We start from the raw sequence: 57,671 nt of genomic DNA, 5'->3' as shown, positions 1-57,671 counted from the left end.
AAGTGCTTTTGACCAATTGCCATCAAATCCCATTAATGGTTCAAATACATAGTCAGATAGTGGTGCAGCAATTATAGATGCTAAAGGTATTGCAGCGCTTGAAATTGCACCAGTTAGAGCAAAAACTCTTCCCTGTAAGTTTTCAGCAACTCTTGTTTGGAAGAGAATTTGAATCATGCCATTAATAAAAGGGGTATTAAAGAAAAATAGTATGGTGCCAATATACATTTGCAGTAACGAGGGACGTGAACCACCAATGGCTATAGCCATTCCACTCAACGACATAGCTATTAGAATCGTGGTAATTAGGTTTTGCCATTGGTATTTCCAAATACTCATCAATAGGGATCCTAAAATCATACTAATACCGCTAAGAAACACAATTTTTCCTAGTTCAGATGGGGTAGTTAGACTCAGGGCCAAAGGATAGAATAGTACAGTCACGAAGCCAATTGAAAATTGATAAACTATCAAAATAATCACAAGACTTGTTAGTCCAGGACATTTGATCAAATAAGTCCAACCATCCGTAACGTCTCGCCATAAAACATGCCATAAAAAGGATATACTTGGTTGGTAATTGTTTTCCTCAGTCTGATGAATTTTCTCACCAAACTTGACTGATATCAGAGTGGTTAGGGCAATTAATAATCCTAGAAAATCAATTGTTAAAATCCCTTGTAGATGGATTACATCCAAAATTGCACCTGCAATTAAAGGTCCGACAATCTGCTGAATCCCCATAGATAGTTGTACCATCCCGCTGGCTCTTGATAGTTCTTCTGCGGGAACCAAAGAGGTAATGGCGGCTTTATACGCAGGGTTACTGAATGTGCCAATTATGGAGGCAAAAATGTTGATTAGATAAATTTGCCAGATTTCTATCTGACCAATAGTCGCAATGACCAGCAAACTTAGAGTTAGGAATCCCGTGAGAATGTGAGCAATAATCATTGTCATGCGTCTATCCCATTGATCCACGAGAGTTCCTGCTATAGGGGAAATAATAATTGGTGGTATGGTGCAAGTTAGCATAAGTAAAGCGAACTGTGTAGCTGAACCCGTTTGCCTAAATACAGATATATTGAGAGCAAAACTGGTCATAGAGATACCAATCAGGTAAAATAGTTGTCCCAGCCAAATTATTCTGAAAATAAACATGTTGAAATAAACGCAGTGAATTTTGCTCGAATAGTGTTATGATGGTTGTCTATTATCGGGTATGAGGATATTTTTGCCCTTTCACCGTTTTAGGGGATGGTGAGGTACACCTCTTTTGTAATTTACCAGTGGGAGAACTGCTATACAAGTTTTATGAGTGTAAACCACTAAACTAGTATAACTCAATAACTCAAAAATAACCCATTCAAATGAGTAAATTTAAACCACAAGCAGTGTCACAGTTTTGGGCGATCGCCAAACTTTATTGGTTAGAAGGTGAAAAACGACCTGCAATCGTTCTACTTCTGCTAATGGGTATTTTGCTATTAGGTAACACCCAAGTTAAGGTCTTTTTAAATGGTATTCAAGGAGACTTAATTTCTGCCTTGTCATCTCGCGACAGTAACAGATTCTGGCAAAGTATAGGAGTTGCTTTTTTAGGCATTATTCTGTTTGGATGTTTAAACTCTGCCTATGGTTATCTGCGAGAGATGATAAATATATATTGGCGCAGATGGTTAACAGCTCATTTTCTTGGTGAATATTTTCGGGATCGTGCTTTTTATGAGTTGAACAATTTTGATAAAGAGATTGATAACCCAGATCAACGCATTTCTGAAGACATTACCAACTTTTGTCAACAATCGGTTCAATTTTTAGTCAACTGTCTGGAGTCAATTTTTGTAGTAGTTGCTTTTAGTTTTATTCTGTGGTCAATTTCGCCAAATCTAGTTTTAGTCTTAATTATTTATTCCCTACTAGCCTATACAATTACTATAGCTTTTTATGGCAAGAAATTAACTAGGCTAAACATTGAGCAGCTAAGAAAAGAGGCAGATTTTCGTTTCAGTTTAATTCGCATCCGAGAAAATTCTGAATCCATAGCCTTTTACAATGGAATTTTGCCAGAATCAAGGAAAGTTAAAGAGATATTTAACCTGGCATTTAAAAATTTTCAGAAACTAATTCTTTGGTCAGAAATATACCTAAATATTTTTAAATATCAATTTGGTTATCTTCCCTGGATTATTCCGGCATTAATTTTGGGTCAACAAGTGCTATCAGGTGATATTGAAGTGGGGAAGGTTACAGAAGCTGGAGGTGCCTTTGGCCAGGTAGCATTCTCAGTCAATTTGATTATGTATCAATTTGAGAAATTTACAAAATTTGCCGCAGCAATTAATCGCTTGTATGTCTTTCATGAATATTTCCAACGTCCAAAAAAACCAAATGCTGACAGAGATAAAATTGGCATCACTAAAGATAATTATTTAGGTTTTAGAAATCTAACTTTATACACTCCTAACTACGAAAAAATCCTGTTTGAAAATTTTTCCTTGGAACTTCAACCCAATCAAAGCCTTTTGATTATGGGGGATAGTGGTTGTGGAAAAAGTTCTTTGTTGCGAGCATTAGCGGGATTATGGAAATCAGGAAGCGGCGAAATTGTCCGTCCTGAACTATCAGAAATTTTATTTTTGCCTCAGCGTCCTTACATGATTTTAGGCACTCTCAGAGAACAGCTAATTTATCCATATAACCACACTGATATTAGTGATGAAGAACTTTATCAAGTAGTTGAAAAAGTTGGTTTATCCTACCTGATAGAAAGATTTGGAGGTTTAAATAGAGAGCAAGATTGGAGTGAAATTCTTTCCCTGGGGGAACAGCAAAGATTAGCCTTTGGCAGACTTTTAGTTGCCAAACCCAAATATGTTATTTTAGACGAAGCTACCAGTGCTTTAGATTTAAAAAATGAAGAAAAGTTGTACAATTTTTTGATAAGTATGAATACAACCTTTGTTAGTGTTGGACATCGACCCACCCTAAAAAAATTCCATCAAGTAGTTATTAACATGTCAGGAGATTCCCCATGAGTCGTGTAATGTTCTTCAATGTTTCAGCACCGGGCCATATCATCCCAACTTTTGGACTGGTTAAAGAATTAATTAACAGAGGCGAAGAGGTAATTTACTATGAAGTACCTAGCTTTGAAGGAGAAATATTATCCTTTGGTGCCAAGTTTCGCCCTTATCCAACCCTAAATCCTGAAACAGCGCCACCTGCAGAAAATGAAATGTCTTTAGTTCCCTCGTTAATCTGGTGTGCCCATCAGATGCTCCCAGAATTAATAGAGTCTGTGAGTAAAGAGAAACCAGATTATATTATTCATGATTCCCTATGTCTTTGGGGGAGATTATTGGGGCAAATTCTCAATATTCCCGCCATAAATTCTATCTCTACAGCTGCTTTTACCCCCCAAACATTTTATGAATGTCCGTGGTTGAGAAAAAAACTGCCCTTTTTTTTAAAACAAGCTGCAGAGGGTATGAAATATTATCGAAAATACCAAAAAGAATTGCGGTTAACCTATGGACTGCCACCAATTAAGTTTGTAGATACATTTACCAATATTGAACCGTTAAACTTATGTTACTTGCCAGTAGAACTGCAACCCTATCACTATAAGTTTAATCAGTTTAGTCAGCAATTTCATTTCGTTGGACCTTGTAACCTTATAAGGGGTATCGAATTTGATTTTCCTTTGGAAAAACTACAAAAGGACAAGGTAATTCTTATTTCTTTTGGCACTGCTCACGATCCAGGAGTGAGATTCTATCAGAACTGTATTCAGGCATTTGGTAATATTGATGCTCAAGTAGTAATGATATTAAGTCCTACCATAGATGTAAGTGTTTTGGGGGATATTCCCGAAAACTTTATCATCAGACCCAATGGCACGGTTCCTCAATTAAAAATTTTAGAACGTGCCAGTTTGTTTATTATGCACGGAGCAGCTGGTGGCACAAGAGAAGCTATTTCCTATTCAGTACCGATGATTGCAGTACCACAAACCTATGAGCAGGAAATTATTTCTCGTCGTATTGAGGAGCAGGGTGCAGGAATTATGATGTTTTTAAAAGACAGTACGGTAGAAAATCTACGACAAACTGCACAGCAACTTTTAACTAATAATTCTTTTAGAGTTAATCTTCGTCGATTGGGCGATGCCTGTCATGCTGCTGGTGGAGTTAAAAGGGCAGTGGATGAAATTTGGCATTACATGACAAGCAAGCTATAACCCCCAATTAAAAATTGTCTGCTATTGTCTGCTCATGATTGATTTCTAGTTCCAGCGGCTAACATTTTTGGTAAAAATCTCTTTCAAAATATCAGTTATTGTGTAACTTAGCTCCCAACGAGGATAATGATTTTTAAATTTTTGAACATCACTAATCCACCAAATGTGGTCGCCTATGCGGTTCACTTCTATGTATTGCCAGTTCAGCTTTTTGTCAGTAATTGCTTGGCAGTGCTGAACCGCTTCCAACATTGAGCAATTACTAAAACGACTTCCACCTATGTTGTATACTTCACCAACTCGCGGGTTTTGGTAAAAATGGTAAAAAGCATTTACTAAATCGTAGCTGTGGATATTATCACGAACCTGCTTGCCTTTGTAGCCAAGTATCTGATAAGGTTCGCCGGTCATTGTACATTTCATCAGGTAAGATAAAAAGCCGTGTAGTTGAGTACCAGAGTGGCTTGGTCCTGTCAAACATCCCCCTCGAAATGCAACGGTCTTCATGTTGAAATAGCGTCCATATTCCTGCACTAGTACGTCCGCCGCTAACTTTGAAGCTCCAAACAAAGAGTGCATAGAATGATCTATACTCATGTTTTCATCAATTCCTTGGTAGTACGGATGGGTTTGGTTAATTTCCCAGCGCAGTTCTTCTTCTAGTAACGGTAAGCGATTCGGAGTATCTCCATAGACTTTGTTGGTCGAGCAAAAGATAAAGACCGCATCCGGAGAGTATTGCCGCGTGTTTTCTAATAAAACTAAAGTGCCATTGGCATTGACGGAAAAGTCGGTATAGGGATCTTTAGCCGCCCAATCGTGGGATGGTTGAGCCGCAGTGTGAATGATCAAACCAATATCTGTACCATAGGTTTTAAAGATGTTGGATATGCTTTCGGAAGCCCGAATATCAACGTTATGGTGAATGTATTGATCACCATATTCCTCTAAAAGGCGATCACGATTCCATTCGTTTGAAGCACCTTCTCCAAAGAAAAAAGAGCGCATATTGTTATCAATGCCAACCACGCTAAATCCACGCTTGCAGAAAAATCGAACTGATTCAGAACCAATTAATCCAGCTGAACCTGTTACTAAAACGATCGTCATGATTATTATCCCTTATTTTCCAACAACTCTATGGTTTTTCTTTTCTATATCTAGACCAATTTTCTCTGATTATAATAAGATGTTGTCAAATCTCACTTTTATTTTTTACAAATAGGTTTTAATGTATGCCCAAATTCACTATTATCACTGCTTGTTACAACGCTGAAAAATTTATTAGTAAAGCTATAGAGACTATTCGTGCTCAAACATTTACCGATTGGGAGTATATTGTTATTGATGATGGTAGTACTGATAATTCTGCTGAAATTATTTCCTCTTACAAAAAACTAGAACCACGGTTAAAGTTAATTAAACAGTCTAATAGTGGTATGTGCATAGCACGAAATAATGGTTTTAAAGCTAGTTATCAAGAATCACAGTATTTACTATTTTTTGATGCAGATGACTGTCTAGAACCGCAAATGTTGGAGGTAATGATTAACTACCTGAACGCACATCCTGATATTGGTGCAGCTTACTGTGACTTTTATAATATTGATGCAGATGATAAACCAATTAATACTGTTTATACTCCCAGATTAATTCCTTCTATGTTTGGTGTCAAAACTTTACCCTACAATACACCTGAAACACCTTTAGTAGCTATTGCTGGTGGTTTAGGAGGAGGACTTGATGGACGTACAGTTTTCCGTCGTAGTATTTATGAACAAACATCTGGATGGGATGAAAAATTAGGCAGAAATGGTGGACATATACTTGATATATTAGCGCAAGTTGCTTTAATTAGCCAGGTTCATTTTGTCCCGGAAAAACTGCATAAATATCGCTTGCATAGTGGCGGTCAATTACATGTCAATGTCAATTTTAAAGGCCAATCTGAAAAAATTATCAACAAATGGAAAAATTATAAACAATTAAATGCTAAACAGCAGAAACAAGTTAGTCAGGCTATATATTTTCACGAAAAAAGATTAACCCCTTTAGTAGAAATGCTCTCTGCTAGTCAGTTAATCAAAGATGGTAAAATCATATCAGCTTTGAGATTATATTTCCAAGCTGCCAAAAATTATGTGCCTTCTTTGTTTTTTCATCAATGATGTCTAATCCTAATGAATGGGGTGAAAAAATGTTAGATAAGTTCCACTATCTTCAAGCTTGTATGTGTCAACAAATCAGTTATGTTCATTGGATGGAAGATATTATGAGATGTTGACATTTTCACCTTTGATAGGAGTACTATATCTAACTATGTAAAGTTTTGTAACGACATTCAACATTTCTGATATTATCCCTGTGCAGTAGCAACTACAACCATATCAATCAAATGCAATTTCTTTAATGTTTCATTTTGATTTACCTGTTTCTCAAGTTCCAATATTTCCTCCACACTCTCAATTGGTTTAATTGGTCTGTATAGTCGAGCTTGAATTTGCGGATATTCAATATACGTACCAACTTCCATAGTTTTATGTGTATAAAACTCGGAGTGGTAGGCTTCCCATTTATTCACAGCAAATAGAGGTGTTGTAGGTAGTTCATAATCTGCTGGTTTGGACTTAAATTCCTCTGGAAATGTGTGCTGTAATTCGGGATTAAAAGGGTTACTTAGGATAGTTTGTAACAGTTCAAAAGGCATGTATCTAATTCCTAGTCCCGCAGCTGGACCATTTTCACAAATTTGGGCAAATTCCGAGCGTTCAATCACGTAATGGGGACTAAACTCTTTAGTGGCACCCACGTGATAGAGAACAGGAGATTTACAAGCAAATATCACTAAAGAACCGTTGGGTTTCAAAAAATTATAAAAAGCAGCAATACTTTCCTGGATAACACTCAAAGAAATATGTTCAAAAATGTGGGAACAAACAATCATGTCAAAAGGCCCATACTGAGCAATGTCTGGACTTTGCATGACATCATTTACAAGATAGACTTTCTCACTTTTGAGAGGTGATGTATGGGCTGATTTAAGCAAATTATTGTATTCCTCAGTGAGCCAAAAACTGTCATCTTTTAATTTTTCTAATAGTTCGTGGTGATTATTCAGTAGACATTGAGCAACTATGGAGGCGTGCAGAAATCTACGCTGGTCAGGTTCGACTAAAACAATCTTTTTAGCACTCCAAAAACGTGGTAGTAATCTCCCTAAACCACATCCAGCATCCAGAATAACCGCATCAGGAGTAATCAAGTCCTGAACGTTATTACCCCAAACTTCCTGATCTCTAGCTTTCCAAGCTTGATGAGCAATATCTGTGACCCACTGGTATGGATCCACACTTTCATAGACTGTGGAAGTAATTTGCTCCATAATCTCCATAATAATGTACCTAAATGAAACTCCAAGAAAACTTTGCCTAGTATACCACATGAAACCTAAGTCGCACTAAATGTATCAGGTATTCTATATACTGTCGCCAAGTCACTTTGCTTGCTCCTTCTTGACGTTCCTGAAACACATAGCCAACCTCAATAATATGGTTAATCTCACCTCGCCCCAGGACTTCAATTAAAATCTTATAGCCCAAAGGACTCATTAATTTCTGTGCGATCGCCTTTCGACGCACTAAGAAATAACCACTCATCGGATCGGAAACCCGACTGACGATATCAGGCAAAATCAGCAGTCCTAAAAATTGCGCTCCCCGTGACAAAAACCGCCTATGCCATTGCCAATCACTGGTTCCACCTCCAGTTATATTACGACTGGCCACGGCAATATCTGCTTCTTGATCCATCGCTTTCAATAACTTGAGTAATACTTCTGGTGGATGCTGTAAATCACCATCAATTACTCCTAGTATTTCCCCTTGAGCTATCTGCCAACCTCTAATTACTGCTGTAGATAGGCCTCGTTCTCCCTGACGACGTATCACCCGCAGACGGGGGTAATCTTTGGTTAGTTCCTGAGCAATTTCCCAGGTGCGATCATAGCTATCATCATCCACCACAATCAATTCGTAATTATCTACTAAGGCCTCATTGAGCAAATCACTCAAGAGATGGACCACTGCCAAAATGTTTTTGCTTTCGTTATAGGTCGGGATAACCAATGACAAATAAACTGGCTTAACTGATGATGAAACTTCCGACAATGCGGTAATTTCTAGGCTTCCAGAAGGGGCTAATACTAGGTCCTTACTGCTATTATTGGTCATGATTCTTTTTTCTCCATCACCTGCCAATTAAACCTCATGTTCATACCAAAATTCCAGGAAATCACACAAATGATGGCTATCAATTTGGCTAGATAAGCATTTATAGCAAACTTATAAACCAAAAAGTTCACAATTAAACTATTGAGAATTAAACCCAACAAACAAATTAGGTTAAACTTAAAAAACCTTTGTAATCTGTGACTGTTGTCTAAAACTAAATTTTCTTTCTGAACTACGTCACCAAATGTCCAAATATCATTCCAGAAGAAATTATTAATGATTGCTAATTCGGTTGATAGCATCGAACTAGGAGTTAGGTTTAAACCTAATAGGCTATGTAGAAAATAAAAACCTCCTAGATCCACTATTACACCGCTAAAACCCACCAACGCAAAACGAATTAACCGACTAATAAATATTCCGTACCGACTTAAGCTAATTTTATTTATCATACTGTTGATTTACTAACTTTTATTTAATATTGCTCTAAACCTTCTTCTCAAATCTCCATAAACCTCCTACAGTTACTGAGTGATTAGTGGTAATTTTTTGTATTGTTTTCATACAATAGTTTTGATTATCCTTTAGTTTACGAAATAAATGACTATTGTTATCTACAAAAAAAATCTGATTATAATTCTCCGGAATTACTAAAGGTTCAACATCTTTATTCGTTAGCAGAGAAATTCCTGGGGAATAATGAGTCAAAGCTAATATTCCTCCCAAATGTACAGCAGCATTATTTATTACCAATAAAGGTGAGTCTGCTTCGTTAATAGCCTGAATTGTTTCCATGATAAATGTGCTACCTGATTGCGTCCACGAATTTTGGGACTGAAAGAATTTGACATCAGAAACTAGTCCGGAAAAAATAAGTAATACCATCATTAATTGGGCTATTTTTCTCCGCCAAGTCTTTTCTTGTAAAATTGGAAAGGCAAAACTTAAAATATATGCTATGGCAATTTCTAAACAGATATACAAGGGCAATTCATATCGTACTTGTATGGAACGAGATCCACCCAAAATTATATCATATAAGATCAATAATATACTAGGAAATCCCCCTAGACAAAAAAGAAAAAGATAAGTTTCATTTTTAATATCCTTACAAAAACAAAATATGAGATAGCTTATTAAAAATAAGCCGAAGATCAGGGAAATAAGAGTATAGTACAAAGCCCCTTCATCAGAAAAATAACTAAAGAATCCTAATGGTTTAGCCAAACCAAGATCAAAAAATGTCCTAGTAACTCGAACAAGAAAAACGGCAATTAACTCTAAGGGAATATCCGTATATCTGACACCGTAGCCAGAAGTTAATGATACTCCTGTATCAAGATGATTTATGAATACAATTAGCCAAGGTAAAAATATCAACAAAGCTATGATTGTATAAATTATATAGTTAATCAAGGTTTTGGTAAGACGAAACTGTTGTTGAATAATCACATAAATTCCGTGAGATATGATCATCAAACCTGTTAATAAGTGGGTATATAGTCCCAGAATCAAGGTTAGGCTATACAAAACCCAGCTGAGTGTATTTTCTTTTCTGATGGATCTCAATAAAGCAGTACTGGATATGAGAATTTCTACCATCCATAAAGCATATTGGCGAGCCTCTTGAGCAAAATATAGCTGTAAGGGAGAAACGGCAATTAATGCCATTGCTATCCATGCTACAATTCCAGACTCAAACAACTCTAAACATATCCAAAATACACCCGGAAATATTAACAAACTAATAATTGCCGATAAACTCCTTATTCCTGTGGGGGAATCACCAAATATCTGGGCCCATAGTCTGACCATAATGTAGTACAATGGGGGATGTTGGGGGTCTGAGGTGATTAAATAATTAACTGTATCACTTACATGCTTTTCTGGACTTATGTGTTGATACTTTTGAAAGTTATTGATAGGAATTATGCCTTCATGTTCAGAAAGTTCCTTTTGTAACTCAACTAATGTGTGTCCAGAAATTGCTACAGATGTCCAGTTTTCGTCACAGCAGTAAATTTTTTTGTCTAAACTTACCCAGCGACAGAAAATACTTATTCCTATTAGAACTACTACTGCGATTTTTAACCAAGTTGGCGTTTTTGTTTTTAATTCTAAATTTGGCATTTGTCCTAATTTCCTAACGACTTTCAACCGTTTGTTTGTGGTTCTCCCGAAAATTTTGGTTCATACATTAAATTTTGCCTTTAAATAAAGATCGAAAAAACCAGTATGGTTCTAACATCAACCCGAATAAAAACCTGGCTATCTGGTGTTTTTTGGGCAACCAAGAAGTGGTCATGTGATGTATAGTATAAGTCTCTGGGTTAACCCGACTCTTGAAGATTTTACCATTAAGTTCCATGGGTGCACCTGGCTCAAAAATATATCCTGGACAGACTAGAACATTAGAATTTTGATCAAATTTACCCCCAACCACGCAGTCGTTAAGCATAATTGGTCCAGTACTATGTCCAACATAAAGTGGCATTATTTTATGGTCTGAGTTATGTTGACGGTTTTTTAATTCCTCAAACACTTTCAACCACAGAGGATGCTTGGGAATACTACCCATAATTGCATTACTAAAACCTACCAACTTGGATAGAATAAGCTCGAAATCTGCCAATAAATTATCCAGTGGTTTTATACTTTCTACATCCATATCTAAGTAAAACCCACCATAGTGATAGAGTATGAAATAACGTATGGCATCACGACGCTGAATATCATGAGGATAAGCATCAAATACTGGTAGGAACCAGGGATAATTATCTGTCATAAATCCTCTAGCCTTTTGTTCATCCCAAAATTGGTATTGCCAATGAGGATGATTTTGTAAAACTGTTTGTTGATAACGTCGATATTTTTCCGGTACTGCTGCTGCTCCTAGAAAAAAAATTTGATGGATAATCTGGGGAATTTTACTCATATCATTCTAAATAATTTAGTTTTTTTGTTTAATAGATTTTTTAGTCATATTTAAGCAGATTTTTACTCAATGCCAATGACCTAATTAGTTAAGGAGTGTTTACTAATGTAGCCATGATTTCCGTGACCAAATTTTCCACTTCAGGTTCTTTTAACATAGTTTGATGTTCACCCATAACGCGACAAACTTGGACTTTTTGAGTGGTTAACTTTTGCCATCCAACAGTGGGGTCATTGGGAAATTTAGCTGCTAGGGAGGGAGTTATAAATAGTGTAATATTAGACCTATTTACAGGTGGTTGATAGACTACACTAGCGCGTAAATTAGCCTTATAAACCTTAATGAGACGAGCAATTAAACTATTTCCTGAGTTGGGTGGAATCAGATTATGTTGTTCTAATGTTTGTGCAACATAGTCTAACTGGGAATCTTGATCCAAACTAGAAATTGTCTGATAGTTAATAGTCACATTTTTATTAAAAAATAATGCTATTTGCTCCACCATAAAACAAATAATTCCCGTATTATCCTCCAAAGAAGCTATAGTTTCATCCGTTGGCATAGGTGGATGGGTATCTATAATCAATACGCGCTCAATTTTTTCTCCCATAGCTTCCAATTGACTAGCCATGGCAAAGGCAATTAATCCCCCTAAAGAATGTCCACCTAACAAGTAAGGTCCATGGGGCTGTATTTCTTTGATGGTATGAATGTAGGTATTTGCCATTTCTTCAATGCTTTCTAAGGGTGATTGTTTACCATCTAAGCCAGGTGACTGAATAGCGTAGATGGGAAGTTTTTTACCCATACCTACAGCCAATTTTTCAGCTAGAACCGAATAGGACAAACCATAACCTCCTGCTTGGTGGACTAAAAATAAAGGTAGCAAATCACCTTGAGTTTGCAGAGGAATTAGAATATCTGAATGATTGCTTGCTTTTTGGTGATCTTGGTCTAACAACAGGGCAATTTTCTCTATAGTCCCCTCTCGGAATAGAGAAACCACGGGTAAATTACATTTTAACTTTTGCTCAATAGCAGCTATCAATCTGATGGCTAAAAGAGAATGACCACCTAAATCAAAAAAGTTTTCAGTTACACTTATTGGACTGACTTGGAGAATTTCCTCCCATATTTCTACTAGTTTATATTCTAAAAGTGTGCGAGGGGAAACATGTTGATGAGCATCAAAATTCCTGTTTATATTCAACCCAGCTAATAGCTTCCTATCAATTTTCCCATTTGGTGTCATGGGTAGATGGTCTAAAGCTATAAAACTGTTGGGTATCATATAATCAGGTAACTTTTCTTTCAGGAAATCACGTAAGATACCCGGAGAGGTCAATTGTTTTTCTGTGCTTACAAAATAAGCAATTAAACTGTTAGTAGAAGACGAGTCTCCTGAACTAACCACAACTGCATTCAGTACATTGGGATGTTGAGCCAATACAGCTTCAATTTCTCCCAATTCAATGCGGAAACCGCGTATTTTAACTTGGTGGTCAATACGTCCTATAAATTCAATGTTTCCATCGGGAAGGTAACGAACTAAGTCTCCCGTTTTATAAAGACGTGAATCTGGATTATCACTAAAGGGATGAGCAATAAACTTATCTTTAGTTAATTGCGGAAGTTGGCAATAACCACGTGCTAGTCCCATACCGCCAATGTATAGTTCACCTGGAATACCTATGGGAACTGGTTGTAAGTGGGCATCAAGAACATAAGTTTGCGTATTGGCGATGGGGCGACCAATGGGAAGCATATTTTGTTTAATATGGTGATTGTTTTTGTTGATGAAAGTCCAGAAAGTGGCATCAATACAAGTTTCGGTAGGTCCATAGAGGTTGTGAAAGTTGACGTTTAGTTTACTTAATAACTTTTCTACCATAGCTACTGATAAAGCTTCGCCCCCACAGAAGATATGTTTTAGAGATTTACAATTTTCTATCTCCCCATATTCTAGGAAAATTTGTAGTAAGGAAGGAACCAGTTGTACAACTGTTACCTGTTGTTCACAAATCAAGTTCAATAAGTAAGAAACATCCTTATGTCCATCTTTTTCAGCAATTATTAACTGTCCCCCCGTTAGCAGGGGTGCGTAAAATTCCCACACGGAAGCATCGAAACAAAAAGGAGTTTTTTGCAATATTTTTTCCCCTTCCCCAAAACTAAAAGTTTTTTCCATCCACAACATGTGATTACAAATAGCGCGATGGCTTATCATTACCCCTTTGGGTTGGCCAGTCGAGCCAGATGTGTAGATAAGATATGCAAGATTTTCTACTACTAAATTACTAGAGGGATTATGTGTATCCTCTTGAGCAATAACTGGCCATTCCCTATCTAGGCAAAGGATTTGCTTCAGAGGTAAAATATCTAAACTTGTGTACAGGGTTTCTTGTGTTAATAATATGGAAATTCCAGCGTCTTTTAACATAAAGTTAAGGCGTTCCCGGGGATAGTTGGAATCCATGGGAACATAAGCACCACCAGCTTTTAAAATTCCCAGTAAACCAATTACCATTTCTAATGAACGCTCTATACAAATTCCTACCAATACATCTGGTCGGACACCACGGGATTGTAAATAATGGGCTAATTGATTAGCTCTTTGATTTAATTGAAAATAGGTAAGACTTTGATTTTTAAAAACTACAGCTACATTATTAGGTGTTTTCTCTACTTGTAATTCAAACAATTGATGCAGGCACTTATTTTGTTGATACAAAGGGTACTCAAATTGCGTTTGATTCCATTGAAAGAGTAGTTGATTTTTCTCGTGGCTAGTAAGTACAGGTAAATGAGTAATTGGTTTTTGTGGTTCAGCAATAATACCCTTTAATAGAGTTTCAAAATGACCGATCATTCTATTAATTGTTTCTAGTGCAAATAAATCTGTCCTATATTCCCATGTGCCATCAATTCCCTGTTCAGTTTCCGTCATTAACAAGGTTAAATCAAACTTCGCTAATCTTTGCTCCAATCTCCAAGGAGATAGTTGTAAGTTAGGTAGTTCCAACTTACTCATAGGTGCATTTTGCCAGACGAACATTACCTGAAATAAGGGATGCTGACTGAGATTTCTTTGTGGGTTTATTTCCTCTACTATCTTTTCAAAGGGTACATCTTGATGAGCATAAGCTTGTAGAGTTTCTTCCTTAGTTATAGAAAGTAAGTTGATAAAATTAGGATTACCGCTCAAGTTATTTCTGATGACTAACGTATTGACAAAAAAGCCGATTAGGTCTTCGGTTTGCTTACGATTACGGTTAGCAATTGGCGTACCAATTAATAAGTCTTCTTGTCCTGAATAGCGCATAAGCAAAATGCTAAATACTGCCAACAAACCCATGAATAAGGTGGTACCTTGAGATTCGCATAGTTTTTTAAATTCTTGAGTGGTTTGTGGATTAATTGCAAAGTTTACAGCACTACCTTGATAACTCGGAATTGGGGAACGAGGGTAATCTGTAGGTAGTTCTAAAATTTGATTTGCACCTGTTAGTTTTTGTTTCCAGTAAGCTAATTGTATAGGTAGTTGTGTTTTCTGAAAAACTTCCCGCTGCCAATTGGCAAAATCTCCATATTGTATGGATAGAGGGGGTATAGATGGGATATTTCTTTGACAGATGGCTGTATAAAATAAGGATAATTCTTTAACCATAACTCCCAAAGACCAACCATCAGCGATAATATGGTGTATGACCAACAGCAAAACACTAACATCGGCTGATAATTGATAGAGATGGATACGTAGCAATGGCAGCTGGTTGAGATTAAATGGAGTAATAACCACTTCTTGTATTGACTTTCTCAATGTTTCTTGTTGGGTCTGAAAGTCTAAACAACTGAGATTCGTTATGGTTAATTTCAATTCCGACCAGTCATGAACTATTTGAATTGGGGATCCTTGTACATTATCAAAGGTTGTGCGTAGCACTTCATGACGTTGAATAATATTTTGCCAGCTTTCTTGTAGTGCATCTACATTTAAATCTCCTTCTAAGCGAAAAGCTACTGATATATTATAAGCAGCATTTTCTTTTTCTAATAGATCCAAAAACCAGAGTCGAGATTGGGAGAAAGAAAGGGGTAAATTTTCTCGGTTAGAAACAGGAATAATATCTTCTGGGCTTGTTTTAGTAGTATTTACATCAATTAAACAGTCAATTTCATCTCCTAACCGAGCAATGGTTGAATATTCAAAAATTGACCGTAAAGGTAAGGCTACATTAAATTCCTCCCTAATACGAGACACCAATTTAGTTGCTAAAAGTGAATGTCCTCCCAAATGGAAGAAATCCTCCGTAACGCCAATTTTATCAATTCCTAAAACATCCATCCATAGTTGAGATAGTTTCTGTTCCGTAGGAGTTTTAGGTAACACCAGGGATTGTTGATTAATTGTTAAATCCCGATCTGGTATGGTTAGGGCACGTCTGTCCAGCTTACCACTGGGGGTAAGAGGGAAATTTTCTAAAATCATAAAGGCCGAGGGACACATATATTCTGGTAATTTCTCCTCTAACCTTTGCTTCAATTGAGAAATTAGGAATTTGGTAAATCTACTTTGGAGGGGATCAATCCAATATGGGTGATCATCTCGATCCAATGAATCACTTAAATCATTGATAATTGGCATTGATGGTACCATGAATTTTTTGTGGCTCACAGGATAAAAACATACATCAAAACAATCTACCTTTCCCGGTGAATAACTAATACTTACTTCCGAACCAATTTCTTGAGCAATAGCATAAAAATCTGCTGGATTGAACCCTTTTGGCTCATGAATGTTGTTGAGCGCAGTTCTTAATTCACCAATGGTTTTTTGTTCATTTTCGTGGCTGTTTTTTAACATCCATTGGTAAATGGCAGCATCTTTACTTAGCCGACCATTAGGTACACTATGCCAACCGATAGATCTCATTTCAATAACTTGCTGTTTTAAATCGGTCAATTGTAAATTGTCAGTCTCCCAATCTCGCCAGATAATTTCTGGTGGTTGTTCTGTTGATATACCTAACTTATGTAAGATCACATCATAACGGTATTTAGTCAGCTCATTTTCATTATTTTCCGACTTAATTTGAATTTCTACAGCTGTTAAGTCAGGAAATGATTTTCTTAAATCAGTGAAGAAATGCGGAGCAATAATTAATTCGTTCTCTTTTTTTGCAATGCGTCTAACCTGAGTTTTAAATGTTTCACAATCAGTGTTGTCATTAGCCTGAAAATAAGCAACGCTAGCGTAGAAATAATTTGACAGTGACAAATTTCGATTATCACCAATAAATAAACTTCCTCCGGTTTTTAATAATTGCCAAACACTTTTAATGACCTGTTGCAAATACTCAATTGATGGAAAATATTGCGCAACAGAGTTAATAACAACAGTGTCAAAATAACCAGTGGGAATTTCTGAAAAATCAATTGCTTCCCTAGTTAGTAGGTTGACGTTTTTTAGAGAGCGGTTTTTAACAATAGTATCCAGGCGATTAATTGCAGCTTGGGAAAAATCCGTTCCCCAGTAAGATTCTACTTGGGGAGCAATATTTAATAAAATCATACCCGTACCGCAACCAATTTCCAAAACTTTCCTAGGCTTGAGGGATTGTATTCTCAGTAGAGTATTGTTGAGCCATTGGCGCATTTCAACCCCAGGAATGGGCTGATTATTATAGCTGCTATTCCAACCAATAATATTAAAGTCTTCTTCAGTTTCCCCTGAGGTTATATTATAGGTATCATTAAAGGTATATTGCCATTCCTGAGTTTGTTCTTGTGTTAAGGTTTCAGTATTAGCAATTTGATTTATAGGAATTATGTAAGCATCCAACCTCACATCTTCTTTGCTTTCCTCTCTGGCAATTACCAGGGCATCTCTTACTTCTGGGTGACTTTTAATAACTGCTTCAATTTCACCTAATTCTATGCGAAACCCACGAATCTTAACCTGATGATCATTGCGTCCTATATATTCAATGTTTCCATTATCCAGAAAACGGGCTAAATCACCGGTTTTATAGAGACGTACCGATGTGAGATCATTGGTGGCAAATGGGTTGGGAATCATCCGTTCTGCTGTTAGTTGAGGACGGTGAAAATAACCACGAGTAACACCTGCACCACCCACATACATTTCTCCTACAACACCTATGGGAACAGGTTGCAGATGACGATCTAAAATATATAAAGAAAGGTCAGGAATTTGTTTACCAATTAAACTGCCTGATCCTTTTTTGACATCCTTAAAAGTAAGGGGAAGGTAGGTTACATGAACTGTAGTCTCCGTAATTCCGTACATATTTACAAGTAGTGGAAACTGATCATCGTGCCTTTCAAACCAGGGTTCTAAACTAGCTAAATCCAATGCTTCACCACCAAAAATCACATACCGTAATTCTAATTCTCCCTCTCGACAGAGTGTGGATTCTGCCTGGATTAGTTGCTGAAAAGCTGAGGGGGTTTGATTTAAAACCGTAACTTTTTCTTCGCACAATAAGTTATAGAATTCCTCCGGTGATCGACTGATTAGATAGGGGACGATCACTAAAACACCACCATAGAATAATGCCCCCCAAATTTCCCAAACTGAGAAATCAAAAGCACAGGAGTGAAAGAGTGTCCAAACATCCTTGGCGTTAAATTTAAACCACTTCTCAGTCGATAACATTAACCGCACCACATGACGATGGGTAACCACAACTCCTTTGGGTTTTCCCGTGGAACCAGAGGTATAAATAATGTAAGCAGCGTTATCGGGAAGAATTAATACTTCCGGTTCTGTTGTTACCTCTTGAGTGAATTCAGACTTGTATTTATCAATAAATATAGTAAGTATGTTATTATTGGTAAAATCAAATGGTATTTGAGCTTCAAATTCGCTGTGGGTTAGCAGAACTCTAATTTGACTATCTTCCAACATATAGGTTATACGATCCCTTGGATAGTTGGGGTCAAAGGGAACGTAAACACCTCCAGCTTTCAAAATTGCGATAATCCCTATGACCAAATCCAATGACCGAGATAACCATAGTCCCACTCTTGCTTCCGGTTTTACTCCAACACGCATTAAATAGTGTGCTAATTGGTTGGCACGATAATTTACTTCTGAATATGTCAGTCTTTCTTGCCCAAATATTAGTGCGGTTTGCTGAGGACGCAATTTGGCCTGCTCAGTAAATATATCATGCAAACAGAAATGCACGGGAAAAGTTTGTGCAGGTTGAGACGGTGCCAAAACAGCTATTTCTTCTGAGAGCAAAAAAGGTAAGCGACTAACTGGTATCTCGGGTTGAGCAAGTACGCTCTCTAACAGTTGACAAAAATGACGGGCAAGCCTTTCTACAGTTTCTCTTTTCAACAAATCAATGTTGTACGATACAGCTCCATTTAAAGTGTCTTCCGTTTCGGTAATGAACAGTTCTAAGTCAAAACGTGCTGCTTCCTGAGTTGCTAATATGCAAACTTCCAAATCACCAGTACCAAACTGCGGTTTAGGTGCGTTCAATAGGGTAAAAGCAATCTGAAATAAAGGATTTCTACTGGTGTCCCTTGGTAAATTCAATTTTTCGACTAAAGTTTCAAAGGGAATTTCTTTATGCTCAAAAGCAGATAAAATTGTTTTCTTTACGGTTTTTAATAAGGAATTAAAGTTAGGTTCATCGGCTAAGTTAGTACGAATTACTAACATATTGACGAAAAAACCAATTAGGTTTTCTGAGTCCGATGGACGGTTAGCAATCGAAGTCCCTACGGCTATATCTTCCTGTCCAGTGTAACGGGAAAGTAAAGTTTGGAATACAGCCATCAGAAACATAAATAAGGTTGCACCCTCTTTTACGATAAAGTTGCGGATCCTATTGGTTGTTTCTTTTGATATCTCAAATTTAATTAAGCCTCCGCGAAATGTTTGTAATCGCGGTCTGGGAAAATCCAAGGGGAACTGTAAAGTTGGCAATTGGGCTAGTTGTTTTTCCCAATAGGTCAGGCTTTTTTCTAAAATATTAGAATTCTGGAAATTTCCTTTTTGCCACAGGGCATAATCTGTATATTGGAATTTTAATTCTGGTAATGCCATTGGAGTTTTGGAAATTTCTGCCTGATAAAGCATAGCAATTTCTTCCAGAATTATGCCAACGGACCAAGCATCAGCAATAATATGATGTAGGTTAATACTAAGAATATGTTGTTTTGACTCAATTTTAAACAGTTGAGCACGGATCAGCGGACCTGTTTGCAGGTTGAACTGATGATCACTTTCATGACGAGCAATTTCAGCTATTATTTCTGGTATTTTATCCTCACTCCTATCATTGCTCCAATCTTCCAGTCTTAATTCAGTTGCACTATTAGCATGGATTTTCTGCCAAGGCTCTCCATCAACATCCATAAATGTAGTTCGCAGGCTTTCATGACGTTGTTGTAACTGCTTGAATGCAACCCGTAAAGCTGTTATATTTAGTGTTCCTTTCAGATCAAAAATAGAACAAATGTTATAAGCTGAGGATGTAGGTTCTAATTCATAGAGAAACCATAGTCGTCTTTGTTGAAAAGAAGTGGGCGCTTCCGTGGATCCTACACGGGGAACTACTTCCTTGATTTCTAGTTCAATTCCTTCTTCTTCCAATAGCAATCCCAATAGATCTATATCATCCGCTTGTGAAAAGTTTGTCATATTAACTCTGTCTATATTTGCCTGTTGGCTGTCAATAAAATGAATCCCACAAAACAGTCTCACATAATGCCAATTGTGTCAATAGTTTTCCAAAAATTCACCTGAAAAACTTAAAAAAAGAATGATAAGTTTTTATTATAGTTTGCAACATAAACTTTGTATTATCTTATCGCTGTTAGATCTTGTTTTAGTTGAAGATACTATTAATGGCGGGTTTATCGCTGATCTAACCCTATGCAATCAAGCTGTTAACTCTAAAAAATTTAATTTTTCTTTATTACAGGAACTAAATTTGTGAACCAGATATTACCATTATCAATAAATCAAAAAGAAATCTATGTTGATCAAATCATGTCCCCGGCTAGTTGCCATATGCATATAGGCGCAACTGTGACTGTTCGTGGGATTTTTGATCGGCAAATTCTTAATTACGCGATGAGCAAAACAATTGATTGCCATCCAGGACTAAAAACAAGAATTTATGAACTTGATGGCGAACCTTTTCAAACTATCGCAATTCATACAAGTAATCATATTCCCTTTATTGACTTTTCTGGTCATGACAACAGTGATGAACAGGCTGAAAATTACATAAACCAGGAATTCATCAAACCCCTTACTTTTGGTGAAAATGCTCCCTTAGCTGACTTTCAGTTGATTAAGGTTTGTGATGATAAGCATATAGTTTACGCTAAGTATCATCATGTTATTACGGACGGTTGGGGAGCAGCAATATTCTTTCGGGAAGTTATTAAAACTTATAATCAAATCCTCCAAGAGGGTAGGGAAGATCAAGAAACAAGAGACTGGGTAATCACAGAATATATAGAGGAGGAAACAAAGTATTTAGCATCGGATATTTTTATGCGGGATCGGCATTATTGGCAACAACGGCTCAATAATCTATCCCCGATGATTTTTCACCCTATCAAACAACCACAAGAACTTGATGGAAAAAGGCATTCTATTTACATTCCTCGTCACCAGTATGATCAAGTTGATGAGCTTTGTAAAAATGTTAAATCAAATGTGTTTCATTTTATTTTAAGCTTAATTGCTATTTACGTAAGTAAACATTATCTAAAAAATGATGTAGTTGTAGGTTTATCTTTATTGAATCGCAGTAAAAATATTTTTAAAGATGCCATTGGAATGTTTGTGAGTACCATTCCCTTTAGACTGGAAGTCGAGCAAGAAAACACAATTCATCAATTATTAGACAAGATTCGTTACTCATTGCGTCAGGACTATCGCCATCAAAAGTTTCCTGTAGCGGAAATGAAACAGCTTTCTGGGTTAAAAGCTACCAGCAAGCAGCATTTATTTGAGGTTTTTCTTTCTTACGAAAGGCACGACTATGCTGACAATTTTCTTGGTACAAAAACTACATGTGTTCCTCTTTATAGTCAGCAACAAAAAGTCCCCTTAATTATTTACGTGCGAGAATATGAAAAAACTGACGATGTAAAAATAGACTTTGACTATAACCTTTCTTATTTAGATGGGGAAGCAGTTGGGGAGATAGTAAGAAGTTTTGAAACTTTGTTTACCCAAGCTGCTACTAATTTGGAAATCTCGATTGGCGATCTTGCCATTTGTGATTCAGAAACTATAAACATAAGCCAACCGGACTCTCCATCAACAAAATTCTTTGCCGATGATACAGAAACACTGGTTTCTGCTTTTGAAAAGGTCGTTTCTCAATACCCACAAAATCTAGCAGTTCAATTTGATGGAGAACTTTATAAAAAGTTTCTTAGCTACACAGAATTAAATGATCAAGCCAATCGATTGGCCAATTACTTAATTAGTCAGGGGGTAAAACCAGGATCACGGGTGGGGATTTGTTTGGAGCGTTCTGAACAGATAATAGTTGCAATTTTGGCTATCATAAAAACTGGATCAGCTTATGTTCCCATTGATCCCCATGCTCCCAGTGTACGTCGCCAATTCATTGTGCAAGATAGTGGCATGACAACACTAATTACAGAAACATCCCTAATAGCAGAATTAGTCACTGAAAATATCAGTACCCTTACCATCGAATCAATCAATTTAGCACTTGCTAAACAGGCAAATACATTACCAAGAATTAGTATTAAGCCAGATTTTCCCGCTTATATTATTTACACTAGTGGGTCTACGGGAACTCCCAAGGGTTGTGTTGTTACTCACAAAAATGCTATTCGTCTAATGCGTGCTACAGAACCTTGGTTTGGATTTAATGAAAAAGATATTTGGACTCTATTTCATTCCTTTGCTTTTGATTTTTCCGTATGGGAATTATGGGGTGCCTTACTATACGGTGGCAAGGTAATTGTCGTACCTTTCTGGTTAAGCAGAAATCCTGAAAAATTCCGAGAATTTCTCAGCACCGAAAAGGTAACAGTGCTCAATCAGACACCTTCAGCTTTTTACCAGTTGATTCACGCAGATCAAAGTAGCGTACAGGATATATATCTACGCTATATAATGTTTGGTGGCGAAGCTTTAAATATACAAAGCCTACAACCCTGGTTGGAAAGGTATGGGGATAAAAAACCCTACTTGATCAACATGTATGGTATTACAGAAACTACCGTTCATGTTACCTATCGTCCTATTACCCGTCAGGATTTAAAAGTTAGGGGAAGTTTTATAGGTAAGGAAATCGCCGATCTTCATATATATCTCTTGGATGAGAAATTATCACCTGTAGCTGATGGAATTCCCGGAGAAATTTATGTAGGCGGTGCGGGAGTAACTAATGGTTATTTGAATCGTCCTGCTTTAACAGCAGAAAGGTTTTTGCCCAATCCCTTTGGGAGTGGAAGAATGTACCGTAGCGGTGATTTGGCCAAGAGATTACCTAATGGGGATTTAGAGTATTTGGGCAGAATAGACCAACAAGTCAAAATTCGCGGATTCCGCATTGAGTTAGGAGAAATTCAAGCAGCTTTAATATCTCATTATCAAGTACGGGAAGCAGTAGTTATTACGGATGAATGGGAGGAAGAAAAGCGTTTAGTTGCTTATTATGTCCCAGATGAGTCTTCACCGACTGCTCATGAATTGCGTCAATACCTGAAAAATAAGTTGCCAGATTATATGATTCCCGCAGCTTATGTTAAGCTAGAGGTTCTTCCCTTGAATGTCAATGGCAAGGTTGATATTAAGGCCTTACCCATGCCAGATTGGAATTTGTTAAGGGTAGAGGAAGACTACATCGCTCCTCGCAATCTGGATGAAGAAATATTGTGTACAATAGTGGCAGAAATTCTTGGCTTGCAAAAGGTTGGCATTGATGATAATTTCTTTGAGATAGGTGGGGATTCTATTTTGGCTTTACAAGTGGTTGCTAGGGCCAAAAATGCGGGTTTTTTAATCTCTGCTGGAGAACTATATGAGTTAGCAACGGTTCGTTATTTGGCTACCAAGAAAGCTATAATTACATCTGGGGATGGGGTTAAGAAACTTCCTAACATAGGTTCTGCTCTGGTCTCTGATGCTGATAAACTGCTTTTACCACAAGATGTGGGAGATGCTTATCCCCTCTCTAGTTTACAGAGTGGAATGCTATATCATAGTGAATTAGATCCTGATTCGGCAATTTTTCATCAGATTTTCACTTTTGATCTGCAAATAGGTTATTCAGAATTGGCTTGGAAGCAAGCAATTGCCGATATTTGTTCAGCTAATCCGGTGTTAAGGACTTCCTTCCACTGGACAGGATATAGTCAACCACTGCAAATGGTGCATGAACAGGTGGAATTACCTTTAAGTGTTGTTGATTTGCGGGGTTGTGATAATGCTAATGAACAAATTAGGGAATGGATTGAGTTAGAAAAGAATCACAATTTTGATATTACTCAAGCACCCCTTTTCCGCTTGCAAATTCACAGAGTTTCTGATCTGAAACTGAGTTTTAGTTTTAGTTTTCATCATGTTATCCTGGATGGTTGGAGTGTGGCAACTTTATTAACACAATTATTAAGGCGTTATGTGGAATATTTGGCCACAGAAAATTTGCCACCACTACCAGTAACCCAAATTAGTTACAAGGATTTTATTGCCCAGGAACAAAACGTAATTACTAATCATACAGTACGTGAATTCTGGTTACAACATCTCAGGAATTTACAAGTCACTTTCCTGCCACGCTTAAGTACAAATACGGCAAAAACTACAGCAGCAAGTCATCAAAAACGTCAGCTCAAACGTATGTCTGTTCTTGTTGATACAAAATTAGCAGAAAAGCTGCGTCAAATTACTAAAAATCTCGGTGTTCCTTTAAAGACATCTTTGCTAGCCTTGCATCTGCGGGTTCTTTCCTTTATCACTGGACAAAAGCAGGTAGTTACAGGTAATGTCATTAATGCTAGACCGGAAACTAGTGGTAGCGAAAACTTACTTGGCTTGTTTGTTAATACTATACCTTTCCGCTTAGAATTACCGCAAGGTAACTGGTTAGACTTGGTGCGAGCAGTTTTCCGCTTGGAAACGGAAATTCTTCCCCATCGTACATTCCCACTCGCTGAAATTCAACGGGTTCTGGATCAGCGCCCTCTGTTTGACGTGGGGTTTAACTATGTTCATTTCCATGTTTATGAAGGACTGCTCAATTTGCCACAAATTCAGGTTGAAAATGTGGATATTTTTGAGGAAACAGATTTCCCCTTCTTAACGGAATTTTGTTTAGTACCTGGAAGTGCAGCGCTACAGCTGAATTTGATCTACGACACCCAACAATTTGCAGACACACAAGTTGACCAGTATGCCAACTATTACCAAGCTGCTATGTTTGATATGGTTACCAATCCCCAAACACCATATCACAGGCGATCGCTCATTTCTAGCCAAGAGCGCCAACACCTGATTCAAAGTGCTAATCAAAATCTGAAAGACTTTGTATCCTCCCAAACTCTGGTTTCTGCTTTTAACCAAACTGTTGCCAAACATGCTAATAAAACAGCCCTAGTCTATCAACAAACCAGTCTCAGTTTTGGAGAATTGGAAATCCAAGCCAATCGTCTGGCCCATTATCTACAAGCTAAGGGGATAGGACCGGAAACACTGGTAGGCCTATGTTTAGAGCGTTCTGAACAATTAATTATTAGCATATTGGGCATTTTGAAAGCTGGTGGTGCTTATGTCCCTATTGATCCGGCTTATCCTAGCGATCGCCTGGAATTTCTCTTCCGAGATAGTGGAATTATGCTTTTAATTACTCAAAGATCAGTGATTTCCCAACTACCAGAATGTGGAGCTGAAATGATTATTCTGGAGGATATTGCTGAAGAAATAGAGCAGGAGAATTCCCAAGCTCCAGAAGTTAACATACTGCCGCAAAATGCAGCCTATGTAATTTATACTAGCGGTTCCACAGGTCAACCCAAGGGTTGTATAGTCACCCATGCTAACGTAATACGTTTGTTTAACAGCACTGAAACCTGGTTTAACTTTGATAGTGAAGATATCTGGACCTTGTTTCATTCCTATGCTTTCGATTTCTCCGTGTGGGAAATGTGGGGTGGTTTATTATATGGTGGTCAAGTTGTAGTTGTTCCCCATTGGACAGTGCGCTCACCCAAGGAGTTTTTGCAAATGCTGGCAACACACAGAGTTACAGTATTGAATCAAACACCTTCAGCATTCAAACAACTTATTTCCGTTGTCCGCCAAAAGCCAGAAAAATTATCCTTACGCTATGTGATTTTTGGTGGTGAAGCCCTGGAATTAGCCGACCTACAACCCTGGATTGACTTATATGGTCATACCCAACCAGAGTTGATTAACATGTATGGTATTACAGAAACCACCGTACACGTCACCTATAGACCAATTACCCAGAAAGACATTATCAATAATCTTAACCATCGTCCCAGTGTCATTGGTCAGTCAATTCCCGATTTAGAGCTTTATATCTTGGATGAGAATTTAGATCCCACACCCACAGGAGTTACAGGAGAAATTTATATTGGCGGTGCAGGGGTGACGAGGGGATACCTTCAACAACCAGGACTCACCGCACAAAGATTTATTCCCCATGCTCATAGACCCGGTAGTCGGTTATATCGTAGTGGAGACCTAGCTAGATATTTACCCGATGGAGAAATTCAATATCTCGGACGTGCTGACCAACAAATTAAAATACGTGGATTCCGGATTGAACTGGAAGAGATTCAATTAGTAATCACTAGCCATCCTGATGTCAAACAAGCACTAGTAGTATGCCAGAAGTCTCCCACCGGTGAGAATCGCATAGTTGCTTACGTGATATTTAGTGGTGTGGCACAACCCCAAAATGACCTAGGAAAGTTTTTAAAAACTAAACTGCCTGATTATATGGTTCCATCAGTTTTTGTGCCAATAGAGACCATACCTTTAACTATCAATGGCAAAGTTGATTATGCTGCACTGCCAGTACATAATTGGAACTCAATCAAAAAGGATTACATTGCTCCCAGGAATGACCGCGAGGCAACTATTTGCTCCTTGATGGCATCACTGTTAAAATTAGAACGAGTGGGGGTGGATGATGATTTCTTTGAGATTGGTGGAGACTCTCTGTTAGTCACCCAGTTAGCTATTAGTTTGCGTCAAACATATGACACAGAATTTCCCTTACCGGAGCTATTTACTCATCGCACCCCGGGAGAAATTGCACTTTTAGTAGGAGATGAATCACCTGCACTACCAGAAATAGAAATCCCCAAAGCGTCGCGCACACGCCGTTCCGTCACCTTAACTGATGATGGCATCCTGTCTAAATATTAATTACCTTTACTGGGGCGACCACCTACCCAAAACTAAAAGTTTTGGGTAGAATTGGGCAGATATTTACTGAAATGAAACTAAGTATTAACTTTCTCCATTGCCTGTCTTAGACTTAAAGGACGCATGTCAGTCCAAACCTCCTCAATATAGGCTAAACATTCTGCTTTATTTCCCTCTTTACCTGCTGCACGCCAACCTAATGGTACTTCTTTCCATTTAGGCCAAATGGAATATTGTTCCTCATGGTTGACTACTACCAAATAAATTGTACTATCGCTTTGCTCGTTGTTATACATTTTACCGTCTTCTAGTATCTATTAACCACTCACATTTTACAGAATTTTTCCTGTCTTAATTTTTTGGCTAAAATCTGGCTCCTCCATCCACATCTATAACACTGGCAGTAAAATAGTCACACTCAATAATAAAACGCACTGCTTGCCAGATTTCATAAGGTTCAGCAATACGTTTCAAGGGTATGCTTCCGGTCATATCAGCTAAAGCTGTGGGTGATACTCGGCTCAAAATAGGAGTATTTGTTAGTCCAGGAGCTACACCTGCTACTCGAAAACCGAAGGGAGCTAATTCTAAAGCCCAGGTGCGTGTATCTGCATCCAGCCCTGCTTTTGATGCGCTATAATTGGATTGTCCAGGGTTTCCTGATCTAGTTACAGAAGAAATATTGACGATCAGTGCTGGAGAAACATTTTGCTCGATAGCTACAGCAGCAAACTCCCGGGCCATGAAAAAAGCACCCGTCAAATTTACATCAATCACTCGCTTCCATTGTGCTGTTGGTAATTTTCTGAGCCAGCCATCCTCATCTTGTGTAACTAATAGACCATCTCTAAGAATGCCTGCATTATTGATAAGGGTATTAGGATGGCCGATTTTTTCACAAGCAGCAAAGATAAATTCTTTAACATTTGATTCATTTGCTACATCCAATTGTAAGACATAGATCTTACCAGGTAATTCTTTGGCCTCTAACTCCAGGCTTTTTAGCCCTTCCATATCTACATCTCCACCAACCACTGTAGCACCTGCACTGGCTAGTTCTAGAGCAATGCAGCGTCCGATCCCACTAGCAGCACCAGTTACTAAGCTCTTAGTATCTTCCAATTTCATTCCCAGATTCCTTAGGGTCTTTGTTTTAAAATTACCTCAAAAATTATAGTTGACTTTTTAAGACACAATGTGGTACTTTTACTTCTAGCAAGAGATAAAACCGTAACCTAGTTCATATGTTTTTCAATCCTGCAATTTTCCCATTTACTTCTGCTTTGGAGGCAAGTTGGCCTGATATCCGTAAAGAACTGGAGCAATTACAGCCAGCAGACTTCATAGATTGGCCCGAGAGGAATATCTACAACCATGGTTGGGGGGTACTAGGACTATACGCTTTTGGACAAAGGTTAGAAGAGAACTGCAGGCTTTGTCCAAAAACGGCTGGAGTTGTGGAAAATATACCTGGCATGATAACAGCTGGATTCTCTTCTTTAGCTCCAGGGACTTATATAGGTCCCCATTTTGGCGTGAGCAAAGCAGTTCTTCGCTGTCATCTGGGTGTGGTTGTACCTGATAACAATTGTGCTATCAGAGTGGATAAGGAAACTAAAAATTGGCAGGAGGGGAAATGCTTAGTTTTTGACGATACTTACGAACATGAAGCCTGGAATAGATCTAATAAAACGCGGATTGTGTTATTGGTAGACTTTATGAGAAGCAACCCCACTTCCGAAGAACTAGTGACAGGCGATCAGAATGTTGACCATGACTATTGGATAAATATCCTTAGACAAAAGGATGTAAATTTAAAGTAAGTAAGTCGGCGGGGAAATTTATAACTACGTAGCGAAAGGTTAAAAAAGGCAAGAGTTGTTAAATTTAATAGGTTTTGTACTATTATTCCAAGGGTTTTGGGCTACACCATTAAACTATTCCTTTAGATTAATTGTCAAAAAACCACAACATTCTCCCCGATTTCTACACCAAATCTCCCCTAAATCTTCACCAGTTCTTCGATATTATCTTAAGGGAAGCGACTACTCCTTTCTAATTGTAACGAATACTAATCACTTAAACCATGGAAGTTTACGTATTGCCCCTGTCTGTAAGTCAAAAACAATTTTGGTACCGGGAAATAATGTTTACGGGCAATACGGCCTATCATATTCCCATAGGGTTAAATTTATTGGGTGACCTAGACTTTACTCTTCTAGAGAAATGTTTTCGCTACATTATCAATCGTCACGAAATTCTCAGAACCACTTTTGCGCTAGAAAATGGTGAACCTGTACAGTTGGTTCGTAGTGAACAACAGTTTCATTTACAACATAGGAACCTAGAATTGCCCCCGGAAAAATGGTCTGATTATGACCGATTACTAACCATTAAAAAAATCTTAGAGGACGAATCTCGTCAGTTGTTTGATCTAATTAAAGGTCCATTGTTGAGAGCAACGCTCTATAAAATATCAAATAAAGAACATATCCTTTTAGTCAATCTTCACCACATCATTAGTGATGGTTGGTCTTTGGGTATATTCATTCAGGAATTAACTCAGTTGTATGTTTCCAGGGCAGAAATTTCATTACCCGAACTACCAATTCAATATGGAGATTACGCCGAGTGGCAAGAGACCTATTTACAAACACAAAGAATTCAAGATCAATTAGCATATTGGCAAAAGAAATTAGCCTTACCATTACCGATTCTAGATTTACCGTCAGATAAAAATCGTCCCGCCTTACAGACCTTTAGTGGTGCAGTATTGCGTAAAACCCTACCCAGGGATTTAATAGATTCCTTAGAAGCTGTGGCCGCAAAAGAGGGGGTTACATTCTTTATGGTCACATTGGCGGTGTATCAAATTCTCTTGTTTCGTTACTCTGGACAAACGGATATTATCATTGGTACTCCTTGTGCTAATCGCAACAGGGGTGAATTGAAAAATTTGATTGGTTGTTTTATCAACACCCTACCCATAGTTTGCAGTTTAACGGGTCAACTTTCTTTTAAACAGGTGTTGCAACAAGTGGCCTCAACCTGTGTGGAGGCTTTTGCTAATCAAGAAGTTCCATTGGAAATAATAATTGATAAACTGAATATCACAAGGGATCCTGCCCACTCCCAGGTTTTTCAGAGTCTTTTCGCTCTACAGAATGCACCGATTGAAGAAATTAAGTTACCTGGGTTGACGGTTCAACCTGTATATTTAGATAACGGGGGAGCCAAATTTGATCTTAGTTTAATGCTAGAACCCACATTTGAAAAAGGATGGATAGCCGCATTAGAGTATAATACAGATTTATTTACAGCCCATACAGCCGAGGATATATTAAGACATTATGAGCAACTTTTAAGTGCAGTTATTGGGAACCTCGACACTAAAATTGATACTTTACCTTGGCTAAATACAGAAGAAAGAAGAGAACTGTTGTCTTTTGGATCTAGTGCCAGTGATCAAGAAGTTGAAGCGACAAATTTAGTTGATGTTTTTAGTCATATAGTAAACACTTATGGGGAAAAAGTTGCTCTAATTGAATCAGAAAGGACATTAACTTATCAGAAATTAAATCAGATATCAAACCAGTTGGCAAGTCACCTAATCGAAAAAGGAGTAGGCGCAGAAACCAGAGTAGGAATTTTCCAAGAACGTAGTCTGGAATTAGTAGCTTCCATCCTAGCAGTTTTAAAATGTGGTGCAACTTATGTTCCCTTAGATCCCCAATATCCAGCAGAGAGACTCAACTTCATAGCCCAAGATAGTGGTATTAGGTTGGTAATTACCACGGAACCCTTAAGAGCAAAAATTCCCGGGGAAATACCAGAACTTTTGTTAATTGACACCATGAAACCTACCAACCAATTGGTGCATCCAATCTCGAAGATTTTCCCGGAACAAGCAGCCTATATTATCTACACCAGTGGTTCCACAGGAAAACCAAAAGGCTGTTTAGTTACTCATAAAAATGTCCTCCGATTAATGAGAAACACTCAAAAATGGTTTGAGTTTAATGAGAAAGATGTATGGACAATGTTTCACTCATTTGCCTTTGATTTTTCAGTGTGGGAAATGTGGGGAGCATTATTGTATGGTGGTAAATTAGTAATAGTTCCCTATCTTGAAAGTCGTTCTCCCCATGATTTTAGACAGCTTTTAGCAACCCAACAGGTAACCATTCTCAATCAGACCCCTTCAGCTTTTCGTCAACTGATCAGAGCTGATCAAGAATTCACCCATCCTTTGAATAATTTGAGGGCAATTATTTTTGGTGGAGAAGCATTAGAACTGCAAAGTCTTAAACCTTGGATTGAACGTTATGGTGATAGTCATCCCAGGCTGATTAACATGTATGGAATCACGGAAACTACGGTTCACGTTACTTATCGTCAAATTTTGGCAGAAGACATTTTAGAAAACCGTGGTAGTGTAATTGGTATACCTATTCCTGATTTGTGTCTATACATACTAGACAGCTATTTTGAACCGGTACCTTATGGAGTTGCTGGGGAAATTTATGTAGGAGGAATGGGTGTGTCAAGAGGATATCTAAACCGCCCTTCTTTGACAGCAGAAAGATTTATTCCCAACCCTATCAGTCAAAAACCGGGGGCTAGATTGTATCGTACCGGAGATTTGGCCAGAAGATTGAGAAATGGTGATATTGAATATTTGGGACGTTGTGACTCCCAAGTGAAAATACGTGGGTTTAGAATTGAATTGGCGGAAATTGAAGCAGCTATAAATAAATTAACCCAAGTATCTGAATCTGTGGTCACTGTCCACTCAACCTCAGATCAAGACCGGAGATTAGTAGCCTATATTGTCCTGAGAAGTATAAATAATAATGAAATTGATAGAAATGAATTAAGGAAAGCTCTAAAGGAGAGTTTACCTGATTATATGGTTCCAGCAGCTTTTGTATTTTTAGATGCCATACCTTTGACCAATCAAGGCAAAATTAACCGTGGAGCTTTACCCTTACCCGATTGGGATCAGTCAACCACAAAAAGGAGTTTTATCCCTCCTGAAACTGATGCACAAAAGGCGTTATGTCACATTTGGCAACGGGTTTTAGGTATAGAAGAGATTGGCATTGAGGATAACTTCTTTGACTTGGGTGGTGACTCCATTTTAGCGTTGCGGGTGATCACAGAAATGCGTTCCCAAGGTTGGATATTAACCCCTAAGCAAATTTTCGAACAACAAACTGTCCAGAGATTGGCCCTGGCAATACAAGAACAAACCGATCTGCAAAGTTTTGCCGCAGCTGAAAATAATAATATACCCACAGGTGAAGTTCCCCTGAGTCCAATCCAACAGTGGTTTTTTGATCTCAAACTTTCTAATCCCCATCATTGGAATCAAACCTTGTTACTACAGGTAGATCCTTCTTTGCAGGTGACCCAAGTAGCAACAGCAATCAAGGTGGTTTTTGCCTACCACGATAATTTCCGACTTAGGTTTCAAAAGGAGTCGCAAGGTTGGCGGCAATTTTATGTAGAGAAGGATCAAGATGATGGATTTCCTTGGGAGGTAGTTGATCTGGACTTAAAAAGTGAAATTGAGCAAAATTCAATCATGAAGGAGGTCAGGGAAAAAAGTGAAAAATCGCTAAATTTGACCGAGGGACCAGTTTACATGGTAAAGTGGTTCAATCTGGGAGCGAATCGCCCGTCACAATTATTGATTGTCATCCATCACTTGATTATTGATGGTGTGTCTTGGAGGATTTTGCTACAAGATTTAGTTGACGTAATTGGTGGCAATAAACTGTCTTTTAAGACTACCTCGTGGCAAAAATGGTGTGAGTTCATACATGGCTATGTCAACTCCCATAATATTCAGAGTGAAAAGTTGTTTTGGCAAAACACCCTGGCTAGAAAATCGGCAAAACTACCGTTAGATTTTCCTGAGTCCCTAGCTGAAAATCTAGAGTATTCTGTGAGCACAGTTAGTTGCCAATTGACAGCAAAAGAAACTCTAACTTTGCTGACTACAGCTAATAAAACCTACCGGACTAACCCTCAGGAATTATTAATTGCTGCTCTGGGAAAAACTCTGGCAGACATAACCCAAAATTCCTACGTCCAAATTATGCTAGAGGGTCATGGTAGAGAGGAATTATCTTCAGATTTAGATGTTACCCGTACTCTGGGTTGGTTTACTACTCTCTACCCCGTGAGTTTGGATTTGCCAAAAGGTGATTCTCAAACGGAAGCTATTAGAGAAATTATTAAAAGTGTCAAAGAACAATTGCGTGCTGTTCCCCAACGTGGGTTTGGTTATGGAATTTTAAAATATCTTGATCAGGAAACAAAACCGTTGTTAGCATCAGCAGTTGAAATCAGCTTTAATTATCTTGGTCAAGTGAGAAACGAGGGTGGTGCTAGACATAAATTTTTTACCCTATTAAATTCTCAAGGATTACCTACCAGAGATCCCCAAGCTACACGTCCCCACATCATTGATGTTAATGCTATTGTTGTGGAAGGAGAATTGCGTATTGACTGGTTATATAGTTCTAATTTGCACCAAGCATCAACTATTAATCGCTGGGTGTCTGATTTCAAGAGTAATCTCCTAAAAGTCGTGAACTTCTGTACAGAGGTGGGTGTGGGTGAGTACACACCTACAGACTTTACTCTTGCGCAACTTAACCAGTCAAAATTGGATATTTTGCAAAATCAATATCCCCATTTAGAAGATATTTATCCCCTTTCTCCTTTGCAGCAGGGAATGCTGTTCCATGCCATCTATGAACCAGATCAAGGAATTTATTTTGAGCAAGTAACTGGGAAGATAATTGGTAAATTGGATGTTGATAAATTTGCCTATGCTTGGCAAGTCATTGTAGACAGACACCCAGTTTTACGTACTTGTTTTGTTTGGGAAGAGCAAGATCAACCCCTGCAAATTGTCAACAAGGGAACTGGATTTTCACTGATTTATAAGGAGTGGCGCGACCTATCCCCTGCACAACAGATAGAGAAAATGGGCGAATACTTAGTGAAAGATAAGGAGCAGGGATTTAATCTCAATGATAGTCCTCTGATGCGATTTACTCTTATTTGTCTGGACGATTCCACATGGCAATGGTTGTGGAGTCATCATCATATTATTCTTGATGGTTGGTCATTACCAGTTATTTTTAAAGAGGTACTAAGCGTATACCAATCAGCTACTGAAAGAGTTCCCCACTCCTTGCTACCTGTTCCTCCCTACCGACATTATATCCAATGGCTAACAGGTCGTGATCAACTAAGGGCTAAACAATTTTGGCAAAAATATTTGGTAGGGATTTCTACTGGTACTCGTTTAGCCTGGGAAATTCCTGACCTAGAAAATAATTCCAGTGCATATCGAGAGGTAGAATTACGATTAGATGACTTAGAATTTGATCTAGTGCAAAAAATGGCCCAGAGTCAAAGGTTAACGCTAAATACAATTGTTCAGGGTGCTTGGGCAATGTGCTTACAAAAGCATGGTGCAGGTGAAGATGTGATGTTTGGTGTAACTGTTGCTGGTAGACCGCCAGAATTATCGAACATGGAAAATATGGTGGGACTTTTCATCAATACTTTGCCAATGCGAGTGAAAATTGACCCTAGTCTATCCCTTACTGATTGGTTGCAAAATATTCAACAGCAACATTTGGAAATGCGAGAGTATGAATATAGCAAATTGGCTGATATCCAAAAAGATTTGAATCTAGCAGGTTTAGCTTTGTTTGAAAGTCTGCTGGTGTTTGAGAATTATCCTGTTGACCAAAATTTAAAGAAACAGTTACCGGATTTCAGGGTTGATGACATTCAATTCTATGAAAGAACTAATTACCCGTTAACTGTGGGTGTCATTCCTGATCAGGGGTTGTTGTTAAAGCTAAACTATCAAACAAAGTTTTTGTCAGGTAATGCTGCGGAAAAGATGATATCACGTTTTCGCCATATCATAGTCAATATGGCATTTAAACCGGAACAAACACTGGCGAAAGTTCCAGCTTTGTCAATCTCCGACAGGGAAGAATTAACCACTTGTAATCAAGGTAATACCATAATAGAGGGGGGGTTTAAAACTGCTCATCAGTTATTTGAATACTATGCTGATCTCCAACCTGATTCCATTGCTGTGGTTTGTGATGAGTATAGCATTACCTATGGTGAGCTGGAAAACCGTGCTAACAATCTAGCGACTCAACTGGTAGATACTGGCATTGCTCATGAGTCCATAGTTGGGTTGTATTTTGACCCTGGTATTGAGTATATTATTTCCCTATTGGCAGTATTAAAAGTTGGTGGAGCATTTTTACCTTTGGATCGTAGTTATCCTGATCATAGGCTAAGATTTATTATAGAAAATAGTCAAGTATCAGTAATATTGACTAACAACATCATAGGATTGCCATTACAAGAAAATCTCCAAGTCTTAGATATTAGGAATTTGGAATCAAAGGGGAATCATCCCAGGTTGAATTTAAAGGTGAGACCGGAAAATTTGGCTTATGTAATTTATACATCTGGGTCTACTGGTAATCCAAAAGGTGTTTTAGTTACCCACTCTGGAATTCAAAACCTGGTGCAATGTCAGACAATGAGTTTTGGTGTCACAGCAAAAAGTCGTGTCTATCAATTTGCTGCTTTGAATTTTGACTCTGCTATAGCGGAGATTTTTATGTCCTTGGGTAGTGGGGCTGTGTTATATATACAATCCCAGGCACATCGTTCTCCTGGTTCCGAACTGTGGCAGAAATTAACAAACTGGGAAATTACCCATGTCACCCTTCCTCCATCGTTAGTAGCATCAATTGATACCCAAGACTTGCCTCGATTACAGACCTTGATTTTGGCTGGAGAAGCTGTTTCTGGAGATTTGCTACGGCGCTGGGGTAGAGGGCAACGGAGATGTTTTAATGCTTATGGACCCACAGAGGCAACAGTGTGTGCCAGTTTAATAGACTGTACCCACTTGCTTGGGGAACCAAGTATTGGCAAAGGAATCCCCAATGTGGAAATTTACCTTCTGGACTCATTTTTAGAGCCAGTTGTTCCCGGTGTGATCGGTGAAATTTATATCGGGGGCATTGGTTTAGCACGTGGTTATTTACAACGCCCTGGTTTGACAGCAGCTTTATTTATTCCCCATCCCTTTACCAAAACACCAGGATCTAGGCTTTATAAAACTGGCGATCGCGCTGTTTATGATCCAGAAGGCAACATTCGCTTTATAGGGCGTTATGATAATCAAGTTAAAATTAACGGTTATCGTATAGAGTTAGGAGAGATAGAAGCGGCTTTAACTAAACACGAGGCTGTAGAGAGTGCATTAGCTGTACTGCGGACAGATTTAATAGGACGTAATCGTATTCTGGGATACGCTTTGATAAAACCAGTGGAGGGTAGGGAACAACCAAATGATTTAAAAGAACACCTGGCCAAAATATTACCTGATTATATGATTCCGGGTGCGGTCATAGTGGTAGATGAATGGCCCCTAACTCCCAATGGTAAAATAGACCGCCAGAGGTTAGCAACACCCGATTTTTCAAGTACGGAAGTCATACCCAAAACGGATATAGAACAAATATTCGCCCAAATTTGGATAGAATTACTGGGACTAGAAACCGTTAATCCGCAGGATAATTTTTTTGAAATGGGGGGAGACTCAATTATCAGCTTACAAATGGTAACTCGCGCTCGTGCAGCAGGGTGGGAAATTAGCCCCAAAGATATTTTCGAGGGACAAACCCTTTCCCGCATAGCCACCAGGGCTAAATTGATGGAAACGCAAACGGAAATTGTTGAGCCTTTAACTGGGTTTATTCCCCTTTCCCCCATTCAGAATTGGTTTTTTGCCCAAAACTTTCTCCATCCCCATCACTGGAATCAGTCTGTGGCCTTGACTTGCAAACAACCCGTAAACACGGATGCATTAGTAGTAGCCCTACATACCTTGGTATCTCATCACGATATTTTCCGCATTGGGTTTGCCGAAAATGAAGGGGAATGGCAACAGTTCTATGTGGGTGAGGCCAAAAGTCCCAATGTGAAAATTATAGATTTTAGCCATTATTTACCAACTACCCACCTGGCATTTTTAAATTCAGCATTAGAAACAGAACATAGCAGTTTTAAACTTGACAGACCGCCATTAATAAGAATTCTCTGCGGTAGAAACTTGAATAATTATGGTGACGTGCTGTTTATATTTGCTCATCATTTAATTATAGATGCGGTGTCATGGCGTATTTTGCTAGAAGACTTAAATCAGGCCTACCAACAAACTATAGATCAACTAGACCAACTACAACAACCTAATTCCCCCCTTTCTCTACCTGTAAAAACAGCATCCTATAGGTCATGGACTACACACTTACACAGCTTGGCATCCTCCAAAATGACTCAAGATACTCCATTCTGGAAGGATATTCTGAATGCTGTAATTACTCCCCTACCTGTGGATAAGTCAGGCAATAATTCTGTGGATAGCACGGCAATTATATCCACTTACCTTACTGCAGAACAAACCGTAACACTGATAAAACAAGCGACTGTTACCTATCACGCTAGCGTGCAGGAAATTATGTTAGCTGCATTATTAAATACCCTCATCAGTATATACAAATCGGATCAGTGGCTGATTGACTTAGAAGGACATGGTAGGGAAGACATAGGCCATAACTTGGATCTTTCTAGAACAGTGGGGTGGTTTACCTGTCTTTATCCTATCTTGCTTAAACAACCAACCAATCCAGACAATCATGAAATTCTCCTCAAAGAGATTAAAAACCAATTACGAACGATTCCTCACCATGGAATTAGTTTTGGGTTACTACGTTATCTCAACCTAAATCAGCCTTTAAAAGAGAGTAAAAATGCTGATATTAGTTTTAATTATCTAGGTAGCCTGGACAGTCCATTAGGGGATAATCATAACTTTAGTGTCAGTGATGCTCCCGTAGGAGCAGGCGTATTTGCCTTACAACAGCGTACCCATATTTTAGCTATCAATGCCAAAATACAGGATAAGATTTTGCAAGTTGAATGGTCTTATAGTAGGAATATACATTATGATCAAACTATCGAGAATATAGCGAAAACATATTTACAAAGTTTAGGTTTGTATCTCACTAATTCCGATTCGGCTAACTCGTCATTTTATAGTGCTTCTGATTTCCAATTGGTGGATTTATCAGAAAGCGAACTTGGAGAGCTTCTAGAGGATTTAGAATGATTAAAACCTCCTGTAGATAAATAAAAAGCCCATTTAAATAAATCAAAAAAAGGTAAAATTTCATGGCTGGACTCAAAGACAAAATCGAAGATATTTTCCCCCTGACACCATTACAAAAGGGACTTTTATTTCACACCATATATGAACCAGAATCGGGAGTATATTTTGAACAATTACATTGTAGATTAGAAGGGGATGTTTCTACAGTTGCAGTGCGTCAAGCTTGGCAGACTTTGGTAGATCGTCATGCCATTTTACGAACTGCAATCGTTACTAAAGGGCAAAGTGAGCCTGTACAAGTTGTATTTCGTCACCTAAAATTTAATATAGAAGAGGAAGACTGGAGGGGACTAAGCGATGACGTACAAAAACACCGCCTGCAAGATTTTTTAGAAGCAGATAAACGCAAAGGATTTGTTCTGAATCGTCCCCCATTGATGCGAGTTACCTTAATTCGTTTTAGGGAAGATGTATGGTATTTGGTATGGAGTCATCACCATATAATTTTAGATGGCTGGTCTTGGCCCATCTTGCTTAAGGAATTCCTCACCTTACACAAAGCAGCTAAAGAAAATATAGAAGTCGCCCTACCAAATAGACGTCCATACGGAGACTTTATAGCTTGGTTAAAACGGAAAGATTTGCAAGAGAGCAAAATTTTTTGGCAGCAATACATGTCAGGGTTTGAAAGTGCTACACCCTTACTAATGACCTCAAAAAGCAGAGTAAATCCTAAATTCAAAGGTGGTGAAATCACCAAACAATTATCACCAGAAATAACAGATTTATTAGGGAGATTAGCACGAAATTGTAGCGTTACCCTAAATACCGTAATTCAGGGAGCTTGGGCAATATTGCTCAACCGTTACAGTCGCAGTAATGATGTTGTGTATGGGATTACAGTTGGTGGTAGACCTCCGGAAATTCCCGGGGTAGAACAAATGATTGGGCCATTCATCAATACTTTACCATTCCGGGTTGCCATATCAGGAGATCAAACTCTGAATACTTGGTTACAAAATTTACAATTCCAGGCAGCTTCAATGCGTCAATTTGAACACACAAGTTTATCAGATATTCGCGCATGGAGTGATATTCCCGCAGGAAGTGAGATGTTTGAAACCCTGCTAGCTTTTGAGAATTTCCCCGTTGATAAGTTATTAAAAATTAGTGATTTTGGTTTAAATGTAGCAGAGTCCCATTTCTTAGAGACCACTCATTATCCTATTACCTTAGTTGTCATTCCCAGTGATACAATTGCTATTAAACTAAGTTATAATACGAATCGTTTTAGTGACACAACCATGAAATTATTGCTAGACCAGTTTAGCAATTTATTATTAAACATGGCGAATCATCCTCAATCGTTATTGCAAGACATATCCTTGTTGAGTCACCAAGAAAAGCAACAGATAAAAAACAAAAGAGAACAAACTAATTCTTCATATACTACTATTAATGAGATGTTTGCTGAGACTGCCAGTAAATATCCAGAACGTATAGCTTTAACCTATGAAAATCAAACACTGACATACCGAGAATTAGAAGAACGATCTAATGCCATAGCTTGCCATTTAAAATCTCTGGGAATCGGTAGTGAGAAACGAGTGGTAATTTGTTTAGACCGGACTCCCGAATTAATCATTTCCATGTTAGGTGTGGTGAAAGCAGGGGGTATATATGTTCCAGTAGATCCGAGTTACCCCCGTGACAGGATTGAATTTACCATTACAGACTGTGGTGCAGAAGTAATTATCACCACAACTAACACCAGCCAAGAATTGCCAAATGGTATTACCCGAGTTTGTTTAGATGTTGAAGATGCAGCTTATTTAAAAACAAGTGCTGAACCTATAGACACAGACAATGTAACCCCGAATTCAGGGGCTTATATTATTTATACATCTGGCTCAACAGGTAAGCCAAAAGGGGTATTGGTCACTCACAAGAATCTGACCCGGCTATTTAAAAGTACAGAGCATTGGTTTAAATTTAATCAACAAGATGTTTGGACTTTCTTCCATTCTTTTGCCTTTGACTTTTCTGTATGGGAAATATGGGGAGCTTTGCTATATGGTGGTAGATTGGTAATTGTTCCCTATTGCGTAAGTCGGGATCCCCAAACTTTTCTGAGATTATTAGAGGAGCAGAAAGTTACAGTTCTCAATCAAACTCCCTCAGCTTTTGCCCAGTTGTTAGCAGTTGCAGACTCAAATTGTAATCTTGACAATTTACGTTATGTAATTTTCGGTGGTGAGGCCCTAAATTTGGGGAGTTTATCTCCTTGGTTTGAAAAATATGGAGACAATCAAACGCGGTTGGTTAACATGTATGGGATTACAGAAACAACAGTTCATGTAACCTATAGACCAATTAGCAAACAAGATATAGACAACTTATCTGGTAGTTTAATTGGTGAACCAATTCCGGATTTAGATATTTACATTCTGGATGCTGATGGCAACCTGCTACCAACAGGGGTAATTGGGGAAATGTATATTGGTGGAGCGGGAGTTGCCCATAGTTACTTGAACCGTCCAGAATTAACAGCAGAAAGATTTATAGAGGCCAGATTTAGACCGAATTGCCGTCTCTATCGCACAGGGGATCTGGGTCGATTCCTTCCTAATGGGGATTTAGAATATTTAGGACGCATAGATTACCAAGTGAAAATCCGGGGTTTCCGGATTGAAATTGGGGAGATTGAAAATGTCCTGGCTGAGATTTCTGATGTTCATGAAAATATTGTCCTGGTTACAACTGACATAGAAACAGGTGAGAATCGGTTAATTGCCTATTTAGTTTGCTCTCCTGAAAAACAACCGACTATCAAAGATATCCGCGATCATCTACAACGGTCTTTACCTGACTACATGATCCCTTCCCAGGTTGTTTATCTGGATAAGTTTCCCCTAACTGCTAACGGTAAGATAGATAGAAAATCTTTACCTATTCCCGAGATGAAAAGGGAAAATATAGGGATTGAATTTGCTGCACCAGAGACAGAAATTGAGCGGAAGTTGGCATCCATTTGGCAGCAAGTTTTAGGAGTTGAGAGAGTTGGTAGATTTGATAATTATTTTGTTTTAGGTGGGGATTCAATCCGTAGTATTCGAGTTTGTTCTCTAGCCCAAGCAGCAGGTTTCAACCTGAAGATTGAGCAGATATTTACCCATCCCATTCTAGCAGATCTAGCAACGGATTTGGAAACAACCTTACAACCACTATCTGGTGGAAAAAAACAGGATTATTATCAGGAACCATTTGGTTTAATTGCTACTGAAGATAGAGAGAAACTCACCAATATAGCCGATGATGCTTATCCGTTGGCACAATTACAAGCAGGAATGTGGTTTCACACTGAATATTCCCAAACTTCTACAACTTATCAAGATCTTTTTAGCTTCCGCATTCGCATACCTTTTAATCTACAGGTTTGGGAACAGGCTTATAGTCAGATGTTTACCAGACATCCAGTGCTGAGGACGGCATTTTTTCTGGGAGAATTTAGTCAACCTTTACAAGCAATTATTAAAGATGTATCGGGAAGGGTTATTTTTAAAAACCTCACTAATTTATCCCCATCTGCACAAGATGATTATCTTAGAGTCTTTATTGAGGGAGAACAACAAAGTCGTTTTAATTACAAAAATCCACCATTAATTCGGTTTTTTATTCATCAGTTAAGTGAGGATGTAGTTGAGGCTACCTTAGTGTTACATCATGCCATTATGGACGGTTGGAGTTTGGCGCAATTTTTAACTGACTTAACAGGTTTATACTTACACTTAATGGGTAGAGGTGTCCCCAGTTTATCACCTCAAACCGGTTTGGAATATTCCCAGTTTATTGCCTTGGAACAAGAAGCTTTACAAGATAAAAAACAAAGGGAATTTTGGCAACAACAGCTAGAAGATATTCCCTTGACTAAATTGCCTCGCTTACCAAGAAAAAACCTTCCCAAAATGCACCCCACCATTGGAAAAGTTGATATCACCTTATCACAGACAACTTCCCAAGGTTTAAAAGATGTGGCTCACCAATTAGGCGTACCGTTGAGAACTGTATTGTTGGCAATACATTTACACATTCTGTCTGTGTTTTCAGGAGATGAAGAAATAGTGACAGGATTAGTTAGTAATGGTAGACCTGACACAACAGATGGCGACCAAGTTTTGGGTCTATTCTTAAATACCTTACCATTACGGTTACGACTACCTCATGGTTCTTGGGTAGATTTGATTAAGGCAACATGGTTAGCTGAACAAGCATTAGTAGCAAATCGTCGATTTCCTCTACCAGAAGTGCAAAGACTAAATGGTGGTCTTCCCCTATATGAAACATCCTTGAATTTCATTCATTTTCATGTTTACCAAGGATTATTAAATTGGCGTGAGGTAGAGTTATTAAAATCAACATCTTTTGAAGAAACCAATATCCCCTTTGCGGTTACTTGGAACCAGGAAGTTGCATCGGCTAATATAAGCCTGAATATTGCCTATAGCCATGCTGAATTTACTCAAGACCAAGTTGATAATATTGCTAATTACTATCAGCTTTGCTCAGAACTGGTGAGTGAAAACTGTGTGGGAAATAGGGAATTTTCATTAGCGCCACAGGAATTTATTTATGAGAAACAACTATCAACTTCTCGTCCAACAATTACACCAGTTCATCAAATTGTTGCTCAACAAGCAGCAGTCAGGCCCAAAGAGATAGCAGTTATTTGTGAGGGGGAAGGTTGGACATACGAGCAGTTAAATCAAAAAGCTAATCAGCTGGCACATTTCTTGCAGTCCCAAGGTATAACCCAAGAAAAACCTGTAGGTATTTGTTTGGAACGTTCCCTAGATATGGTTTGTGCCATGTTGGGGGTAATGAAAGCAGGTGGTTGTTATGTTCCCATAGATCCCCATTACCCAAGCGCCCGAGTCCAATCTATGTTAGAAGGTGCGAACCTTGATTTGCTCCTGACTCGTTCAGATTTAAAAGTCAATTACCACCAAAATTCCCAGAAAACCATTTTTGTTGACACTCAACACCGAGAAATTGGGGAGCAGTCTAAGGCAAATTTAAATGTCTCCGTCTTTCCTGATAATATTGCCTACATTATTTTTACTTCCGGATCTACTGGTAAGGCCAAGGGAGTAGCCATTTCCCATGGAGCTTTAGTATCCCATCAAACTTGGTTTGTAGACAAGTTCAGTGTAACTAATGCTGATATAGTCCTGCAAAAAACCCCCTTCAGTTTTGACGCTTCCGTTTGGGAATTTTGGACACCATTGATGGTAGGTGGAAAACTGGTCATGGCTAAACCAGGAGGACACCAAGATCCAGCATACTTGGTAAAAACTATACAACAAGAAAAAGTCACCTTGTTCCAATTAGTACCCAGTTTGCTGGAAGTAGTTTTGGGTGAGCCTGAACTAGAGCATTGTGGCAGTTTGAGGTTGGTATTTAGTGGTGGTGAGGTTCTCAAAAACAGAGTTTGGCAGAAGTTTCAGGAAAAATTACCTATTCCTCTAATTAATCTTTATGGTCCGACGGAAACTACAATTGACGTTACCTTCCACAACTGTCAAGAAAATGACAATATTGCCAATCTTGACCAGATTCCCTTAGGTCAACCAGTCACCAATGTCAAATTATATATTCTCAACTCCTTACTCCAACCTGTACCCATAGGAACACCAGGGAAGATCTTTGTGTCAGGATGCCAAGTGGCACGTGGTTATTGGCACGCACCAGGAATGACTGCGGAAAGATTTTTACCCGATCCTTTTGTCCCAGGACAGAGAATGTATGATACAGGAGATCGTGCTCGTTATTTACCAGGTGGTAATATAGAGTTTCTCGGACGTATAGATCAACAAATAAAAGTACGCGGGTTCCGCATTGAAACTAGTGAAATTGTTGCCGCATTGGAGGCACAATCTTGGGTAAATCGTGCATTAGTTAAAGTAATTTCTGATTCCCAAATTTCCAGTTCCGACAGATCAAATTATCTGGTAGCCTATGTACAACCTCGGTTAACTACACCGAACAATTGGCAAAAAATTCTGCGGTTGGAATTGGGTCAGATTTTACCAGAGTATATGATTCCTACCTTATTTATTAATATTGATACTTTGCCATTGTTACCCAATGGAAAAATTGATATTAATTCTCTACCTGATCCAGAAGTTGCAAAAACAACTCTATCTCAAGAATACATTGCCCCCGAAAGTGAAACTGAACAAATATTAACTGAACTGTGGCAACGGGTGTTAAAAGTACCTCGTTTGGGTACTCGTGAAAACTTCTTTGAGTTGGGTGGTGATTCAATTATCGGGCTACAAATTATTGCCAAAGCCAGAGACTTGGGTATTTATTTCACGGCCCAAGATCTGTTCAAATACCCTACGGTAGCCGATTTAGCAAATCATGTAAGGAAAGAAGATAACTTTTCTCAACTGCCAACTGTTGAAACAGGAGAAATTCCGTTAACCCCTATTCAAGAATGGTTTTTTAAGCAATCCCTACCACATCCCCATTATTGGAATCAAGCAGTTTTGTTGGATGTAAAAGCACAGATTACTACTGGAGATTTACAAAAAGCTGTTAATCAAATAATGGGCAAACATCCCGCTTTCAAATTAAAATTCCGTCAAACGGAAAAGGGATGGATACAAGAATTGGATAATGATAGTCAGCATTTAAATGTGGACGTTGTTGATCTAACGGATATTCCAGAAATTGAATTATCTACCCACCTCCAAACCCTAGCTACACAGTTTCAAGGACAACTGAACCTGGAAACTGGGAGGTTATTCCGTGTAGTTTATTTCCAAACAGCAGCAACTACACCTGATAAAATATTATTAATTATTCATCACCTCATCGTTGATGGTGTGTCTTGGCGTGTAATTCTCCAGGATTTGGTTGGGAATATCCAAAATGTCAATGTTACTCCAGATCAATCCCTATCTTCCTTTCAAGCAAAGCCAAGTGTGAGTTTTCCTCAGTGGAGTAGTTATCTACACAACATGAGCCATATTGCCTGGGAAGCAGATCTGGAATTTTGGCAGAAACAAGCAGTCCTTGACTTTACTCTACCTGTGGATTTTCCTGAAAAAATAGCAGATAACAAAGAAAATTCAGCTGCTCAAATTGCGTTTGCTCTCACAGAAACGGAAACTAATAAAATGTTGTTGGAAATTTCCCGTACCCATAAAGTGGGCATTCAAGAAATTTTACTTACAGCACTCGCAACAACACTGAGAGAATGGACTGGGAGATCGGAAATAGTTATTGCTTTAGAAACCCATGGTCGAGGAAGTAGTTTAGATCTGGATATATCTGACTCTGTCGGGTGGTTTACTTCCCTTTTTCCCTTTAGAATAACAACTGTAAATTCCAATGTCTTAGATAACTTGTCGGGTCTTAAAGAACAGCTAAATGGAATACCTAATAATGGTTTATCCTACGGTATTCTCAGTCAAAAACCAGAACATGGGGAAATTTTGCCTCCCATCCCCCAAGGAATTATCTTTAACTATTTGGGACAGTTTGATGAGCAAATTCCAGCTGATGCACCCTTCACACCAGCAGCACAAGATTCGGGGATTTCTCGACATCCTGAAAATCAACGTACCTTCCAATTGGAAATAACTGGTCTCATTGTGAATAGGAAACTGGAAATACGTTTTGGTTTTAGCACCAACTTACACCGGGAACAAACTATTCGTAATTTGCTGCATACCTATCAACAATGTTTACGTAACTTGTTAATGGGTAGCGAACAAAAACTTGTCCGTTGGAATCCCGAAGATTTTCCCTTAGCTAATTTAAATCAGGAACAATTCAATATTGCTGTTAGTGGAATAAGTGATTTGCAAGACATCTACCCTCTTGCACCAGTTCAAGAGGGTATTATTTTCCATGCTAACTATGAGATTGAAAAAGACATTTATCTACAACAAGTAACAGGTCAAATCACGGGAGACTTAAATGTGGAAATATTTAAGTCAGCTTGGGAAAACTGCATTAATCACTATTCTATCTTACGCACATCCTATATTTGGGAATCCCTTCCCCGTCCTTTAGCTAGAGTACATAGCACGGTGAATTTGCCTTTTGTTTATCAAGATTGGTGCGGTACTGATGACTGGGAGCAAAAATGGTCAGATTTATTAATGGAAGATCGTCAACAGGGTTTGTCAACTGAAAGGGCACCCTTGATGAGGTTAATTTTGGTAAAAACTGACAAGGCAAAATGGCGATTTTGTTGGACACACCATCACGTGTTAATAGATGGGTGGTCCTTGCCATTAGTTTTTCAACATGTTATTTCCTTTTACCAAGCAGAGCAAAAGCATCAATTTTTGACGTGGCCACCAGTTCCTAATTATCGGGATTTTATTGTCTGGTTAAATCAAAAGCCAATTCAGCAAGCAGAGGTTTTTTGGCGCGATCAATTGGCGGGTTTAGACTCTGTAACTAAAATAGGATTAACCAGCGATCCATTAGATAATGGAGCAGATTATCAGGTTCTACAAACTACTCTACAACCGGAAGTTTATGCCCAGCTCAAAAACTATGCAAATAAACACCTGGTTACTGTCAGTACCTTAATAAATGCAGCCTGGGCAATTTTAATCAGCAAATATAGCGGTAGTAATGAAGTTATATTTGGGGTGACAGTTTCCGGAAGACCTACGGAATTATCTGGTTTTGAACAGATGGTGGGTTTATTTATTAATACTCTACCCTTACGTCTCAAATGTGAGCCAGACAAACTAGTAGGAACATGGTTAAAAGAATTAAGCGATCGCATTTTATCTATTAGTGAACACTCCTATAGTTCTTTGGTGGATATACAAGGTTGGAGTAACATAAATAGAGGTGAATCACTATTTGAGTCCATCGTGGTGTATGAAAACTACCCTGTAGGTGAAAAAATACGCAACCATAATGATGATTTAATAATTAGCGATGTAGAATCACTAGAAAAAAATCATTACCCCATAAGTCTTTACGCGTTACCAGGAAAAGATTTAACCTTAAAAATTGCCTTCCAAAAAATAGGAACCACCAAGGAGCGGCAACAATTATTACAACATGTTACAGATATATTAAACACCTTGGCGACCAAATCACCGAGATTTCTTGGCGAGATATGTTTACCCACCTTCCCACTCATACCTATTAAGCATCAACCACCAGTTGCGACTCTAGCGGATCTGTTTAACCAACAGGTGTCAGAGAATGCTAAGTCCCCTGCAATTCTTGAAGGTGAAAAATGGTTAACTTATGGCGAATTGAATGATCAAGCCAATAAAATTGCCCAAGCACTAGTAGAGTTAGGGGTCACGCAAGAAACATTAGTGGGGGTGTGCGTGGATCGCCATGCAGGTTTAGTAACCGCACTGTTAGGAATTATAAAATCTGGAGCTGCTTATTTACCAATAGATCCAGCTTTCCCAATAAATCGCCTGGAATGGATAATTAATGATAGCCAAGCAGCAATAATACTAACCGAATCTTCTGTTGTTTCTCGATTGCCTAAATCTTCCGCTACGGTGTTGGTATTAGAAGCAATTCTACAAGAAGAAATAGCTGTTTCCTTTCAACCAAGACCATTAGATTTAGGCAGCATAGCCTACATTATTTATACATCTGGTTCTACGGGTAAACCGAAGGGAGTACAAATTAATCATCAATCCCTAGTGAATTGCCTACTTAGTTTTAGGAATCAGCTACAACCAGGTAGTACAGATACATTAGTGGCGGTGACAACCATATCCTTTGACATTGCAGGATTAGAACTATTTTTGCCCTTAATTAGTGGAGCAAAATTAGTTATTGCCAACCAAGAAACAGCCCAGGATGGATTTAAACTGGCTGATTTGTTAGAGCGAAGCCAAGCTACAATTATGCAGGCAACTCCCACCACTTGGAAACTGCTATTAACAGCGGGTTGGCAACCCAAGAATCAGTTTTGTGCCCTGTGTGGGGGAGAAGCTATACCACGCGAATTGGCAACTGTGCTTTTGCAATTGAATATAAACCTCTGGAATGTTTATGGTCCCACAGAAACCACAATTTGGTCAAGCGTTAAACAACTGGAAAGGTCCAAAGATGTAATTTCTATTGGTCGAGAAATTGCCAACACATCTTTATACATTCTAGACAATGGTTTGAACCTACTACCGGAAGGAATTGTGGGAGAATTGTATATTGGTGGTCTAGGACTAGCGAGAGGTTATAGAAACAACCCCACACTCACATCAACAAAATTTATTCCCGATCCCTTTGCCCAAGAGCCAGGATCGCGTTTATACCGTACTGGAGACCTAGCTCGACGGTTATCAAATGGGGAAATTGAGTTTTTAGGCAGAATAGACTACCAAGTAAAAATACGTGGTTATCGCATTGAGCTGGGAGAAATTGAGACCATTTTATCCAGCCATCCCGCTATTACTCAGGCTATTGTCCAAGCAATTGGTGACACTCCCGCTGAACAACGATTGGTTGCTTATGTAGTATCCAAAACTCAAGCTCCAACAATAGAAGATCTTCGCCTATACTTATATAATTATTTGCCTGAGTATATGATACCTTCGGCTTGGGTCTTTATTGATAAAATTCCTCTTACTGGGAACAATAAGATTAATCGTCGTGCTTTACCCATACCAACCTACAAAGGAGAAAATAAGGACTGGTTACCACCCAGAAACTCTATTGAAGAGGTACTAGTACTTATGTGGCAAGAATTACTGAAGGTAGAAAAAGTGGGTGTGCAAGACAACTTCTTCCATTTAGGGGGACATTCTTTATTAGCAGGACAATTTCATGGATACATCAAAAAGGTGTTTGCGATTGACTTGGCATTAAGAGAACTCTTTGATGCAGTAACTATTGAGAAAATAGCACTTCTGCTAATTGAGAAAGAAACTAAGTTGGGTAACACTGAAAAAATTGCTAAAGCCTTTTTACGGCTTAAGTCTATGACACCGGAAGAGAAAGCTAACCTTCTACAAAATTCAAAGTTGAAAAAATTGAACTGAAAAACCTAAAAATCTTAAAGGTCCTAAAAACAAAGTTTATGGTAGCAATAAAATTACCCTAATTGAATTAGTAACCTGTTGGGATTATGATGATCCTAGCTATCAGCATGGTATGGCTAAATCATCCTCTATTCATCAGTTCAAACACCCTCTATAATGATTTTAGTACCTCTAACCTAGTCTAAATTATGCGTTATTTTGATGAGTACTGTGAAGTACACTTAGATCCAGATATTGCACCCTATAATTGGGTATTTAGAACAAAAGAAAAAATCCGCATTAGATTTGGTGTTCACCTATCTAAACATCCAGACCTGGGACAGGTGGTCTGCGAGTTAAATGATGGTCAGGGATATTCTGATTTAGACCGGATAATAGCAAAAACAGAAGGTTTAACTGAAAATGGCTTCCAGATGTTTTCAGTTACCCTTCCACCCCTTGGTAATGGTGGGGGATGTAAGTATAGACTGGGTTATATAGATATTAATGGTAAGGAACATACTAGTAAAAGATCGCAAATTTTGTTAGTTTGCGATGAAGCACCCCGCTCCCTAACAGAAATTTCATCTGTATTTTTGGGACTGCTGAATAATCACCATGTTTACGGACCACAACCATCCATATCCATGACACCTAGTCCCCAGGACTGGAGTTCTCGCTTGTTCTATTCTATACTAATTGACAGATTTGCCCGTAGCAAACATATAGTTCGTAGTCCTTTAAGTTTAGTAAAATACGATCTTTCCTGTCCCCATTCTAGTCATGGTGGTACAATAAAAGGTATAACTGAGCATCTAGAATACTTAAAATACCTAGGTGTAGGAGTAATTATTATTAGTCCCATATATGTCAATGCTCCTGATGGTTACCATGGTTATCATCCTATTCATCTATTAATGGTTGATCCCCGTTTAGGTACACTTCAATGTTTACGTCAAATGGTTAAAAAAGCCCATGAATTAAATATTGCCGTTATTTTAGATGTAGTTAATAATCACATCGCTGACAGCATCAATTGGCCAGAATACGGTGGTCCACCAGGAGGAGAATTTAAATATATACAGGGTGATGAGTTGACGGTTATGCCTTTTCCCGTGGAAGCAAGGAATACCTCACTCTTTCATGGACCAGAATACACCGATATGGTTAACCAAAGACTATTCGGTTTTTTAGAAGACTGGCGTACGGAGACAAATTATGTTCGCGAATTACTACTACAACATTTAAAATACTGGATTGCTGAGACGGATATTGATGGCTTCCGCTATGATGCTGCGCGTCACATTGGTTTAGATTTTTGGCAACCTTGCGTAGAAGAAATATCAAGATATGCCCACATCCTAGGAAAAAAGGAATTTGTGCAAATAGCTGAGCATGCAGGTAGTACCCACGAACAAGTACTAGAATACAACCCAGCCAAGTTCTCAGGTTTGATTGACTATCCCACTTACTATGATGTTAAGCAGTCTTTTGGAGATGGTAATTGGCTTTCTGGTCTCACAGACTATTTTTGTGGTTTTCTGCAGCCATCACATTCCTACTATGCAGGTTGGCAAAATAATATTATGTTCTTAGAAAATCAGGACACAAATAGAGTTTTCCATGAGTTTTTAAATCGCACTCATAGCCGGGATCAAGCACGTATTCGCCTACATTTTGCTCTAGCTTGTTTAATATTAGGTCCACAAATACCCTTTATTTACCAGGGAACAGAACAAGAGTTTGACGGTGCACTAGGTTTGTTTCATGATGAAGAAAAATCAAGTTATATTGGACATGATTGTTATGTACGGGAAGATATGTTTGATAATCCCAGTTGCACTTGGAAATTTGGGGTAATCAACCGCAAGACTTTTCAACCTTACAACAGAAACCACCCCACCTTTTTACTAATTCAAAAACTTGCCCACATTCGCTGGCAATACAAATTGATTGTAAATGGCACACGCACCTTATTATATGAAAATCACAGTGTATTATGCTTACTTATTCACCATCCGCTTGAGAAATACCGTCTTCTAGCTGCTATGAATATGGGATCTAGAGATATATATAATCATTCTTTTAAAGCTCCTGATGATCATGGTGATTTTCCCGAACCTAATATACTATTTGGAACATCTGGTGGGTCAATCCAAATAGTACCAGGAGAAATTAGTCTGCAACTTCCAGCATTTGCATTCGTTTTAGCTCAAGTTTAGTGGAACCTAGCTATGCTCAGATCCACTTGGCGCAACAGAGATTCTAGATCAGAAGAATTATCTAAAACAACATCCGCACGAGCAACTTTCTCCTCTAATGGTAATTGACTGTTAATTCTTGCCATTGCTTGTACTCCCGTTAAATCATTGCGACTCATTAGTCGTTGTTTTTGTATTTCGCCTTGACAATAAACAACCCAAATTTCATTAACTAGATTCTCTAAACCCGCTTCAAATAAAAGGGGAATCACCAAAACTAAGGTGTCATGTGGTGACTCCTCAATAGTTTTTAAAAAACAATTCCTGACATAAGGATGAATCAAATTTTCCACCCAGGAGCGTTCAGGGGATTGATTAAAAATAATTTCTGCCAATTTTTTCCGATTTAAATTACCATCTGTAAGCAAAATTTCTTTGCCATAACGTTGAGTAATCTGACTAAGAATGACCGAACTCTCGGACACTGCATCTCTGGCGTAAATATCTGCATCTAAAATGGGTAACCCGTATACACTTGCTAAATAATTAGCCACGGTACTTTTGCCCGTAGCAATGCCTCCTGTTAAACCAATTAACCTTTTTGTCATGGAACTTGATCATAGCCAAAAGTATGTGTAATGCTCCCATACTACCACAAAAGATTTGGTGCTACAACCAAATCTAATTACGACAAACTTGATTGACCACATTACCATTTCTATCTACTAAGTCTATGACTAAAGGCATTTTTCCAAAAGCGTGAGTAGAACAACTTAAACAGGGGTCAAATGCCCTGATACCAGCTTCGACCCGGTTTAACATTCCCTCTTGAACTTGACTACCCTGGATAAAATGACGAGCAATTTGAGCAACTGTACGGTTCATTGCCAGATTATTTTGACCAGTAGCAATAATCAAATTCACCTTCTGCATTAAACCATTTTCATCAATACGATAATGATGGAATAAGGTTCCCCTTGGTGCTTCACTTACCCCCACTGCTTCCAATCGGTTAATTCCAGCAGCAGCTCGCAGACGGGTTGACAAAATATCAGGGTCATCCAATAAAATTTCTATGTGTTCAATAGAAGCCAAAATTTCAATTAACCGCGCATAATGATAAAAGAAAGAAGATTTCACAGTTCCACTACCATAACTGCGAAATTCCCGTAGTTCCTGATCTGCTAATGGAGTGCCAATTTGACTACAAATATTCAATCTAGCTAGAGGTCCAACCCGATACATTCCACTATCTAAACGACAATGATCTTTGCCATCGGGATAACCTAAAGGACGATAATAGGGAGATTTCAAATAGGAGTCTTCTTGCACTGCTTCACCGATAAATTCATGATAATTATCCACGTCTAATTTATCAGCAACAATATTTCCCCCACTGTCTACAAAACGTAAATGACCATCGTAGGTCTCCCACAAACCTTGAGCAGTTACTAATCCCATAAATAAACTGGGAAAATTGCCAAAGGTTTGGGCTTCTTTTTGATAGTTGTCTAGCAAGTTTTTAAATAAACCTATAGCATTAAGAACCGTAGCTTTAGCTTCGGGAATGCGGTTTTGTATGTGGGTACGATTTTCCGATGTGAGAGGGTCACTAACACCACCAGGGACGGCCCAAGCGGGATGGATTTTTTTGCCCCCTAATAATTCAATAATTTCCTGTCCAAATTGTCGTAATCGAATTCCACCCCTAGCTAATTCCGGATCGGTGCCAATTAAACCAAAAATATTTCGTTTGGCTGGTTCACTATCCATACCCAATAATAAATCTGGGGCACTGAGGTGAAAGAAACTCAATGCGTGGGATTGAATTATTTGTCCTAAATTCATGAGACGACGCAATTTTGTTGCTACTTCCGGAATAGTGACAGACAAGATTTTATCCCCAGTTTTTGCCGATGCTAATAAATGACTTACCGGACAAATTCCACAAATTCTAGCTGTAATTCCTGGCATTTCTGGAAAAGGACGACCAACACAAAACTTTTCAAATCCGCGAAATTCTGTTACGTGAAACCGTGCATCATCTACATGACCTTCATCGTCGAGATAAATACTAATTTTGGCGTGTCCTTCAATGCGGGTAACAGGATCAATAACTATTTTTTTCATGATTTTTTTGGCAACCTGGTTTTATAAATCGTACATTCTACTTTCTGGAAACTCTGGAAACTCATCACAAAATTCTTCAAATGCTGTTTTTGCAGGTTTCTCAACCCTTTGATGGGCAATTTCAGCCTGCATTTCTTCTATTACATCCCAAGCAGCTGCACATTCGGGTGAGTTAATACCTTTATTACTACAAACAATTCGCGCTTTTCTGATTTCATCTTGTAATTGCTGTTCCAAAAGAATTGTATGGGGTTTTTCTAGGGTAACACTTCCTACCAAAATATCTGTCAATGAGATTATTCCCATTAATTCACCACTAATCACTGGAGCATGGTGGAGATTATATTGAGCAAATAATTTGGCTACATATTCTAAACCCAGTTCTGGATTAACCACTATACAAGGTTTAGTCATTATTTCATAAACACGGACTTTATTTGTTTCTTTGCCATAAGCTATAACTTTATAAATTATGTCGCTTTCCGTGACTATTCCGTAAGCGTCTTGTCCATGACGACGATCCACTATTAATGCTCGCCAATCTCTAGCTTTCATTAAATCAACAGCTTCTTTTACGGTAGCAGAACTGCGAATTGTCGCCACATCTTTGGTCATGACATCTGCTGCTTTTAACATTCTCTACCTCCTGAGTTAAGTTGATTCATCTCGATTTATTTAGGTTATCCAAATTTAATCATTTCTCTCCCTACCATGGGGGGTGTTTCTCCTCTTAATAATGGTTCTAGTGCTGCTTTGATTCTTGTAGCTGAAGGTGGACAACCTGGTAAATAAATATCAACATCAACTATGTTATGAACTGGAACAACTCGATCAATTAAAGGTGGTACAATTCCTGGTGAGTGGGGAATCTTTTGATTTACATCTGCTCCTTCTATATAGGCTAATTGTAAACTTACATTGGCAGTCCCTGTTAGATTGCGCATGGCGGTCACATTACCTGTAACTGCGCAGTCTCCAAAGGAAATAATGGTTTTTGTCCTCTGTCTAATTTTGTGGATTATCTCCAAATGTTCTTCATTGGCGATCGCTCCTTCTACTAATACCACATCCACCCCTTCTGGATATTCTTTAATATCAGCAATAGGGCTATAAACTACATCTACCTGAGTGGCTAAATCTATTAACCATTCATCTAGGTCTAAAAATGACATGTGACATCCAGAACATCCACCTAACCATACGGTTGCTAATTTGATTTTGTCCATAATGTTTAATTGATGATATGTAAGATGCTAACCACTAAAAGTTCCATTGTTGTTTCTCTCGCGCTGTGACCAAGAATTCTATTTTACCGCGATCATGTTTCATTTCTTCCACACTTACACCCTTAGTAAACAAAGCTCCAGTGGGACAAGCATTGACACATTTACCACAGGAAGTACAGGTGAGAGAAGTTCCCCAGGGTTGATTTAAATCCGTAATCAGATGGGAATTTGTTCCCCTACCCGCCATATCCCAAGTGTGGGCACCTTCAATTTCATCACATACCCGCACACAGCGAGTACATAAAACGCAGCGATTGTGGTCTATGCCAAATCTCTCATGGGAAGTATCAACACTCCGCTGAGGAAACTGATAAGCTAATCGCACGTGATCCATGCCCATTTCTATGGCTAAATCCTGTAATTCACAATTACCATTAGCTACACATACAGAACAGGTGTGATTCCCTTCTGCAAATAGCATTTCAGTAATTGTTCTTCTATACCTTTGCAGGCGATCGCTTTTAGTTGTGACTTCCATCCCCTCAGAAACCTTGGTCACACAAGCAGGTAGAAGTTTATTCATCCCAGCAATTTCTACTAAACATAGACGACAAGCACCCACATCTCCCACACCATCTAAATGACAAAGTGTGGGAATATGTATACCTGACTCCTGTGCTGCTTCTAATAAGGTATTATGCTCGTGAGCGCTGACCATTTGCCCATCAATTGTCAAAGTCTTTACTGTCATAATTGTCTGATAATTGATTTGTTTTCTATCGATTAATTAAAGCTAAATATTCTTCTTTGAAATAGCGCAGGGTGCTAAAAACAGGATTGGGTGCAGACTGACCTAACCCACATAAACTGGTGTGTTTCACCATATCGCATAATTCTTCCAACAGATGTAAATCATTTTGTGTTCCCTTTCCCTTACTAATCTTGGTTAATAAATCATGGAGTTGCACCGTTCCCACCCTACAGGGAATACATTTACCACAGGACTCATCCATACAAAACTCCATAAAGAATCGTGCCACATCTACCATATTAGTAGTTTGATCCATCACAATCATTCCCCCAGAACCCATCATAGAACCCAAAGCAGACAAGGATTCATAATCTACGGGTGTAGTAAATGCTGATGCTGGTATACATCCTCCCGATGGTCCACCTGTTTGTACCGCTTTGGCCATACCCCCATCAGGAATACCACCACCCATTTGTTCCACAATTTCCCCTAGGGTTGTCCCCATGGGAACCTCAATTAAACCTGTATTCCGGATTTTACCTGCTAGGGCGAAAACCTTTGTCCCTTTACTTTTCTCTGTGCCAATATTAGCAAACCATTCCGCCCCATTTCTGATAATAGGAGCAATATTAGCAAAGGTTTCCACGTTATTAATTAATGTAGGGTAACCCCATAAACCTGATTCAGCAGGGTATGGAGGACGAGGATGGGGAACACCACGTTTACCTTCAATTGAAGCCATTAATGCGGTTTCTTCACCACAAACATAAGCACCTGCACCAATGCGAATTTCGATTTTAAAATCAAAAGGTGATTCAAAAATATTTGTTCCCAATACCCCTAACCTTTGTGCTTGACGAATGGCAGTTTCCAGACGTTTAATCGCAATGGGGTATTCCGCTCTCACATAAATATAACCTTGATTAGCACCAATGGAATAAGCGGCGATCGCCATTCCTTCTAAAACTCGATGGGGATCACTTTCTAACACACTACGATCCATGAATGCGCCTGGATCTCCCTCATCCGCATTACAAATCACGAATTTTTTTGCACCTGGCGATTTTGCTACCGTTCCCCATTTTAAACCCGTGGGATATCCAGCACCACCTCTTCCCCTTAATCCACTTTTAGTAATAACTTCTACTACTTCTGTGGGTTTCATTTCTCGCAGCACTTGGTAGAGAGCTTGATAACCATTAGCTGCAATATAAGATTGAATTCTTTCTGGATCTACCCGACCACTATTTTCTAAAACAATGGGCAATTGTTTAGTAAAAAACGGATGTTGTAAATCTTGCTGTTTTAAAGTGGTGTTTTTTCCCTTGATAGAATCAATTACCTTTGGTGTATCCTGGGGCGTTACTTGTTGATAAAGTGTAATTTTATGACTTTTATTCTCATCTATCTCCACTAAAGGACCCTGACAACAAAGGCGCATGCAACCCACACCTACCACTTCCACCTGCTGTTCCAAACCTGCTGCTTTAAGCGATGTCAATAAATTTTCCTTCACTGCTTGGGAACCAGAAGACAAACAACCTGCAGCAGTGCAACAGCGAATTTGTATAGGTTTCTTCTGAGAATTTTCTGCCCTAGCAATCTCCAATAATTCATGTAGTTCCATGTTGCCATTCTCCCACTTTTTTACAGACTGATTGTGCAGTTTGATTACCTAAAACCTCACCGTCAAACACCACTGCTGGTGCAATACCACAAGCACCTAAACATCTAGCAGTCATCAAGGAAATTTCTCCGTCTGGTGTGGTATCTCCCGCTTTAATTTGGATGAATGTTTCCACGGTGGTTAAAATTCCTTGGGCACCTTTCACATAACAAGCTGTACCTGTACAAACTACACAATTATGTTTACCTTTTGGTGCCAAGGAAAATAAATGGTAAAATGTTGCTACTCCATATACCCGACTAGGTGGCAATTTTAACTCACGGGCGATATACAGCAGTAAATCTAATTCTAAATACCCAAATAATTCCGTTGCTCGATGGAGAATTTCAATCAGTGCATCCTGTTGATATTGACAGCGTTTGATGGCTGTATCCAACATTCTCAAACGTTTGTCCCCACGCTCAACATGATTGACGCGAACTGGAACTGTGGTTTTCATGATTTCTTATCAGGATGGTGGACAATATGTACAGAACAGGGTGCATGGTGCAACACATAATTACTTACACTACCCATAAAAAACTCAGTGATTTTAGAAACTCCTCGTCTCCCAATGATGATTAAATC

At 38.5% G+C, this 57,671-nt stretch carries 26 protein-coding genes (2 of these 26 cut by a window edge); 8 read left to right on the top strand and 18 right to left on the bottom strand.

What is annotated here, in order from left to right; genetic code table 11:
- A protein-coding gene (locus ASL19_RS10055; protein ID WP_057178227.1) for an MFS transporter crosses the window boundary here: on the bottom strand, positions 1-1,161 show its 5' portion. The gene continues 135 nt to the left of window position 1, outside the view; 1,161 of the gene's 1,296 nt are visible here — the first part of the coding sequence; it begins with the start codon at positions 1,159-1,161; its stop codon lies beyond the left edge, outside the window.
- Between the two features lie 209 nt (positions 1,162-1,370).
- On the opposite strand from ASL19_RS10055, the gene ASL19_RS10050 reads away from it, so the two are divergent.
- Positions 1,371-3,038: an ABC transporter ATP-binding protein/permease gene (locus ASL19_RS10050; protein WP_057178226.1), complete on the top strand. Its 1,668-nt coding sequence runs from the start codon at positions 1,371-1,373 to the stop codon at positions 3,036-3,038.
- On the top strand, positions 3,035-4,243 hold the full coding sequence (locus ASL19_RS10045; RefSeq protein ID WP_057178225.1) for a macrolide family glycosyltransferase: 1,209 nt from the start codon (positions 3,035-3,037) through the stop codon (positions 4,241-4,243). Before ASL19_RS10050 ends, ASL19_RS10045 begins: the two co-directional genes overlap by 4 nt.
- Positions 4,244-4,288: 45 nt before the next feature.
- On the opposite strand, the gene ASL19_RS10040 is transcribed toward ASL19_RS10045, so the two are convergent.
- The gene (locus ASL19_RS10040; protein WP_057178224.1) at positions 4,289-5,353 is read right to left on the bottom strand and encodes an NAD-dependent epimerase/dehydratase family protein; all 1,065 of its coding nucleotides are present in this window, start codon (positions 5,351-5,353) and stop codon (positions 4,289-4,291) included.
- 125 nt (positions 5,354-5,478) lie between these two features.
- Here ASL19_RS10040 and ASL19_RS10035 point away from each other — a divergent pair, with 125 nt between their 5' ends.
- Entirely contained in the window at positions 5,479-6,411 is a 933-nt protein-coding gene (locus tag ASL19_RS10035; RefSeq protein ID WP_057178223.1) for a glycosyltransferase family A protein, read from the top strand.
- 188 nt (positions 6,412-6,599) lie between these two features.
- Here ASL19_RS10035 and ASL19_RS10030 read toward each other — a convergent pair whose 3' ends face one another.
- The 6 genes from ASL19_RS10030 to ASL19_RS10005 form a co-directional block, all read right to left on the bottom strand.
- Positions 6,600-7,634: a class I SAM-dependent methyltransferase gene (locus ASL19_RS10030; RefSeq protein ID WP_235528974.1), complete on the bottom strand. Its 1,035-nt coding sequence runs from the start codon at positions 7,632-7,634 to the stop codon at positions 6,600-6,602.
- A 37-nt stretch (positions 7,635-7,671) separates the two neighbouring features.
- On the bottom strand, positions 7,672-8,472 hold the full coding sequence (locus ASL19_RS10025; RefSeq protein WP_057178222.1) for a polyprenol monophosphomannose synthase: 801 nt from the start codon (positions 8,470-8,472) through the stop codon (positions 7,672-7,674).
- A complete protein-coding gene (locus tag ASL19_RS10020; RefSeq protein ID WP_006276688.1) occupies positions 8,469-8,924 on the bottom strand; it encodes a GtrA family protein in 456 nt (151 codons plus the stop codon). Before ASL19_RS10020 ends, ASL19_RS10025 begins: the two co-directional genes overlap by 4 nt.
- Before the next feature lie 34 nt (positions 8,925-8,958).
- Positions 8,959-10,602: a glycosyltransferase family 39 protein gene (locus tag ASL19_RS10015; protein WP_057178221.1), complete on the bottom strand. Its 1,644-nt coding sequence runs from the start codon at positions 10,600-10,602 to the stop codon at positions 8,959-8,961.
- A gap of 67 nt (positions 10,603-10,669) precedes the next feature.
- Positions 10,670-11,407, bottom strand: coding sequence for a glycosyltransferase family 32 protein (locus ASL19_RS10010; RefSeq protein WP_057178220.1), 738 nt, complete (start codon positions 11,405-11,407; stop codon positions 10,670-10,672).
- A gap of 88 nt (positions 11,408-11,495) precedes the next feature.
- Positions 11,496-20,090: a non-ribosomal peptide synthetase gene (locus ASL19_RS10005; protein ID WP_057178252.1), complete on the bottom strand. Its 8,595-nt coding sequence runs from the start codon at positions 20,088-20,090 to the stop codon at positions 11,496-11,498.
- Between the two features lie 294 nt (positions 20,091-20,384).
- Here ASL19_RS10005 and ASL19_RS10000 point away from each other — a divergent pair, with 294 nt between their 5' ends.
- The gene (locus ASL19_RS10000) at positions 20,385-26,846 is read left to right on the top strand and encodes a non-ribosomal peptide synthetase (RefSeq protein ID WP_057178219.1); all 6,462 of its coding nucleotides are present in this window, start codon (positions 20,385-20,387) and stop codon (positions 26,844-26,846) included.
- A gap of 77 nt (positions 26,847-26,923) precedes the next feature.
- On the opposite strand, the gene ASL19_RS09995 is transcribed toward ASL19_RS10000, so the two are convergent.
- Complete coding sequence (locus ASL19_RS09995; RefSeq protein ID WP_006276683.1) at positions 26,924-27,142, bottom strand: MbtH family NRPS accessory protein; 219 nt, start codon at positions 27,140-27,142, stop codon at positions 26,924-26,926.
- A 67-nt stretch (positions 27,143-27,209) separates the two neighbouring features.
- Positions 27,210-27,974, bottom strand: a complete 765-nt coding sequence (locus tag ASL19_RS09990; RefSeq protein ID WP_057178218.1) for an SDR family oxidoreductase — start codon at positions 27,972-27,974, stop codon at positions 27,210-27,212.
- Positions 27,975-28,090: 116 nt separating this feature from the next.
- Here ASL19_RS09990 and ASL19_RS09985 point away from each other — a divergent pair, with 116 nt between their 5' ends.
- The 4 genes from ASL19_RS09985 to ASL19_RS09970 all read left to right on the top strand — a co-directional run bounded on the left by ASL19_RS09985 (position 28,091) and on the right by ASL19_RS09970 (position 51,331).
- A complete protein-coding gene (locus ASL19_RS09985) occupies positions 28,091-28,669 on the top strand; it encodes an aspartyl/asparaginyl beta-hydroxylase domain-containing protein (protein ID WP_057178217.1) in 579 nt (192 codons plus the stop codon).
- A 263-nt stretch (positions 28,670-28,932) separates the two neighbouring features.
- On the top strand, positions 28,933-38,082 hold the full coding sequence (locus ASL19_RS09980) for a non-ribosomal peptide synthetase (RefSeq protein WP_072149121.1): 9,150 nt from the start codon (positions 28,933-28,935) through the stop codon (positions 38,080-38,082).
- 62 nt (positions 38,083-38,144) lie between these two features.
- A complete protein-coding gene (locus ASL19_RS09975; RefSeq protein ID WP_057178216.1) occupies positions 38,145-49,130 on the top strand; it encodes a non-ribosomal peptide synthetase in 10,986 nt (3,661 codons plus the stop codon).
- Between the two features lie 188 nt (positions 49,131-49,318).
- Positions 49,319-51,331: an alpha-amylase family glycosyl hydrolase gene (locus tag ASL19_RS09970; protein ID WP_057178215.1), complete on the top strand. Its 2,013-nt coding sequence runs from the start codon at positions 49,319-49,321 to the stop codon at positions 51,329-51,331.
- Here the strand turns inward: ASL19_RS09970 and coaE are convergent.
- The 8 genes from coaE to ASL19_RS09930 form a co-directional block, all read right to left on the bottom strand.
- Complete coding sequence (gene coaE / locus ASL19_RS09965) at positions 51,328-51,918, bottom strand: dephospho-CoA kinase (protein WP_057178214.1); 591 nt, start codon at positions 51,916-51,918, stop codon at positions 51,328-51,330. The two genes, ASL19_RS09970 and coaE, sit on opposite strands and share 4 nt — an antisense overlap.
- Positions 51,919-51,991: 73 nt before the next feature.
- Positions 51,992-53,440, bottom strand: a complete 1,449-nt coding sequence (locus ASL19_RS09960; RefSeq protein ID WP_057178213.1) for a Ni/Fe hydrogenase subunit alpha — start codon at positions 53,438-53,440, stop codon at positions 51,992-51,994.
- A 21-nt stretch (positions 53,441-53,461) separates the two neighbouring features.
- Positions 53,462-54,076 carry a CP12 domain-containing protein gene (locus ASL19_RS09955; protein ID WP_057178212.1) on the bottom strand — a complete coding sequence of 205 codons (615 nt, stop codon included), beginning with the start codon at positions 54,074-54,076 and terminating at the stop codon, positions 53,462-53,464.
- A 44-nt stretch (positions 54,077-54,120) separates the two neighbouring features.
- Positions 54,121-54,666, bottom strand: coding sequence for an oxidoreductase (locus ASL19_RS09950; RefSeq protein ID WP_040008589.1), 546 nt, complete (start codon positions 54,664-54,666; stop codon positions 54,121-54,123).
- A 34-nt stretch (positions 54,667-54,700) separates the two neighbouring features.
- The gene (hoxU, locus tag ASL19_RS09945) at positions 54,701-55,417 is read right to left on the bottom strand and encodes a bidirectional hydrogenase complex protein HoxU (protein ID WP_057178211.1); all 717 of its coding nucleotides are present in this window, start codon (positions 55,415-55,417) and stop codon (positions 54,701-54,703) included.
- Between the two features lie 25 nt (positions 55,418-55,442).
- A complete protein-coding gene (locus tag ASL19_RS09940) occupies positions 55,443-57,044 on the bottom strand; it encodes a NuoF family protein (protein ID WP_057178210.1) in 1,602 nt (533 codons plus the stop codon).
- Positions 57,031-57,543, bottom strand: a complete 513-nt coding sequence (gene hoxE / locus ASL19_RS09935; protein WP_057178209.1) for a bidirectional hydrogenase complex protein HoxE — start codon at positions 57,541-57,543, stop codon at positions 57,031-57,033. The genes ASL19_RS09940 and hoxE overlap by 14 nt, the downstream gene beginning before the upstream one ends.
- Positions 57,540-57,671, bottom strand: partial view of a universal stress protein gene (locus ASL19_RS09930; RefSeq protein WP_057178208.1) — the 3' end only. It continues 360 nt past the right edge of the window; 132 of the gene's 492 nt are visible here — the last part of the coding sequence; the start codon falls outside the window, past its right edge; the stop codon is at positions 57,540-57,542. Before ASL19_RS09930 ends, hoxE begins: the two co-directional genes overlap by 4 nt.

The sequence above is a fragment of the Cylindrospermopsis sp. CR12 genome (assembly GCF_001432185.1).
Classification (GTDB): domain Bacteria; phylum Cyanobacteriota; class Cyanobacteriia; order Cyanobacteriales; family Nostocaceae; genus Raphidiopsis; species Raphidiopsis raciborskii.
This window is presented reverse-complemented; position numbering and strand designations above follow the sequence as displayed.

Coding starts and splice junctions, on each gene's coding strand:
- ASL19_RS10010 (WP_057178220.1), bottom strand. CDS start 11,407: ATGAGTAAAATTCCCCAGATTATCCATCAAATTTTTTTTCTAGGAGCA.
- ASL19_RS10040 (WP_057178224.1), bottom strand. CDS start 5,353: ATGACGATCGTTTTAGTAACAGGTTCAGCTGGATTAATTGGTTCTGAA.
- ASL19_RS09985 (WP_057178217.1), top strand. CDS start 28,091: ATGTTTTTCAATCCTGCAATTTTCCCATTTACTTCTGCTTTGGAGGCA.
- ASL19_RS09940 (WP_057178210.1), bottom strand. CDS start 57,044: ATGGAACTACATGAATTATTGGAGATTGCTAGGGCAGAAAATTCTCAG.
- ASL19_RS10020 (WP_006276688.1), bottom strand. CDS start 8,924: ATGATAAATAAAATTAGCTTAAGTCGGTACGGAATATTTATTAGTCGG.
- ASL19_RS09990 (WP_057178218.1), bottom strand. CDS start 27,974: ATGAAATTGGAAGATACTAAGAGCTTAGTAACTGGTGCTGCTAGTGGG.
- ASL19_RS09975 (WP_057178216.1), top strand. CDS start 38,145: ATGGCTGGACTCAAAGACAAAATCGAAGATATTTTCCCCCTGACACCA.
- ASL19_RS09960 (WP_057178213.1), bottom strand. CDS start 53,440: ATGAAAAAAATAGTTATTGATCCTGTTACCCGCATTGAAGGACACGCC.
- ASL19_RS10035 (WP_057178223.1), top strand. CDS start 5,479: ATGCCCAAATTCACTATTATCACTGCTTGTTACAACGCTGAAAAATTT.
- ASL19_RS09950 (WP_040008589.1), bottom strand. CDS start 54,666: ATGGACAAAATCAAATTAGCAACCGTATGGTTAGGTGGATGTTCTGGA.
- hoxU (WP_057178211.1), bottom strand. CDS start 55,417: ATGACAGTAAAGACTTTGACAATTGATGGGCAAATGGTCAGCGCTCAC.
- ASL19_RS10005 (WP_057178252.1), bottom strand. CDS start 20,090: ATGACAAACTTTTCACAAGCGGATGATATAGATCTATTGGGATTGCTA.
- ASL19_RS10025 (WP_057178222.1), bottom strand. CDS start 8,472: ATGACCAATAATAGCAGTAAGGACCTAGTATTAGCCCCTTCTGGAAGC.
- hoxE (WP_057178209.1), bottom strand. CDS start 57,543: ATGAAAACCACAGTTCCAGTTCGCGTCAATCATGTTGAGCGTGGGGAC.
- ASL19_RS10050 (WP_057178226.1), top strand. CDS start 1,371: ATGAGTAAATTTAAACCACAAGCAGTGTCACAGTTTTGGGCGATCGCC.
- coaE (WP_057178214.1), bottom strand. CDS start 51,918: ATGACAAAAAGGTTAATTGGTTTAACAGGAGGCATTGCTACGGGCAAA.
- ASL19_RS09980 (WP_072149121.1), top strand. CDS start 28,933: ATGGAAGTTTACGTATTGCCCCTGTCTGTAAGTCAAAAACAATTTTGG.
- ASL19_RS10015 (WP_057178221.1), bottom strand. CDS start 10,602: ATGCCAAATTTAGAATTAAAAACAAAAACGCCAACTTGGTTAAAAATC.
- ASL19_RS10030 (WP_235528974.1), bottom strand. CDS start 7,634: ATGGAGATTATGGAGCAAATTACTTCCACAGTCTATGAAAGTGTGGAT.
- ASL19_RS10045 (WP_057178225.1), top strand. CDS start 3,035: ATGAGTCGTGTAATGTTCTTCAATGTTTCAGCACCGGGCCATATCATC.
- ASL19_RS09955 (WP_057178212.1), bottom strand. CDS start 54,076: ATGTTAAAAGCAGCAGATGTCATGACCAAAGATGTGGCGACAATTCGC.
- ASL19_RS09970 (WP_057178215.1), top strand. CDS start 49,319: ATGCGTTATTTTGATGAGTACTGTGAAGTACACTTAGATCCAGATATT.
- ASL19_RS09995 (WP_006276683.1), bottom strand. CDS start 27,142: ATGTATAACAACGAGCAAAGCGATAGTACAATTTATTTGGTAGTAGTC.